This is a genomic window from Methylobacterium sp. JK268 (assembly GCF_054052225.1).
In genome coordinates this window covers 221,692-267,218 of the sequence record NZ_JBSVZN010000007.1, presented here as the reverse complement: position 1 = coordinate 267,218, position 45,527 = coordinate 221,692, and the positions used below count along the sequence as shown (strand labels likewise).

Annotated in this window: 41 protein-coding genes; 25 read left to right on the top strand and 16 right to left on the bottom strand. The window is 71.1% G+C overall.

All coding sequences use genetic code 11. From position 1 onward, the window contains the following. Positions 1 to 971: 1-deoxy-D-xylulose-5-phosphate synthase N-terminal domain-containing protein (locus tag ACW9J6_RS09910; RefSeq protein ID WP_457116292.1), on the bottom strand; the 971-nt coding region annotated here is incomplete at its 3' end. A 337-nt stretch (positions 972 to 1,308) separates the two neighbouring features. Here ACW9J6_RS09910 and ACW9J6_RS09905 point away from each other — a divergent pair. From ACW9J6_RS09905 to ACW9J6_RS09895, 3 genes are read left to right on the top strand one after another with little or no spacing between them, the layout of a single operon-like run. Further along, positions 1,309 to 1,548, top strand: a complete 240-nt coding sequence (locus ACW9J6_RS09905; protein WP_457116291.1) for a hypothetical protein — start codon at positions 1,309 to 1,311, stop codon at positions 1,546 to 1,548. Positions 1,549 to 1,550: 2 nt separating this feature from the next. Further along, positions 1,551 to 2,426, top strand: coding sequence for a DNA/RNA non-specific endonuclease (locus ACW9J6_RS09900; protein ID WP_457116290.1), 876 nt, complete (start codon positions 1,551 to 1,553; stop codon positions 2,424 to 2,426). A gap of 13 nt (positions 2,427 to 2,439) precedes the next feature. Further along, the gene (locus ACW9J6_RS09895) at positions 2,440 to 2,703 is read left to right on the top strand and encodes a hypothetical protein (protein ID WP_457116289.1); all 264 of its coding nucleotides are present in this window, start codon (positions 2,440 to 2,442) and stop codon (positions 2,701 to 2,703) included. A 612-nt stretch (positions 2,704 to 3,315) separates the two neighbouring features. Here the strand turns inward: ACW9J6_RS09895 and ACW9J6_RS09890 are convergent. Continuing rightward, a complete protein-coding gene (locus ACW9J6_RS09890) occupies positions 3,316 to 3,549 on the bottom strand; it encodes a type II toxin-antitoxin system prevent-host-death family antitoxin (protein ID WP_457116302.1) in 234 nt (77 codons plus the stop codon). A 256-nt stretch (positions 3,550 to 3,805) separates the two neighbouring features. Here ACW9J6_RS09890 and ettA point away from each other — a divergent pair, with 256 nt between their 5' ends. Further along, complete coding sequence (gene ettA, locus ACW9J6_RS09885) at positions 3,806 to 5,458, top strand: energy-dependent translational throttle protein EttA (protein WP_457116288.1); 1,653 nt, start codon at positions 3,806 to 3,808, stop codon at positions 5,456 to 5,458. A gap of 48 nt (positions 5,459 to 5,506) precedes the next feature. Here the strand turns inward: ettA and ACW9J6_RS09880 are convergent, their stop codons facing one another. Then, on the bottom strand, positions 5,507 to 6,400 hold the full coding sequence (locus tag ACW9J6_RS09880; protein WP_457116287.1) for a LysR family transcriptional regulator: 894 nt from the start codon (positions 6,398 to 6,400) through the stop codon (positions 5,507 to 5,509). Positions 6,401 to 6,503: 103 nt separating this feature from the next. Between ACW9J6_RS09880 and ACW9J6_RS09875 the strand changes: the two genes are divergently transcribed. Then, a complete protein-coding gene (locus ACW9J6_RS09875) occupies positions 6,504 to 7,772 on the top strand; it encodes an MFS transporter (protein ID WP_457116286.1) in 1,269 nt (422 codons plus the stop codon). 26 nt (positions 7,773 to 7,798) lie between these two features. On the opposite strand, the gene ACW9J6_RS09870 is transcribed toward ACW9J6_RS09875, so the two are convergent. After that, complete coding sequence (locus ACW9J6_RS09870) at positions 7,799 to 8,968, bottom strand: polysaccharide biosynthesis/export family protein (RefSeq protein ID WP_457116285.1); 1,170 nt, start codon at positions 8,966 to 8,968, stop codon at positions 7,799 to 7,801. A gap of 232 nt (positions 8,969 to 9,200) precedes the next feature. Between ACW9J6_RS09870 and ACW9J6_RS09865 the strand changes: the two genes are divergently transcribed. Both ACW9J6_RS09865 and ACW9J6_RS09860 read left to right on the top strand, forming a co-directional pair. Then, on the top strand, positions 9,201 to 10,463 hold the full coding sequence (locus tag ACW9J6_RS09865) for an alpha/beta fold hydrolase (RefSeq protein WP_457116284.1): 1,263 nt from the start codon (positions 9,201 to 9,203) through the stop codon (positions 10,461 to 10,463). Between the two features lie 3 nt (positions 10,464 to 10,466). After that, positions 10,467 to 11,273: a Cof-type HAD-IIB family hydrolase gene (locus ACW9J6_RS09860; RefSeq protein ID WP_457116283.1), complete on the top strand. Its 807-nt coding sequence runs from the start codon at positions 10,467 to 10,469 to the stop codon at positions 11,271 to 11,273. Between the two features lie 254 nt (positions 11,274 to 11,527). Here ACW9J6_RS09860 and ACW9J6_RS09855 read toward each other — a convergent pair whose 3' ends face one another. Further along, positions 11,528 to 12,106 carry a tyrosine phosphatase family protein gene (locus ACW9J6_RS09855; protein WP_457116282.1) on the bottom strand — a complete coding sequence of 193 codons (579 nt, stop codon included), beginning with the start codon at positions 12,104 to 12,106 and terminating at the stop codon, positions 11,528 to 11,530. Positions 12,107 to 12,233: 127 nt separating this feature from the next. Between ACW9J6_RS09855 and ACW9J6_RS09850 the strand changes: the two genes are divergently transcribed. Further along, complete coding sequence (locus ACW9J6_RS09850) at positions 12,234 to 13,310, top strand: TRAP transporter substrate-binding protein (protein WP_457116281.1); 1,077 nt, start codon at positions 12,234 to 12,236, stop codon at positions 13,308 to 13,310. 3 nt (positions 13,311 to 13,313) lie between these two features. Here ACW9J6_RS09850 and ACW9J6_RS09845 read toward each other — a convergent pair whose 3' ends face one another. Next, on the bottom strand, positions 13,314 to 13,505 hold the full coding sequence (locus tag ACW9J6_RS09845; RefSeq protein ID WP_457116280.1) for a hypothetical protein: 192 nt from the start codon (positions 13,503 to 13,505) through the stop codon (positions 13,314 to 13,316). A gap of 317 nt (positions 13,506 to 13,822) precedes the next feature. Between ACW9J6_RS09845 and ACW9J6_RS09840 the strand changes: the two genes are divergently transcribed. Next, entirely contained in the window at positions 13,823 to 15,208 is a 1,386-nt protein-coding gene (locus ACW9J6_RS09840) for a deoxyribodipyrimidine photo-lyase (RefSeq protein WP_457116301.1), read from the top strand. A 140-nt stretch (positions 15,209 to 15,348) separates the two neighbouring features. Here the strand turns inward: ACW9J6_RS09840 and ACW9J6_RS09835 are convergent, their stop codons facing one another. Together ACW9J6_RS09835 and ACW9J6_RS09830 are read right to left on the bottom strand one after the other, a co-directional pair. Beyond that, positions 15,349 to 15,636 carry a DUF2934 domain-containing protein gene (locus ACW9J6_RS09835; RefSeq protein WP_457116279.1) on the bottom strand — a complete coding sequence of 96 codons (288 nt, stop codon included), beginning with the start codon at positions 15,634 to 15,636 and terminating at the stop codon, positions 15,349 to 15,351. Between the two features lie 198 nt (positions 15,637 to 15,834). After that, on the bottom strand, positions 15,835 to 16,122 hold the full coding sequence (locus ACW9J6_RS09830) for a hypothetical protein (RefSeq protein ID WP_457116278.1): 288 nt from the start codon (positions 16,120 to 16,122) through the stop codon (positions 15,835 to 15,837). 431 nt (positions 16,123 to 16,553) lie between these two features. Here ACW9J6_RS09830 and ACW9J6_RS09825 point away from each other — a divergent pair, with 431 nt between their 5' ends. The 13 genes from ACW9J6_RS09825 to ACW9J6_RS09765 all read left to right on the top strand — a co-directional run bounded on the left by ACW9J6_RS09825 (position 16,554) and on the right by ACW9J6_RS09765 (position 35,208). Then, positions 16,554 to 17,807, top strand: coding sequence for an aminotransferase class V-fold PLP-dependent enzyme (locus ACW9J6_RS09825; RefSeq protein WP_457116277.1), 1,254 nt, complete (start codon positions 16,554 to 16,556; stop codon positions 17,805 to 17,807). A gap of 76 nt (positions 17,808 to 17,883) precedes the next feature. Further along, positions 17,884 to 18,822: a D-2-hydroxyacid dehydrogenase gene (locus tag ACW9J6_RS09820; RefSeq protein ID WP_457116276.1), complete on the top strand. Its 939-nt coding sequence runs from the start codon at positions 17,884 to 17,886 to the stop codon at positions 18,820 to 18,822. Between the two features lie 324 nt (positions 18,823 to 19,146). Then, positions 19,147 to 20,010: an NADP-dependent methylenetetrahydromethanopterin/methylenetetrahydrofolate dehydrogenase gene (locus tag ACW9J6_RS09815; RefSeq protein ID WP_457116275.1), complete on the top strand. Its 864-nt coding sequence runs from the start codon at positions 19,147 to 19,149 to the stop codon at positions 20,008 to 20,010. Further along, positions 20,010 to 20,636: a methenyltetrahydrofolate cyclohydrolase gene (fchA, locus tag ACW9J6_RS09810; RefSeq protein WP_457116274.1), complete on the top strand. Its 627-nt coding sequence runs from the start codon at positions 20,010 to 20,012 to the stop codon at positions 20,634 to 20,636. Before ACW9J6_RS09815 ends, fchA begins: the two co-directional genes overlap by 1 nt. A gap of 128 nt (positions 20,637 to 20,764) precedes the next feature. Beyond that, positions 20,765 to 21,943, top strand: a complete 1,179-nt coding sequence (locus tag ACW9J6_RS09805; protein ID WP_457116273.1) for a malate--CoA ligase subunit beta — start codon at positions 20,765 to 20,767, stop codon at positions 21,941 to 21,943. Positions 21,944 to 21,966: 23 nt separating this feature from the next. After that, a complete protein-coding gene (sucD, locus tag ACW9J6_RS09800) occupies positions 21,967 to 22,866 on the top strand; it encodes a succinate--CoA ligase subunit alpha (RefSeq protein ID WP_457116272.1) in 900 nt (299 codons plus the stop codon). 285 nt (positions 22,867 to 23,151) lie between these two features. Continuing rightward, on the top strand, positions 23,152 to 25,914 hold the full coding sequence (locus ACW9J6_RS09795; protein ID WP_457116271.1) for a phosphoenolpyruvate carboxylase: 2,763 nt from the start codon (positions 23,152 to 23,154) through the stop codon (positions 25,912 to 25,914). A gap of 33 nt (positions 25,915 to 25,947) precedes the next feature. Then, positions 25,948 to 26,919 (top strand): HpcH/HpaI aldolase/citrate lyase family protein, encoded by a 972-nt coding sequence (locus ACW9J6_RS09790; protein WP_457116270.1) that lies wholly within the window; start codon positions 25,948 to 25,950, stop codon positions 26,917 to 26,919. Positions 26,920 to 27,523: 604 nt separating this feature from the next. Then, entirely contained in the window at positions 27,524 to 29,467 is a 1,944-nt protein-coding gene (locus ACW9J6_RS09785) for an alpha/beta hydrolase domain-containing protein (RefSeq protein WP_457116269.1), read from the top strand. A 465-nt stretch (positions 29,468 to 29,932) separates the two neighbouring features. Further along, positions 29,933 to 30,748 carry a trypsin-like serine peptidase gene (locus ACW9J6_RS09780; RefSeq protein ID WP_457116268.1) on the top strand — a complete coding sequence of 272 codons (816 nt, stop codon included), beginning with the start codon at positions 29,933 to 29,935 and terminating at the stop codon, positions 30,746 to 30,748. A 15-nt stretch (positions 30,749 to 30,763) separates the two neighbouring features. Next, positions 30,764 to 32,224, top strand: a complete 1,461-nt coding sequence (locus ACW9J6_RS09775) for an MFS transporter (RefSeq protein ID WP_457116267.1) — start codon at positions 30,764 to 30,766, stop codon at positions 32,222 to 32,224. A 630-nt stretch (positions 32,225 to 32,854) separates the two neighbouring features. After that, on the top strand, positions 32,855 to 33,334 hold the full coding sequence (locus ACW9J6_RS09770) for a RidA family protein (RefSeq protein ID WP_457116300.1): 480 nt from the start codon (positions 32,855 to 32,857) through the stop codon (positions 33,332 to 33,334). Positions 33,335 to 33,759: 425 nt separating this feature from the next. Then, positions 33,760 to 35,208 carry an MmgE/PrpD family protein gene (locus ACW9J6_RS09765; RefSeq protein WP_457116266.1) on the top strand — a complete coding sequence of 483 codons (1,449 nt, stop codon included), beginning with the start codon at positions 33,760 to 33,762 and terminating at the stop codon, positions 35,206 to 35,208. A 150-nt stretch (positions 35,209 to 35,358) separates the two neighbouring features. Here the strand turns inward: ACW9J6_RS09765 and ACW9J6_RS09760 are convergent, their stop codons facing one another. Next, complete coding sequence (locus ACW9J6_RS09760) at positions 35,359 to 36,642, bottom strand: DNA polymerase IV (protein ID WP_457116265.1); 1,284 nt, start codon at positions 36,640 to 36,642, stop codon at positions 35,359 to 35,361. Beyond that, on the bottom strand, positions 36,639 to 36,974 hold the full coding sequence (locus tag ACW9J6_RS09755) for a DUF3572 domain-containing protein (protein WP_457116264.1): 336 nt from the start codon (positions 36,972 to 36,974) through the stop codon (positions 36,639 to 36,641). Before ACW9J6_RS09755 ends, ACW9J6_RS09760 begins: the two co-directional genes overlap by 4 nt. Positions 36,975 to 37,054: 80 nt before the next feature. On the opposite strand from ACW9J6_RS09755, the gene ACW9J6_RS09750 reads away from it, so the two are divergent. From ACW9J6_RS09750 to ACW9J6_RS09740, 3 genes are all read left to right on the top strand, one after another. Beyond that, entirely contained in the window at positions 37,055 to 37,435 is a 381-nt protein-coding gene (locus ACW9J6_RS09750) for a response regulator (protein WP_457116263.1), read from the top strand. 12 nt (positions 37,436 to 37,447) lie between these two features. Beyond that, positions 37,448 to 38,821, top strand: coding sequence for a PleD family two-component system response regulator (locus ACW9J6_RS09745; RefSeq protein WP_457116262.1), 1,374 nt, complete (start codon positions 37,448 to 37,450; stop codon positions 38,819 to 38,821). 254 nt (positions 38,822 to 39,075) lie between these two features. Next, the gene (locus ACW9J6_RS09740; RefSeq protein WP_457116261.1) at positions 39,076 to 39,540 is read left to right on the top strand and encodes a hypothetical protein; all 465 of its coding nucleotides are present in this window, start codon (positions 39,076 to 39,078) and stop codon (positions 39,538 to 39,540) included. A 184-nt stretch (positions 39,541 to 39,724) separates the two neighbouring features. On the opposite strand, the gene rpmG is transcribed toward ACW9J6_RS09740, so the two are convergent. The 6 genes from rpmG to ACW9J6_RS09710 form a co-directional block, all read right to left on the bottom strand. Then, positions 39,725 to 39,892 carry a 50S ribosomal protein L33 gene (gene rpmG / locus ACW9J6_RS09735; RefSeq protein ID WP_457116260.1) on the bottom strand — a complete coding sequence of 56 codons (168 nt, stop codon included), beginning with the start codon at positions 39,890 to 39,892 and terminating at the stop codon, positions 39,725 to 39,727. A gap of 108 nt (positions 39,893 to 40,000) precedes the next feature. After that, positions 40,001 to 41,167: an MFS transporter gene (locus ACW9J6_RS09730; protein WP_457116259.1), complete on the bottom strand. Its 1,167-nt coding sequence runs from the start codon at positions 41,165 to 41,167 to the stop codon at positions 40,001 to 40,003. A gap of 331 nt (positions 41,168 to 41,498) precedes the next feature. Then, a complete protein-coding gene (locus tag ACW9J6_RS09725) occupies positions 41,499 to 42,251 on the bottom strand; it encodes an NUDIX hydrolase (protein ID WP_457116258.1) in 753 nt (250 codons plus the stop codon). Continuing rightward, positions 42,190 to 42,693 carry a DUF983 domain-containing protein gene (locus tag ACW9J6_RS09720; protein ID WP_457116257.1) on the bottom strand — a complete coding sequence of 168 codons (504 nt, stop codon included), beginning with the start codon at positions 42,691 to 42,693 and terminating at the stop codon, positions 42,190 to 42,192. The genes ACW9J6_RS09725 and ACW9J6_RS09720 overlap by 62 nt, the downstream gene beginning before the upstream one ends. Then, positions 42,690 to 44,993, bottom strand: a complete 2,304-nt coding sequence (rnr, locus tag ACW9J6_RS09715) for a ribonuclease R (protein WP_457116256.1) — start codon at positions 44,991 to 44,993, stop codon at positions 42,690 to 42,692. The genes ACW9J6_RS09720 and rnr overlap by 4 nt, the downstream gene beginning before the upstream one ends. A 138-nt stretch (positions 44,994 to 45,131) precedes the next feature. After that, a complete protein-coding gene (locus ACW9J6_RS09710; protein ID WP_457116255.1) occupies positions 45,132 to 45,473 on the bottom strand; it encodes a hypothetical protein in 342 nt (113 codons plus the stop codon). Between the last annotated feature and the right edge of the window lie 54 nt (positions 45,474 to 45,527).

Below are 45,527 nucleotides of genomic sequence, written 5' to 3'. Positions count from 1 at the left end.
TTGACCTGCTGGCCCGAGATCACGTCGAACTTCACCACCGCGTGGCCGCGGTCGGCGGCGGCTTCCGCCGGCGCGTAGCCCTTGCCCTTCTGGGTCACCACGTGCACCAGCACCGGCCCCTCGGGCGCGTCGCGCACGTTCTTGAGGATCGGCAGCAGGTGGTCGAGGTTGTGGCCGTCGATCGGCCCGACGTAGTGGAAGCCGAGCTCCTCGAACATGGTGCCGCCGCCCGCCAGGATGCCGCGGGCGTATTCCTCGGCGCGCACGGCGGTGTCGTAGAGGGCCTTGGGCAGCAGGCGGCCGAAGGTGCGGGCGGTGTCGCGCAGGGAGCGGTAGGTGTCGCCCGAGACCAGGCGGGCGAGGTAGGCCGACATGGCGCCGACCGGGGGCGCGATCGACATGTCGTTGTCGTTGAGGATGACGACGAGGCGCGAGCGCAGGGCGCCTGCGTTGTTCATGGCCTCGTAGGCCATGCCGGCCGAGATCGAGCCGTCGCCGATCACGGCGACGACGTTGCGGCGTTCCGGGGTCTCGCCGCGGGCGCGGGCGGCGGCGTCGGAGAGGTCGCGGGCGATGGCCATGCCGAGGCCGGCGGAGATGGAGGTGGAGGAATGGGCGGCGCCGAAGGGATCGTAGGGGCTCTCGGCGCGCTTGGTGAAGCCCGAGAGGCCGCCGCCCTGGCGCAGGGTGCGGATGCGGTCGCGGCGTCCGGTGAGGATCTTGTGGGGGTAGGCCTGGTGGCCGACATCCCAGATCAGGCGGTCGTCGGGGGTGTGGAAGACGTAGTGGAGGGCGACCGTGAGCTCGATCACACCGAGCCCGGCGCCGAGATGGCCGCCGGTGACCGAGACGGCGTCGATGGTCTCGGTGCGCAGCTCCTCGGCGAGCTGGGCGAGGTCGCTCTCGGGAAGGGCGCGCAGATCCGCCGGCTCACGGACGCGATCGAGGAGGGGGAGAACCAGTTCTGACAAGATCGTACACCCGTGATTGAAGCGTTGCGACGGCCCTGCTCGGTCCGGCGAGGCATTCAGTAGGAAGTCCCGCCGTCATCCGGTGCAGGGCGACGGCCTCGCATCGAATGCCTTCATGGCCGGCCGGGAGCAGGTTGCCCTTCAGATGCCATGATGATCCCGGCCGCGGCGGTGCGGTTTGTAACAACTCCGGACAACATTCTGAACCCCCGTTGAATCGGACGCGGTGCCGCTCCGCGGGACAGCGGCTTTGGCCTGGGGTAGAACGGGTGCTGCCGTGCGCGGGCACGGGTCGGGGCGGGGTGCGGGACGCACGCGGGCGGGGGTGTACGCGGTGATGGTGTACGCGGTGATGGTGTACACGGTGATCCTGGCGGCCGCGATGCTGGGGCCCGCCGCGGCGGCGGACGCGCCCGCGCCGGGCGTGCCGCCCTCCAACGCGCCGCCCTCCGCGCCCGGCGGCGAGACCTGCGATCTCTTCCTGCACTGCGTCTGGAACCCGCTCTACCGGCCGCCCTGCGGGTGGCGCTGGCGCCCGACGCCGGAGGGGCCGCGCCGGGTGAGGGTGTGCTTCTGAGCATGGCCGCGCGGGTTCTCCTCCTCGCCCTGCTGCTCGCGGCCGGGCCGGCCCTGGCGGAGTCCTGCCCCGAGCAGTTCGCGGGCGGGCAGGCCCCCGTCCTCACGAACCCGAAACTCGCCGCGAACGCCACGCTGCTGTGCTTCTCGGGCTTCGCGGTGCTGCATTCGGGCCTGTCGCGCACGCCGCTCTACGCCGCCGAGCATCTCGACCGGGCGCGGGTGGAGGCGGCGCGGCGCCTCGACCGGGTGGATTCCTTCCACGAGGAGCCGCGCCTGCCGCCGGGCGAGCGGGCCGACCTCTCGGACTATGTCGGCAGCGGCTACGACCGCGGCCACATGGCGCCCTCCGGCGACATGCCGGACCCGGCCGCGATGGGGGAGTCCTTCAGCCTTGCCAACATGGTGCCGCAGGATCCGGACCTGAACCGGGGCCTCTGGGCCGGGATCGAGAGCGCGGTGCGCAGCCTCGCGGTGGAGCGGGGCGAGCTCTACGTCGTCACCGGCCCGACCTTCGAGGGCGGCGACCTCCAGGCCCTGAAGGGGCGGGTGCTGGTGCCGACGCGGGTGTTCAAGGCGGTCTACGACCCGCGGCGGGGGGAGGCGGGGGTCTACCTCGCCCGCAACGCCAAGGACGCGGGCTACGAGACGGTCTCGCCCGCCCAGCTCGCGGCGATCGCCGGGATCGTGGTCTTCCCGAGCCTGCCCGAGGCGGTGCGGGCGCGCGCCATGCCGCTGCCCGAGCCGCGCCGCGACGAGGTGGCGGGTGGCCACCACCCGCGCGGGCGCCACGAACCCTCCTTCCTCGACTGGCTCACCCGCGAGCTGACCCGGATGGCCAAGCGCGCCCTGCGCGAGGCCCTGCGCTCGCTGTTCTGACGAGGCCCGACCCATGACCTCCCGGACGCTCACCCCCTTCGCCGACGACGCGACCGCGCAGACGCTGGGCGAATTCACGATCGAGAACGGCACCGAGCGCGTGGTGCTGCACGGCTCCCTCGAACTCGCCCGCGACCGCCGCAGCCTGGAGCGGGCGCGGGCGCTGAAGGGGATCCTGGAGGCGGTGGTGAAGGCGCTGGAGGCGGAGACGACCCTGCCCGAGGAGGCGCCGCGGCAAGAGGCGAAGGCGGAGAGCGTGAGGAACCCGTTCGGGTGATCGATCGGCTCGGCCGTCTCAGGCAGGCGGAATCCCCTCTCCCGGGTGGGCTTGCGGATTCACAGAACGCCAAAAATACAAACAGGGCAGATGTCTATATCGACACACGACGGTTCCCGGGTGTGGCGCCGGGAACCCCTCTCCCGCACGGGAGAGGGGTTCCCGCGGGTCTCCTCGGTTCCGTTCAAGCGACTGCGAAAGAAGCGCTTTTTCATGCCGATAGGAGAAGTGTGAACACGCTAGCCCGGGTGGGAGAGGGGTTAGGGGTGAGGGTGGCTCGGGTTCAGGAAGTGGACTGAACCGCGCCGCTGATCGCTCGACGGCTCAGACATTTTGCTGAAGCCGAGCCACCCTCACCCCCGGCCCCTCTCCCACTCGGGAGAGGGGAGAAGTGCCACGTATTTTCCGCGGACAGGCATGCCTCGCCGGCGGCTGATAGGTGATCGGAACCACGTAGACGATCCTGTCGCCGTCCTCGTCCAGCGTCGCGAGCACGATCGCGCAGGGTCGGTCCTTACGGCCTTCGCGGAGACCCTACCGCTGCGCGTGGCGCCAAAGGTATGCGTACCCGATCACGAGACCCGGCTGAGGATCGGGCAGCGGCATCGCGCGTCAACCGCTGTCGGTCTCGTCATCGATATCGTAGCGATGCTCCGGCGGTATCTCTGCCGCGTCGATCGCCCTGAGTTCGCTCTCGCTGAGTTCGGAAGCCGCTAAAGACCTGCGCTGTGCTTGCTTGAGTTCATGGAACAGGCTGGCGGAAACGATGTAGACCGTTTCGCGGCCATGGCGCGTCACGCGGATCGACTCCCCGGAGAGCGCCCGCTCACTGGAACGCGCCGAAATTCTCCTGGACCTCAGATGCGGGGGCCGTGATCGTCATCGCTTCCTCCGAATCTCACGAAACATGGCGGCTCGCCCGCTTTCCGGCAAGCCGCCATCCAGCCCGGCGCCGGCCCCGCCCCGCCTTGCACACCCCCCGGCCGCCCTGCTATCGCGGAGGCTACCCCATTTCCTCGCGCGGACGCCCGCGCCGGCGGCCGCTGCGGGCGGCCCGGCGCGCGGCAGGGATGCAGGACCGCGCCACCCTCAAGGATCACCGATGGCCCGTGAATTCATCTACCACATGCGGGGTCTCACCAAGACCTACTCGGGCGGCAAGAAGGTGCTCGACAACGTGCACCTGTCCTTCTACCCGGACGCCAAGATCGGCGTGCTCGGCGTCAACGGCGCCGGCAAGTCGACCCTGCTGCGCATCATGGCGGGCATCGACAAGGACTTCACGGGCGACGGCTTCGTGGCCGAGGGCGCCCGGGTCGGCTACCTGCCCCAGGAGCCGCAGCTCGACCCCGACAAGACCGTCCGCGAGAACGTCATGGAGGGCGTCGCCGAGAGCCAAGCCATCCTCGATCGCTACAACGAACTGGCGATGAACTACTCCGAGGAGACGGCGGACGAGATGACCCGCCTGCAGGACGAGATCGAGGCCAAGGGCCTGTGGGATCTCGATTCCAAGGTCGACCAGGCCATGGACGCCCTGCGCTGCCCCGGCGACGAGGTCGCGGTCGCGACCCTCTCGGGCGGCGAGCGCCGCCGCGTGGCCCTGTGCCGCCTGCTCCTGTGGCAGCCGGAACTCCTCCTCCTCGACGAGCCCACCAACCACCTCGACGCCGAGACCGTGGCCTGGCTCGAAGGGCACCTGCGCTCCTATCCGGGCGCGATCCTGATCGTCACCCACGACCGCTACTTCCTCGACAACGTCACGGGCTGGATCCTGGAGCTCGACCGCGGCCGGGGCATCCCCTACGAGGGCAACTACTCCTCCTGGCTCGTCCAGAAGCAGAAGCGCCTCGCCCAGGAGGGCCGCGAGGAGGAGGCGCGCCAGCGCACCCTCGAGCGCGAGCAGCAATGGGTCTCCGCCTCGCCGAAGGCCCGGCAGGCCAAGTCCAAGGCCCGTATCGCCCGCTACGAGGAGCTCGTGGCGAAGTCGCAGGAGAAGGGGCCCTCGACCGCCCAGATCGTCATCCCGATCGCCGAGCGGCTCGGCAACAACGTCATCGAGTTCGACGGGCTCGGCAAGGCCTTCGGCGACCGGCTGCTGATCGACGATTTGAGCTTCAAGCTGCCGCCGGGCGGCATCGTCGGCGTCATCGGGCCGAACGGCGCCGGCAAGACCACCCTGTTCCGGATGATCACCGGCCAGGAGACGCCCGATTCCGGCACGATCACGGTCGGCGAGAGCGTCAAGCTCGGCTATGTCGACCAGTCGCGCGACACGCTCAACCCGGACGCCACCGTCTGGCAGGAGATCTCGGGCGGGAACGACATCCTGTATCTCGGCAAGCGCGAGATCAATTCCCGGGCCTATTGCGGCGCCTTCAACTTCAAGGGCTCGGACCAGCAGAAGAAGGTCGGCGTCCTCTCGGGCGGCGAGCGCAACCGCGTCCACCTCGCCAAGATCCTGAAGAGCGGCGCCAACGTGCTGCTCCTCGACGAGCCCACCAACGACCTCGACGTCGACACCCTGCGGGCGCTGGAGGAGGCGCTGGAGGATTACGCCGGCTGCGCGGTGATCATCAGCCACGACCGCTGGTTCCTCGACCGCATCGCCACCCACATCCTGGCCTTCGAGGGCGACAGCCACGTCGAGTGGTTCGAGGGGAACTTCGCGGATTACGAGGAGGACAAGAAGCGCCGCCTCGGGACCGATTCTACGATCCCGCACCGGATCAAGTACAAGAAGTTCACCCGCTGACCGGACCGGCGGCGGGACCTTCCGCCGCCTCCCGGCCGGGCGGCGCCGTCAGATGCGCTCGCCCGCGAGCCGGTGGGCCAGCAGGTCGACGAAGAGGCGCGTCCGGACCGGCGTCCCGGCGCTCCCCGGCCACACGGCGCTCACGGGGATCGGCGGGGGCTCGTGCTCCGGCAGCAGGAGGGCGAGGCGGCCCTCGTCGAGGTCCTGCCGGACCTGCCAGAGCGGCGCGAGCCCGATCCCGGCCCCGTGCAGAACCGCGGCGTTGGCCCCGGCCGCATCGTTGCAGCGCAGGCCGCCCGTCACGGGGACGCGCAGGACCGTGCCGCCGGAGGTGAGGGGCCACGCGTCGCCCTCCGGGCCGAAGCTGCGCACCACGCAGAGATGCGCGGCGAGGTCGTCGGGCGCACGGGGCGTCCCGTGGCGCGCCAAGTAGGCCGGCGCGGCGACCACCACCCGGCGCAGATGCGCGACCGTCCGCGCCCGCAGGCTGCCGGCGCCGCGCGCGCCGATGCGGATCGCCACGTCGAGCCGCTCCTCGATCAGGTTCGCGGGCGCGTCGTCCAGCACCATGTCGATCTGCAGGTCGGGAAAGCGCTGCAGGAACGCGACCGCGGCCGGCACCACGAAGCGCGGCGCGAACAGGACCGACGCACCGATCCTGAACAGGCCGCCGACCCGCGCGGTGCCGCTCTGCGCCTCCGCCCGGGCCTCCTCGATGTCCCTGAGGGCGGATCTCAGCCGGCCGTGGAGCGCGAGGCCCGCCGGCGTCGGCTGCAGACGCCGGGTGGTCCGCCGGACGAGCTCGACCCCGACCTCCTCCTCCAGCGTCGCCAGCGCGCGGCTGACGGATTGCAGCGAGCGGTTCAGGTGCCGGGCGGCGGCGCTCAGGCTGCCCCGGTCGATGATCGCCACGAAGGCTTCGTACCGCGCGAGGCTGGGCATATTCTCTCGATCAGCGGGAGAAACAATCCCGCGCCCGGGGGATTATCGCGCCCGGCGTGAGGACGCAAGCTGCGCGGACCTGCCACCGCGAGACGCTGCCGCCATGTCCCTGTCTCCCGCCATCACTCCGAGCCCGAAGGACCGCGCCCCGCCGCGCGAGGGGGCCGAGCGCCTCACGCCGCTCTTCGCACTCGCCGTCGGCGTCGTGGTGCTGAGCCTCTACGCGTCGCAGCCCCTGATCGGGCCCATCGGCGCCAGTTTCGGGCTGGAGGCGGGCGAGGCGGGCCTCGTCACCACGCTCACGCTCCTCGGCTACGCGGGCGGCCTGTTCCTGATCGTCCCGCTCACCGACCTCGTCGAGAACCGGACGGTGATCGTCGCGACCCTCCTGGTCGACGTGGCCGCCCTCGCGGCGGTCGCGGGGGCGCCGACGCCGCCGCTGTTCCTGCTCGCCTGCTTCGTGGCGGGCGGGGCGACCAGCGCCATCCAGATGCTCGTCCCAATCGCCGCGCGGCTCGCCCCCGAGGCGCGGCGCGGCCGCGTCGTCGGACAGGTGATGAGCGGCCTGATGCTGGGGATCCTGCTGTCGCGGCCGGCGGCGAGCCTCGTCGCCGGGATCGCGGACTGGCGCTGGTACTATGCCGGCCTGTCCGTCCTCGTCGCCGGGCTGACGCTGGTCCTGGCCCGCGTGCTGCCGCGCCACCAGCCCCGGAATGCCGCGCGCTATCCCGCCCTGATCGGGTCGATGCTCACCCTCCTGCGCGAGGAGCCGGTGCTGCGCCGCCGGGCCGCCTCTCAGGCTCTGTGCATGGGCGCCTTCGGCGTGTTCTGGACCTCGGTCGCCCTGCGCCTCGCGGAGCCGCCCTTCTCGCTCGGCCAGGGCGGCATCGGCCTCTTCGCGCTGGCCGGCGCGGCCGGGGCGGTGATCGCCCCCATCGCCGGGCGGGCGGGGGATCGCGGGCGGAGCCGGGTCGCGACGCGGCTCGCCCATCTGGCGGTGATCGCCGCCATGGCGCTCGCCGCCCTCGGCGGACATCTCTTGGCGGGCGGTCCGGACACCGCGTCCTGGCCCGGCCTGACGGTCCTGGTCGCCGGCGCGGTCCTGCTCGATCTCGGCGTGATCGGCGACCAGACGCTCGGACGGCGGGCGATCACCCTCCTGCGCCCGGAGGCCGGCGGCCGCGTGAACGGGCTGTTCACGGGCCTGTTCTTCCTGGGCGCCGCGGCGGGATCGGGCCTCTCGGGCATCGCCTGGACCGGGGCGGGCTGGCCGGGCGTCTGCGCGGCCGGGACGGCGTTCGGCGCCGCCGCCCTGGCGCTCTCGCTCACGGAGCCGCGCCCCCGCACCCCGGGCGGGCGCGGCGCGCCCTGATCCCGGTGCGACCCGGGGGGCTCTCCCTACCGGGTCGCCTGGTAGATCGAGGCGCCGGTGCCCACCGGCGCCGTGATCGTCGAGAACACGCTGAGCACCTTCTGGACCTCCGTGAAGGGCGCGTTCGACACGTAGATCATGTCGCGGTTGCGCATGCGGAAGGCCTGGGTGACGAACAGGCTGTTGGGGTCGCGCATGTTGACCCGGTAGACCACCGGCACCTGCGGCGCGGTGAGGAGCGGGCTGTGGGGCCGCAGGCGGCGCACCACCGAGGCCGGCTCGAAGCGGAACAGGAACACGCCGGTCGGGTCGGCCTGGAAGTCGCGCAGGCCGCCGGCCTTGGCGATGGCCTGCGCCAGCGTGATGCCCTCGGCCTGGAACGGGATCTCGTAATTCGCACCGGTCGCGCCCGTCGCCAGGAAGGTCTGCGGGTCGCGCACCAGGGTCAGCGTGTCGCCGGGCCGCAGGTAGATGTTCTCGCGCGGGTTGGAGACGACCGCGGTCAGGGGCACCGTCGCGGTGGTCTGGCCGCGGGAGAGCCGCACGAAGGTCTCGCTCACCGCGGCGCGCACGCCGCCGGCCGCCGCGATCACGTCGAGGAGCCGGTCGCCCTTGGTGGAGAGGGGGATGCGGGCGCCCGCCGTCACCTCGCCGGTCACCGTCACGGTGGTGCTGGCGGGCTGGGTCACCGAGACGATGACCTGCGGCTCGATCGCCTTGCCGGCGAGTTCCGTCTCGATCTCCTTCTGGACGTCCTGGACGCGCTTGCCCGCGACCTGGATCCGCCCCGCATAGGGCACCGTGATGGCGCCGTCGCGGGTCACCACCTGGGGCGGGATCGTCGCGGATTTCGAGCCGGAGGAGAAGCGGTCCGGCATCAGCGAGCCGGAGAACAGGCCGCCGGTGCTCGCCTCCCAGATCGTCACGGAGATGGCGTCGCCCACGCCGATCACCGGCTCGACGGAGGGCCGGCGGTCGCCGAACGAGGCGAGCAGGCTGTCGAGCGGACGGCCGCGCAGGGCCTCCACCACGGACGGATCGATGTCGATGATCTCGTAGCGGGCGAACAGGCCCTGGTCGGTGGCGATGTCCGCGCCCTCGGCGACGGCGGTCGTGGTCGGTCCGGAGGCCGGCAGGAAGCTGCTGCAACCGGAGACCGCGAGCGCGGCGCAGAGAGCGATCGGGAGGGGGCGCATCCGGTGGTGGCTCGTCCTTATCCGCGTGAGCTTGGCTCCTACTCCAAGCGCGGGGGACTGTCCGTGGCCCCGGTGTCACACTGCGCGGACGAGGCGGGACCGTCCCCGCACTCCCCATTCACCACACGCGCCGCGGCGAGGCTTCACCGAATCGCAACCCTTCGCTGCGGCGGCCGTCCCCGTTGGACCGGCCCGCGCCTTCCCGCTAAGACCCGGTGCGAGAGGGAGGCGCATGGCACCACAGATCGGCTACACGCCGCCCGACCTGCCAGCGGGGCCGGGCGGCGCGGTGCGGCGGCGGCAGGTGTTCTACCTGCCCGGCTACGACCCGGAGGCGAACAAGCGCTACCGGGCGCTGTTCGTGCGGGAATTGTCGCGCTACGGCCGGCGCTTCGACCTGCCGCGCCGCCGCGTCTCCCCGGCGCGCACGAGCCCGGACGGCCTCGTCCAGTCCTGGACCGTCGAGGCGGGGCGGGACGGCCGGGAGACGGACGTCGCCTACGAGGTGCTGCTCTGGGACGACCTCGTGCGGCGCGACTTCGCCCGGCCGCTGCCGGTCTCGATGCTGCTCCTGACCGTCGGGATCCTGCACGCGGCCGTCACCGGCAAGCTGTTCCGCCTCTACGCCCTGAACTGGAAATACGGGAACGTCATCCTCTACCCCTTCGTGATGACGATGATGATCCTGGCGCTCGGGATCGGCCTCGGCCTCGGGGTCGCGGCGGCGATCGCGGGCGGCGGCGCCGCGCTGCCCCTGTGGGCGCGGGCGGGCCTCGGCCTCGCCGGCGGGCTCGGCGCGCTGGTCGTGGCGACGCCGCTCCTCGACCGGATCTTCCTGCGCCAGCTCATCAACGACTGGGTGTTCAACTGGCAGCACAGCAACGGCTGGCGGCCCGATTACGAGGCGCGGCTCGCCGTGTTCGCCGACCACGTGGCGTCCCGGATCGAAGCGGAGCCGGCCGATGAGGTGATGATCGTCGGGCATTCCTCCGGGGCGCTGACGGCGGTGGAACTGGCCGCGCGGGTAGTCGCCCGCACGGACCGCCCGCTCTCGCTGCTGACCCTCGGGGCGGGGCTGCCGCTGGTGGCGGTCAACCCGCGGGCGCGGCCGGTGCGTGACGCCATCGCGGCGCTCCTCGACAGCGACCGGGTCGTCTGGGCGGATTACCAGGCGCCGCAGGACTGGATGAATTTTCCGGGCTTCAACCCGGGCCGCCATCTCGGCCTTCCGGCCCGGCCGCGCACCACGAACCCGCTGATCCGCTCGGCGCGCTTCTCCGACATCATGGAGCGGGCGGCCTATGACCGCGTCAAGGCGCGGCCGTTCCGGATGCACTTCCAGTTCCTGATGTCGAACGACCTGCCGGGCGAGTTCGATTTTTTCGCCCTGCTGCTCGGGCCGCAGCGCCTCCGCGAACGGGTGCTGGCGCCCGAGGTGGTGCCGGCCCGCGCCGATGCGGGCCCGGCGCCTGCGACCGAACATCGGGAGATCTGACGCATGGCGATCCGCCTCGTGGTCACGGATGTGGACGGGACGCTGGTCGCGCCCGACAAGAGCCTGACGCCGGCCGCCATCGCGGCGGTGGGGCGGCTGCGGGAGCGGGGCATCGCCTTCACGGTGGCGTCGAGCCGCCCGCCGATCGGCCTGCGGCCGCTCGCGGCGGCGCTCGGGCTCGATCTGCCGATGGGCGCCTTCAACGGCTCGACGGTGCTCGCCCCGGATTTCACGGTGCTGAGCGAGGCCTTCGTGCCGGAGGCGGCGGCGCGGGCGGCGGCGGCGCGGTTCGGGGAGGCCGGCATCGACCTCTGGGTCTTCGCCGAGGGGGCGTGGCTCCTGCGCGACCCGCAGGGGCCCTACACGGATCTGGAGCGGCGCACGCTGCGGGCCGAGCCGCGGGTGGTGCCCGACCTCGCGCCCTATCTCGACCGGGCCGCCAAGCTCGTCGGGGTGAGCCGGGACGCGGCCGGGCTCGCGGCCTGCGAGGCGGCTCTGGCGCGTGAGCTGGGGGAGGGGGCGGCGGTGCACCGCTCGCAGACCTACTACCTCGACGTGACGCCGCCCGGCACCGACAAGGGCCGCTTCGTGGAGCGGGTGCGGCGGGAGCTGGGGCTCGTCCGCGAGGAGGTGGCGACGCTCGGCGACATGGCGAACGACGTGGCGATGTTCGCGCAGAGCGGGCTGTCGATCGCCATGGGGAATGCGGCCGAGGACGTGAAGCGGGCGGCGCGCGTCGTCACCGAGGGGAACGACGCGGACGGGTTCGCGCGGGCGGTGGAGCGGTACGTTCTCGATCAGCCGGCCTGACGATCAGGAGAGAAACGACCGATAAGATCGAAACTCCCCTTTTCCGGACGACTGTAGCGCCAGCGGAAGGAGATCCGGAAACCAGCACAGCGCGTCGCGAAGCGGCTGCTTTCAGAGCCGTTGCTGGCATTCGGAGCCGCTTCGCGGCGATTCTCGGGCTCGTTTCCGGGTCGCATTCCGCTGACGCTGCATCCGCCCGGAAAAGGGGAGGGAGGGCGCGATCGCGAAGGCCGAGACGCACGCCCTGCGCCGCGCTACCCCCGCAGCGCCGCGTCGACCTCCTGCCCGCGCCCGAGTTCGCGCATCACCCCGTCGAGATGCGGCCGGACCTTGAGCTGGAGCGCGTGAAGCCGGCGCACCGCCTCGGAGAGCGAGCCCTCGCGGCCGAGCGCCTCGTCCGCGAAGGCGATCATGCGGGCGTTGGGCCAGGCCTTCTCGCGGATCTCGTGGACGCGCGCCACCACGGAGGCGGCGTCGAGCTCCGGATGGGCCTGGGCCAGCAGCATCGTCATCGCCGCCGTCGAGCGCGAGATGCCCGCGTGGCAGTGGATCAGCAGGTGCCGCTCGCGCCCCGGCGCCGCCGCGAGATCCTGCCCGAAGGCCAGGATCTCCGCCACGTGCTCCCGGGTCGGCAGCACCTGGTCGCCGATCGGCACGATGATGTCGTGGAAGCGCAACGTCGTGCGGTGATGCGCGTCGTAGGTCCCGAAGGCCTCCGGCTCGGGCCAGCCCGGGTCGAGGATCGAGAGGACGTGCGTCACGCCCCGGCCGGAGTGGTCGCCCAGCTCTTCGAGGCCGCAGACGGTGTGGAGGGAGATCGGTTCGGGTGTCACGCCCTCCCGCTAGCACAGGCCCGGGTGCCGTTCACGCGCGTTCTCCGCACGGGGGCGATGCGCCGCGCGGGGAATCGCCCTACCTGTAGCCCGGCCCGACGCGGGCGGGCGGACACCGGGAGAGGGTATGAAGCGTCGTGATCTGCTGACGGCCGGACTGGGGATGGCGGGCGCCGGGCTCGCCGCACCGGCGCGGGCCGAGGGCGCGCCGGAGATCCGCTGGCACCTGCACGTGGCCTTCCCGCGCAACCTCGACGCGCTCTACGGCGCCGCCGAGCTGTTCGCACGGCTGGTCGGCGAGGCGACGGACGGGCGCTTCCAGATCGAGGTGGCGGCGGCGCCGGCGGGCACCGACATCCTCGACGCGGTCGGCGCCGGGAGCGTCGACATGGCCTACGGCCCCGCCACTGCCGGGGCGAACCGCGACCCGGTCTTCGCGCTCGCCACCGCCTTCCCGTTCGGGCTCAACGCCCGCCAGCAGAACGCCTGGATGCTGGAGGGCGGCGGGCTCGACCTCGTCAACGAGATCTTCGCCCGCGCCAAGCTCACCGCGCTCCCGGGCGGCAATACCGGCACCCAGATGGGCGGCTGGTTCCGCAAGGAGATCAAGACCGTCGCCGACCTCCAGGGCCTGCGGTTCCGCATCACCGGGCTCGGCGCCCAGGTGCTGGCGAAGCTCGGCGCCGCGCCCCAGGCGCTCGCCGGCCCGGACATCGCCGGAGCCTTCGAGGCCAAGACCCTCGACGCCGCCGAGTGGATCGGCCCCTACGACGACGAGAAGCTCGGGCTCAACAAGGTCGCGCCCTACTACTACTACCCGGGTTTCTGGGAGGGCGGGGCGATGATGCACTTCTGGTTCTCCGCCCAGAAATGGGGCGAGTTGCCCAAATCCTACCGGGTGATTGCCCAGAATGCCGCCGCCCAGGCCGGCGCCGACCTGCAGGCGAAGTACGACGCGCGCAACCCGGCGGCGTTGCGCGCCCTGGTGCGGGCCGGCGCCCAGCTCAAGCCCTTCCCGCAGGACGTGATGGAGGCCGCCTTCAAAGCCGCCAACGAGATCTACGCCGACCTCTCGGGCAAGAGCGCCGACTTCAAGCGCGTCTACGAGGCGCTGCGGGGATTCCGCAACGACGCCTACCTGTGGTTCCAGGTGGCGGAGTACACCTACGACAACTTCATGATCCGCGCCCGCGCCCGGGGGTGAGCGCTACTCCGCGGGCGCCTCGGCCGGCCGCTTCGCCCTGCGCTCCTCGCGGGTGAGGGCCTTGACCAGGCTCGGCACCGCCTGGAGCGCGCCGTCGAGGGTCTCGTCGGCCACGAACAGGCTCTTGATCTCCGGAGAGGTGATGCAGACGAGGCCGCTCCCGCTCTGCTCGACCCGAAGAGTGAAGTGCTTCATCTCGCCTCCATCCGTGTCCCGGTGCCCGATGCATGCGGCGGGCCAGGCGGGGGACAACGGCTTGGCCGCGATTCGGATCGCTCCGGACAGAAAAAAGGCCGCACACGCGGTGCGGCCCAAGTCTAGGGAGGAAACGCCCAAGGAGGGCAGCGGGACCGCGACGCCATCGCGATCCCGCACTGCAACAAGATAGGTGGCCGGCGCCGGATGGCAAGGCGTCATTGTTGGCAGCGCTGCCGATTTTTGTCGCAGGGTCACGCCCTGGCGCCGCCGCCGCGCCGCCACAGGTCCTCTTCGAGAGCCGGGGGGAGGGGATGATGGCGATCCAGGCGGCGCGGATCCGCGCGCTCCGCGAGGGCGGCGAGCGGAACGGGCGCTACGTGCTGTACCTGATGCAGCAGGCGATGCGCAGCCGCGACAACCCGGCCCTCGAACTGGCCGTGGAGGAGGCGAACCGCCGCGACCTGCCGCTGGTGGTCGGGTTCGGCCTCCTCGACGGGGGGCGGACCTTCCCGGAGGCGAATGCGCGCCACTACGCCTTCCTGCTCCAGGGGCTCGCCCAGGCGAAGGCCGGGCTGGAGCGGCGGGGCATCGCCTTCGTGCTGCGCCGCAGCACGCCCGCCGCCGCGGCCCTGGCGCTCGGTGCCGAGGCGGCCCTGGTGGTGCTCGACCGCGGCTACCTGCGCGTCCAGAAGGCCTGGGCCGCCGAGGTGGCGCGGGATTTCCCCGGCCCGGTCCTGCAGGTCGAGGGCGACGTGGTGGTCCCGGTGGAGACCGCCTCGACCAAGCACGAATTCGCGGCCCGGACCCTGCGCCCGAAGCTGCACCGGCTCTGGGACGAGTACCTGGAGCCGCTGCGGGCGCGGAAGGTGAAGCACCGGGCGGAGGGGCTGGACCTGCGCAGCGACCTCGACGTCTCGGATCCCGACGCGGTCCTGGCCCGGCTGACCCTGGACAAGGCCGTCCCGCCCGTGCGGCGGTTCCGCGGCGGGGAGGAGGAGGCGTGGGCGCGGCTCGACGCCTTCCTGGACGGCCCCGTGGCGGGCTACGGCGCGGACCGCAACCGGCCCGAGGCGGGCGCGGCCTCGCACATGAGCCCCTACCTGCATTTCGGGCAGATCTCGCCCGTGGCGCTCGCCCTGCGGGTGCGGGCGTCCAAGCGGGCCGGCCCGGAGGACAAGACCTCCTACCTGGAGGAACTGATCGTCCGGCGCGAACTCGCCATGAACCACATCCACTTCCAGCCGGATTACGACCGCTACGAGGCGGCGGTGCCGGACTGGGCGCGCAAGGCGCTCGCCGCGCAGGCCGACGACCGGCGCGACCCGCTCTACACCGAGGCGGAGCTGGAGGAGGGCCGCACCCATGACCGCCACTGGAACGCGGCGATGCGGGAGATGCGCGAGACCGGCTACATGCACAACCACCTGCGCATGTACTGGGGCAAGAAGATCCTGGAATGGTCCCCCTCGCCGGAGGAGGGCTTCGCCCGCACGCTGCGGCTCAACAACCGCTACTTCCTGGACGGGCGCGACGCCAATTCCTTCACCAACGTCGCGTGGGTCTACGGCCTTCACGACCGGCCCTGGGGACGGCGGCCGATCTTCGGGACCGTGCGCTACCTCGGTCCCAACACGCTGAAGAAATTCGACGCCGCGGCCTATCTGCGCGCCGTCGAGACCCTGTGCGAAGCGGAGGGGTGACGCGGGCGCGGCCTCCCGGCGGCGACGCCGGTGGGCACAGGCTCAGCGCGATGTCCCCTTTTCCGGGTCGCCTTCCGCTGACGCGGCATGCGCCCGGAAAAGGGAGAGGGCCGTGCAAGACAGGCCGGTTGCCTGCAGCCTCAGGCGCGGGCGGAGGTGTCGGCGGCCCGGCGGCGGCGCGGGGCGGCCTTCACGGCCTCGGCGGCCTTGCTCGGCGCCTTGGCCAGGACCTCGGCCACGACCTCGGACGGCGCCTTCGGGGCGGCCTTGGCGCGGGGCTTGCGGGAAGCGGCGACCATCGCGTCGGCGCCGCTGCGCAGCTCCTGCTCGGCCAGGCTCCAGTAATGCTCGTCCTGACCCATCGTCCGACCGTCGCGCTCCCACAGCGCGTAGGCCCGTTCACGAATGCTGTTTTCGAAGTGATCCATGCCCACCTCCATGGTTGTTCGCCGAGGACGATGGGCGGGGATGGTTAAGGAAAACCTAATCTGCGGTGAGGGATGGGTTTGCCCTGCGCAAGCGTGCCGTGTGAGCGTGACGCGCGGCCGGTTCGACGTGCCGGGCCGAGCGACCGCGGGCGCGGGCCCGCGCGGAGAGCGTCCGCCCGGGCCTGCCCATCCTCGGGTCTACTTCACGGTCGCGGTGGCGATGTCGGCGTCGGGGTCGAGGGCGGTCGGGAGCGTGTCGCGGAAGGCCACGAGGCCGCTCGTGCCGACGTCGCGCAGGTCGACCTCCGCGCCGGGCGCCATGCGCGGCAGCGCGGCGAAGAGCGGCATGCCCTTGGGCACGCTCTCGGAGAAGCCCACCACGGCGATCGGCTCCAGCCCGGCCTGCGCCAGGCTCGCATCCTCCGCCCGCGCGGCGCCCGTTCCGAGCAGCATCAGGCCCGCCAGCACCAGAGATGTCGTGCGCATGTCCGTCCTCCGGTCGATGTTATCCCTGTACTCTGACAATGCATGAGCCAAGCTTTGGTTTCGCGGCGCCGCGAGCGGGACGGGCGCGCGGCCGCTCCCCACCCTTCCCGGGCAGTGGCCCCGACTCCGCACGAAAGTACAAATTCCAAATTTTTGAACGAGATAAAAAGTTTTTTCAGTTTTCCTTCCGGTCGGGCCCGACCCATAGTCCCGTCACGCGGCAGGACGGGGCGGGCGACGCACGCACCCCGACCTCCCGGCGAGAACGAAGAACCGGGCAGGACGACGCGCCAGGAGACCGGGTTTCGACCCGCCGCCCAAGGGGCGTTCCAGATCCTCGCCCGACCGGCGCGCGAGACCGCGCCGGAGGCCGTCCCCGCGAGCCCCGCCGGCTCACGGCCGAGAAGCGTGACGAGACACTGGAGGACATCATGGCAGGATCGAGACGGCCGGGTCGCAACTTCCTCTTCGTGCCGGGGCCGACCAACGTGCCGGAGCGCGTGCAGCGCGCGATGATCGTGCCGATGGAGGACCATCGCTCGTCGTCGTTCCCCGACCTGACGCTGCCCCTGTTCGAGAACCTGAAGAAGGTCTTCAAGGCGAAGGACGGGCAGGTCTTCATCTTCCCGTCCTCGGGCACCGGCGCCTGGGAGGCCGCCCTCACCAACACGCTCTCGCCGGGCGACCGCGTGCTCGCCTCGCGCTTCGGCCAGTTCAGCACCCTGTGGATCGACCTCGCCCAGCGGGTCGGCCTCGACGTGGTGATCCAGGACGAGGAATGGGGCGCGGGCGCCGATCCGCAGCGGATCGAGGAGGCCCTGCGCGCCGACCGCGAGCACCGCATCAAGGCGGTGATGATCGTCCACAACGAGACCGCTACGGGCGTCACCAGCGACATCGGCGCGGTGCGCAAGGCCATCGACGCGGCGAACCACCCGGCGATGCTCTACGTGGACGGCGTCTCCTCGATCGGCAGCATCGACTTCCGGGCGACCGAGTGGGGCGTCGATTGCGCCATCACCGGCTCGCAGAAGGGCCTGATGCTGCCCGCCGGCCTCGGCATCGTCTGCGTCAGCCCGAAGGCGCTCGCCGCCTACAAGTCGGCCGAGTGCCGCCGCGTCTACTTCGACTTCGGCGACATGTCGAAGGCCAACGCCACCGGCTACTTCCCCTACACGCCGGCCCTGCCGCTGCTCTACGGCCTGCGCGAGGCCATGGCCTGCCTGTTCGAGGAGGGGCTGGAGCGGGTCTTCGAGCGCCACCGGGTGCTCGCGGATGGCTGCCGCGCCGCCGTGAAGGCCTGGGGCCTCACCCTCTGTGCGCGTGAGCCCAAGTGGTACTCCGACACGGTGAGCGCCATCGTGGTGCCGGAGGGCGTCAACGGCGCCGAGGTGATCGACGTGGCCTTCCGCCGCTACAACCTCGCGCTCGGCGCCGGCCTGTCCAAGGTCGCCGGCAAGGTCTTCCGCATCGGCCATCTCGGCGACCTCAACGACCTGATGCTGCTCGGCGCCCTGGCGGGGGCCGAGATGGCGATGCTCGACGCCGGCATCCGGATCGAGCCCGGCAGCGGCGTCGGCGCGGCCCAGAAGCACTTCCGCGAGACCATCCTCGCCAAGGACCGCCGCCCGAGCGAGGCCGGCATCTTCGACCGCAACCACTCCGACGGCGTCGTCCGGGTGTGAGGAATCCGCCGCGGGTCTGGTATGCCAGGCCCGCGGCCCCGTTTCCCCGCGCAAGGTCCAGCCGGAGATCGCTTCCATGTCCCACACGATCGTCTTCCTCGACCGCGAGACGCTCGACGCCACGGTGAGGGAATTCACCTTTCCCCACACCTACCGGGAGTACGAGGTCACCGCGCCGGATCAGATCGTCGAGCGTCTCAAGGATGCCGAGATCGCGATCGTCAACAAGGTGCCGATGCGGGCCGACACCCTGCGGCAGCTGCCCAAGCTCAAGCTGATCGCGGTGGCGGCGACCGGCACCGACATCGTCGACAAGGCCGCGGCGAAGGAGCAGGGCGTCACGGTCGTCAACATCCGCAACTACGCCTTCAACACCGTGCCGGAGCACGTCGTCGGGCTGATCTTCGCCCTTCGTCGCGCCATCGTGCCCTACGCCAATTCCACGCGGCGCGGGGATTGGAACCGGTCGCGGCAGTTCTGCTACTTCGACTATCCGATCCGCGACATCGCCGGCTCGACGCTCGGCATCGTCGGCTACGGCGTGCTCGGCAAGTCGATCGCCAAGCGCGCCGAGGCGCTGGGCATGAAGGTGCTGGCCTACGACGTCTTCCCCCAGGAGGGCCTCGTCGATTTCGAGACGATCCTGCGCGAGAGCGACGTCATCACGCTGCACGCGCCGCTGACCCCTGAGACCCGCAACATGATCGGGCGGGAGGAGCTGGCGAAGATGAAGCGCGACGCGATCCTCATCAACACGGCCCGCGGCGGCCTGGTGGACGAGGCGGCGCTGGCCGAGGCGTTGACGAACGGGACCATCGCGGGGGCGGGCTTCGACGTGCTCACCACCGAGCCGCCGGTGAACGGCAACGTGCTCCTCGACCTCGACCTGCCGAACCTGATCGTCACGCCGCACGTGGCCTGGGCCAGCAAGGAGGCGATGCAGATCCTGTCCGACCAGCTCGTCGACACCATCGAGGCCTTCGTGGCGGGCAAGCCGCAGAACGTGGTGGAGTAGGGCAGCAACGTCAGAGGACGTGGCGCGGGGAACCCCTCTCCCGTGCGGGAGAGGGGCAGGGGTGAGGGCCCAGGTGGTTCAGCAAGAAGGCTGAACCTTGCCGCTACCAGCACGACCGGCAGGGATTGATCCTGAACGGTCCGGGACCCTCACCCCTACCCCTCTCCCGCACGGGAGAGGGGATCCCGCGTCCGTCCGTCGATCGTTCTGCCGCCCGACAGGGTGGCCGGTGCGCGCTAGAACATCAGGGCCGGGACCCGGACGCCTCGCGTCCGGAACCCCTCCCGGGAAACGCTTGAGGCCGCGGCTGCGGCCAGAGGTTGGATGATGAAGAAGCTTCTGTTCCAGTTCGACACCGACCCGATGCCGAGCGTGTTCGACACGGTGGTGGGCTACGACGGCGGCGCCGACGCCATCACGGGCTACGGCACCGTCACCCCGGAGAATGTCGGCGCCCTCGTCGACGGGACGATCTACACCCGCGGCGGCTCGGAGAAGAAGTCGACGGCGATCTTCGTCGGCGGCGGCTCCATGGCGGCCGGCGAGGCGGTGTTCGAGGCGGTCAAGAAGCGGTTCTTCGGCCCGTTCCGGGTCTCGGCGATGCTGGACTCCAACGGCTCCAACACCACGGCGGCGGCGGGCGTGGCCCTCGTCGCCAAGGCGGCGGGCTCGCTCAAGGGCGCGCGGGCGGTGGTGCTCGCGGGCACCGGCCCGGTCGGCATGCGCTCGGCCGCGCTCCTCGCCCGCGAGGGCGCCGACGTCGTGCTCACCGGCCGCTCGAAGGCCAAGGCCGAGGAATCCGCCCGCGCCATCGAGACGCGTTTCGGCGTCGCCGTGCAGCCGCTCGAGACCCCGGACGACGCCGCCCGGGCGGCGGCCGTGAAGGGCGCCAACGTGGTGTTCTCGGCCGGCGCCATCGGCCTCACGCTCCTGCCGGAGGAGGCCTGGGCCAACGAGGCCAGCATCCGCTTCCTCGCCGATTACAACGCCCAGCCCCCGCTCGGCTTCGGCGGCATCGACGCGATGGACAAGGGCAAGGATCGCCACGGCAAGGCGGCGTTCGGGGCGCTCGGCATCGGCGGCCTGAAGCTCAAGCTGCACCGGGCCTGCGTCGGCAAGCTGTTCGAGAGCACCGAGTCGCTCCTCGACGCGGAGGAGATCTACGCGCTCGCGAGAGAGATGGCGTGATGGCTGAGAACGACACGATCGCCCGGTTCCTCGACGGGCTCGCGAGCGAGCAGCCGACGCCCGGCGGCGGCGGGGCGGCGGCGATCTCCGGCGCCATGGGGGCGGCCCTCGTCTCCATGGTCTGCAACCTCACCATCGGCAAGAAGAAGTACGCCGAGGTCGAGGAGGCGCTGAAGGCGGTGCGGGAGAAGGCGGAGGCCCTGCGCGCCGCCCTCACCGGCATGATCGCCGACGACGTCGCCGCCTTCGACGCGGTGATGGCCGCCTACGGCCTGCCGAAGGGGACGGACGAGGAGAAGGCGGCCCGCGCGGAGGCGATCCAGGTCGCGCTGCGCCAAGCCACCGACGTCCCGCTCGCCTGCTGCCGCGCCTGCCGGCAGGTCATCGACCTCGCGGCGGTCACCGCCGAGAAGGGCAACCTCAACGTGATCAGCGACGCGGGCGTCGCGGTGCTGTCGGCTGAGGCCGGCCTGCGCAGCGCCGCGCTGAACGTCCTCGTCAACGCCAAGGCCATCACCGACCGCACCTTCGCGGAGGGACGCCTGCGCGAGCTCGACGATCTTCTCGCCGGGACGGACGTCCTCACCGAGAAGACCTACGACGTCGTCAAGACGAAGCTGAGCTGAACGGCCCGCTCCCGGTTCAAACCGGGAGCGGATGCCCGGGGGCAAGGCGGGAATTTCTTCGACCGGGAGCGGACCTGCTCCCGGAACGGGAGCGCTTTGTCCGCGAACAACGACCCGAGGAGGCAACCATGGACGTGCACGAGTATCAGGCCAAGGAATTGCTGGCGAGCTTCGGCGTGCCGATCCCGAAGGGCGCGGTGGCCTTCAGCCCCGACCAGGCGGTCTACGCCGCCACGGAACTCGGCGGCTGGCACTGGGCCGTGAAGGCGCAGATCCATGCCGGCGCCCGCGGCAAGGCCGGCGGCATCCGGCTGTGCAAGACCTACAACGAGGTCCGCGACGCCGCGAAGGATCTCCTCGGCAAGCGCCTCGTCACGCACCAGACCGGCCCCGAGGGCAAGCCCGTCCAGCGCGTCTACGTCGAGACCGCCGATCCCTTCGAGCGCGAGCTCTATCTCGGCTTCGTCCTCGACCGGAAGGCCGAGCGCGTGCGCGTGATCGCCTCGCAGCGCGGCGGCATGGACATCGAGGAGATCGCCGCCACCGATCCCGAGGCGCTGCTTCAGGTCGTGGTCGAGCCGGCGGTCGGCCTGCAGCAGTTCGAGGCCCGCGAACTCGCCTTCCAGCTCGGGCTGAACATCAAGCAGGTCGGCGGCGCGGTGAAGACCATCATGAGCGCCTACCGCGCCTTCCGCGACTGCGACGCCACCATGCTGGAGATCAACCCGCTCGTCGTCACCAAGGACGACCGGGTGCTGGCGCTCGACGCCAAGATGTCCTTCGACGACAACGCCCTGTTCCGGCGCCGCGCGATCGCGGACATGTACGACCCCTCGCAGGGCGACCCGCGCGAGGCGCAGGCGGCCGAGCACAACCTCAACTATATCGGCCTCGAGGGCGAGATCGGCTGCATCGTCAACGGCGCCGGCCTCGCCATGGCGACCATGGACATGATCAAGCACGCGGGCGGCGCGCCGGCGAACTTCCTCGACGTCGGCGGCGGCGCCTCGCCCCAGCGCGTCGCCACCGCCTTCCGCCTCGTCCTCTCGGACCGGAACGTGAAGGCGATCCTCGTGAACATCTTCGCAGGCATCAACCGCTGCGACTGGATCGCGCAAGGCGTCATCCAGGCCGCCGAGGAGGTGAAGCTCAGCGTGCCGCTGGTGGTCAGGCTCGCGGGCACCAACGTAGAGGCCGGCAAGGCCATCCTGGAGAAGAGCGGGCTCGACCTCATCACCGCCGACACCCTGACGGAGGCGGCTCAGAAGGCCGTCCAGGCCGTCAACGCCACCCGCGCGGCGGCCTGACCCCGACACTCCGGAGAGGCATCATGAGCATCCTGATCGACGAGAAGACCCCGATCCTCATCCAGGGCATCACCGGGGACAAGGGCAGCTTCCACACGCGTGAGATGATCGAGTACGGCTCGAACGTCGTCGCCGGCGTGACCCCCGGCAAGGGCGGGCGCAGCCACCTCGGAATCCCGGTCTTCAACACCGTCAAGGAGGCGGTGAAGCAGACCGGCGCCACCACCAGCATCACCTTCGTGGCCCCGCCCTTCGCGGCGGACGCGATCATGGAGGCGGCCGATGCCGGCATCCGGCTGATCTGCTCGATCACCGACGGCATCCCGGCCCAGGACATGATGCGGGTGAAGCGCTACCTGAAGCGCTACCCCAAGGAGCGCCGCTCGATGGTGGTGGGCCCGAACTGCGCCGGCATCATCTCGCCCGGCAAGTCGATGCTCGGCATCATGCCCGGCCACATCTACCTCAAGGGCAATGTCGGGGTGATCTCGCGCTCGGGCACGCTCGGCTACGAGGCCGCCTCCCAGATGAAGGCGGTGGGCCTCGGCATCTCGACCTCGGTCGGGATCGGCGGCGACCCGATCAACGGCTCGTCCTTCCTCGACCATCTCGCCCTGTTCGAGGCGGATCCGGAGACCGACGCGGTGCTGATGATCGGCGAGATCGGCGGCCCGCAGGAGGCCGAGGCGGCGGCCTGGATCAAGGACAACATGTCGAAGCCGGTGGTGGGCTTCGTCGCCGGCCTCACCGCCCCGAAGGGCCGCCGCATGGGCCACGCGGGCGCGATCATCTCGGCGGTCGGCGACAGCGCGGCCGAGAAGGCCGAGATCATGCGCTCCTACGGCCTCGTCGTCGCCCCGAGCCCCGGCGAGTTCGGCACCACCATGGCCAAGGTGATGGAGACCCGCCGCAAGGCGGCGTGACGACCTTCTGCGGCAGCGCCTGAAGATAAGGCGCGGGGAACCCCTCTCCCGTGCGGGAGAGGGGCAGGGGTGAGGGTCCCGGACCGTTCAGAATCAAGCATTGACCCCGGTGCTGGCAGCGGGACGCTTCAGTCCTCTTGCTGAACTACCTGGGCCCTCACCCCTACCCCTCTCCCGCACGGGAGAGGGGATCCCGCGCCTGATTCTTCGTCCGCTGCCCTTCTCGGTCACTGCGTCGGGTCGCACCGGCATGACCCCATGCCCCAGACAGAAAAGGGTTCGACGATGACCCAAGCGCTCACCGCGCCCGCGGGCGCGACCGACCCGTCCTTCGCGCCGCCCGTGATCACCGGCACCTCGTCCCGCGAGGCGACCGACATCCTGTTCCGCTCGCTGCTCGACGTCTGCCGCCGCCACGAGCCGGAGCTCGAATCCGTCCTGCACGGGGACGCGAACATCTCGGATTTCTCGCCCGAGCGCATGGCCCGCGCCCTGCAGGTGCAGGGCATCTGGTTCCAGCTCATCGCCATCGCCGAGCAGAACACCGCCATGCGCCGCCGCCGCCACGTGGAGCGGACGCGCGGGCGCCACGCCCTCAACGGCTCCTTCAGCGCGGTGCTGGCCGAGGCCGTGCACAACCGGGTCCCGGCCGCCGAGATCCACGCCCTCCTCAAGGATCTGCGCATCCGCCCGACCCTCACCGCCCACCCGACCGAGGGCAAGCGCGTCACGGTGCTGGAGAAGTTCCGGCGCATCTACCTGCTGCTGCGCGAACTCGAACTGCCGCGCTGGACCGAGCGCGAGCGCACCGCCCTGATGGCCGACCTGCGCGACCAGATCGAACTCGTCTGGATGACGGGCGAACTGCACCTGGAGAAGCCGACCGTCGAGCAGGAGGTGGCCTGGGGCCTGCACTTCTTCGACGAGACCCTGTTCGAGATGCTGCCCGAGGTGATGGTCTCCCTGGAGGAGAGCCTGCGGGACACCTACCCGGACGAGACGTTCGAGGTGCCGCCCTTCTTCCAGTTCGGCTCCTGGATCGGCGGCGACCGCGACGGCAACCCCTTCGTGACGGCCGCCGTCACCCGCACCACCCTGCGGCGCAACGCGCTCGCCAGCATGCGCCGCTACCGGGACGGCGTGACCCATCTCGGGCGCATGCTGTCGATCAGCGAGCGCTCGCTGCCCGCCCCCGAGAGCTTCAAGGCGGAGCTCGCCCGCCAGCTCGCCGCGAGCGGCGATCCGCGCGGCATCGCCCGGCGCAACCCGGGCGAAGTCTACCGCCAGTACCTGACCTGCATCCTGCGCAAGCTCGAGGCGACGATCGCCCGCAACGAGGGCGACGCGATCACCGGCGCGCCCGACTATTCGGACGCGGACGAACTCATCAACGACCTACGGGTGCTGGAGCAGGGGCTCACCGACGCCAAGTGCGTCTCGCTGGCCGTCGACCTCGTCCGCCCGGTGCGGCGCATGGTCGAGATCTTCCGCTTCTCGACCGTGCGCCTCGACATCCGCGAGAACACCACCCGCACCACCCGGGCGCTGCAGGCCCTGTGGCGGCAGGGCCGTGCGGACGAGGCCGAGCCGCCGGACGTGGATTCGCCCCCCTGGATGGCGTGGCTCACCGAGGAATTGGCGCGGCCGATCGAGGCGCAGCGCTCGTTCCAGTCCCTGCCCGAGGAGGCGCGCGAGACCCTGGAGACCTTCCGGCTCGTCGGCGAGATGCGCGCGCAGCTCGACCGCGAGGCCTTCGGCGCCTTCATCCTGTCGATGACCCACGCGGTTCCGGACATCCTGGGCGTCTACCTGCTCGCCAAGGAGGCCGGGCTGTTCCTGGACAAGGCCGGCATCGAGATCTGCCCGCTCCCGATCGTGCCGCTGTTCGAGACCATCGACGACCTGCGCGCCGCCCCCGCGATCATGCGGGACCTGCTGCAGATCCCGGTCGTGCGCCGCTCGACCCGCTGGCAGGGCGGCGTGCAGGAGGTGATGATCGGCTACTCGGATTCGAACAAGGACGGCGGCTTCGTGTCGTCGAACTGGGAACTCGCCAAGGCTCAGGCCAAGCTCACCGAGATCGGCCGGCAGGCGGGCGTGCCGATCGCCTTCTTCCACGGCCGCGGCGGCTCGGTGAGCCGGGGCGGCGCGCCGACCGGACGGGCCATCGCCGCGCAGCCGCCGGGCTCGATCCGCGGCCGCTTCCGCACCACCGAGCAGGGCGAGGTGGTGTCGTTCAAGTACGCCAACCGCGGCACCGCGGCCTATCAGATGGAGCTGCTGGCCTCCTCGGTCTTCGCCCACGCGCTGAATTCCGAGCGCGACCCGGGCTTCGCCCCCAAGCCCGAATTCGACGACGCGCTGGAAGCGCTCTCGGGCGCCTCGCGGCCGGCCTACGTCAAGCTCGTCTCGCACCCCGACCTCGTGACCTATTTCGGCGCCGCGAGCCCCCTCGACGAGATCGCGCTGCTCAACATCGGGTCGAGGCCGGCGCGGCGCTTCGGGGCGCGCAGCCTCGCGGACCTCCGGGCGATCCCCTGGGTGTTCGCGTGGTCGCAGAACCGGCACGTCATCACCGGCTGGTACGGGGTCGGCAGCGGCCTCCAGAGCTTCCTGGAGGTGCGCGGCGAGGCGGGCGAGGCGCTGCTGCGCCGGATGTTCGCGGAATCGCGGCTGTTCCGCCTCGTGATCGACGAGGTCGAGAAGACCCTGCTCACCGTCGACCTCGCCATCGCCCGCGACTTCGCCGGCCTCGTGGAGGACGAGCGGATCCGCGAGGAGATCTTCGCGATGATCGCCGAGGAGTACCGCACCACCTGCGCGATGGTGCTGCGGGTGAGCGGCGACGCGGAGCTGGCCGCGCGCTTCCCGCAATACCGCGCCCGCTTGACCGAGCGTCTGCCGGTGATCAACCAGGTCAGCCGCGAGCAGGTGGAGCTGCTGCGCCGCTTCCGCAGCGAGGCCGACGAGGTGCGCAGGGAGGCGATCAAGTCGGCGCTGCTCCTCTCCATCAACTGCACGGCGGTCGGCTTCGGCGCCACCGGCTGAGCGTTCACGAGTGACACGGAGGAATCGACACCCATGAGCTTCACCCTGATCCCGCAGGCCCGTGCCCGCCTGCACCGCTCCGAACTGGCGGTGCCGGGCTCGAACCCGACCTTCATGGAGAAATCGGCGAAATCGGCCGCGGACGTGATCTTCCTCGACCTTGAGGATGCGGTCGCCCCCGACGACAAGGAGCAGGCGCGCAAGAACATCATCCAGGCGCTCAACGAGATCGACTGGGGATCGAAGACCATGATGATCCGCATCAATGGTCTCGACACCCACTACATGTACCGGGACGTGGTCGACATCGTGGAGGCCTGCCCGCGCCTCGACATGATCCTGATCCCGAAGGTCGGCGTGCCGGCGGACGTCTACGCCATCGACGTGCTGGTGACGCAGATCGAGCAGGCCAAGAAGCGCGACAAGCGGATCGGCTTCGAGGTGCTGATCGAGACCGCGCTCGGCATGGCGAACGTGGAGGCGATCGCCCAGTCCTCGAAGCGGCTGGAGGCGATGTCCTTCGGGGTGGCGGATTACGCGGCCTCGACGCGGGCGCGCTCGACGGTGATCGGCGGCGTGAACCCGGACTTCTCGGTCCTGACCGACAAGGATGCCGAGGGCCGTCGCGAGACCCACTGGCAGGATCCCTGGCTGTTCGCCCAGAACCGGATGCTGGTGGCCTGCCGCGCCTACGGGCTGCGGCCGATCGATGGGCCGTTCGGCGATTTCAGCGACCCGGACGGCTACCGCTCCGCGGCCAAGCGCTGCGCGGCGCTCGGCTTCGAGGGCAAGTGGGCGATCCACCCCTCGCAGATCGAACTCGCCAACGAGGTGTTCACGCCGAGCGAGGCCGAGGTGACCAAGGCGCGGCGCATCCTCCAGGCGATGGAGGAGGCCGCCAAGGCCGGCCGCGGCGCGGTCTCCCTCGACGGGCGCCTCATCGACATCGCGTCGATCCGCATGGCCGAGGCGCTGATCGAGAAGGCGGACGCCATGAAGGCGTGAGGGCGCGCGGGCGGTCCTGCGGGACGGCTTTGCAGGGTGTTTGGGTGTCGGATCGGGATGGCCCACCGGGCCGTCCTGATTCGCCCCGGATCAGCACCCCTTTTCGGGTCCGTCCGGGACCTGCGCGCATGCAGCGCCAGCGGAATGAGACCCGGAAACCAGCGCAAGAAGACGCGAAGCAACTGCTTTTCAACACCAGTGCTGGCATTCGGAGCCGCTTCGCGGCGATTCTTGTGCTGGATTCCGGATCTCCTTCCGCTGACGCTACAGTCGTCCGGAAAAGGGGGAGTTTGCGGCGAGGCAGGCGCCACTCATTTTCGTTCGCCAGCGGGACCTGACGCGGGCTGCCCCCCATCACGCGAATGGCCTCCCACCCCGCCTGTCGCACCAGCCATTGATCCCGATCGATGCCGCTGGCCTTCCGCTGGGTCCCGCCCGAGGCCAACCGCGTCCGGGCGCGCAGCCATCTCGCGGACGAACGCCGCCCCGCTAGACGTCCCGGCCGAACCTGCTCTCACAGCTGCGCACTCCGGTTCACAACACCGTTCCTCGCCGCTACGGTCGGATCACAGGCGCTCAGATGCCGACCGGGGGGACATCGACCATGACGAGGATGACGAGTGTCGCGGCGCTATCCCTCGTCCTGACCGGCGGGCTCGTCGGGCGGGCCCAGGCCGAGGTGACCCGGTTCGAAACCGTCGCGGCGGAGCGGCCGGCGCTTCAAGGGCGGAGCTTCGGCGAGCGCGGCAGGGCCGAGAAGATCACCGGACGGGCGACCATCGCCCTCGATCCGGCCGACCCGCACAACGCCATCATCGCCGATCTCGCCCTCGCGCCCCGCAACGCCGACGGCCGCGTCGAGGCCGTGGCGGACGTGGTGCTGCTGCGTCCCGAGCGTCCCAACGGCCTCCTGCTGATCGAGATCCCCAATCGCGGCCGCAAGCTCATCGGCCCGCTCGTCGAGGGATCCTCGACCGAGGCCTCGGGCCGGCTGGAACAGGCGTCGGATGCCGGCCGCGGCTTCCTGCTGTCGCGCGGCTACACCCTGGCCTGGATCGGCTGGCAGGGCGACATCGCCCCGGGGGCCGGCATGGGCATCCGCTTGCCCGTCGTCACTGGGGTCACGGGCCCCTCGCGCGAGGAATGGGTGTTCGACCACGTCAAAAGCCCGGTCGAGGCGACGTTGACCTGGCCCGCCGCCGACCTGGATCCGGCGAAGGCGCATCTCACCGTGCGGGCGAAGCCGGAGGACCCGCGCGCCACCCCGCCGGGCCTGTCGTTCCGCTATCTCGATGCGCGCCGGATCGAGATCACCCGCCCGGAGGGCTTTGACGGCAGCGCCCTCTACGAGCTGAGCTACACCGCCCGCGATCCGGCCGTGATGGGGCTCGGCCTCGCGGCGATCCGCGACGTGGCGACCTTCCTGCGCCACGACCCCGGCCCGGGGAACCCGCTCGCGAGCGGGGGACGCAGCGGCATCGATCGGGCGATCGGCTTCGGCATCTCGCAATCCGGCCGCGTGCTGCGTGACCTCCTGTATCTCGGCCTCAACGAGGATGAGCGCGGGCGCATCGTCTTCGACGGGATGATGCCGCATATCGCCGGCAGTCGGCGCAGCTTCACCAACGCCCGCTTCGCCCAGCCCGGCCGCAATCCGGCGCCGCACCTCGATCGCTACTACCCGGCCGATCAGTTCCCCTTCGCCTACGCGGTGACGACCGACGCTCTGACCGGCCGGCGCGACGGTCTCTTCCTGCGCTGCCGCCTCAGCAACACCTGCCCGCGCCTGCTTCACGTCGACAGCGAGTACGAGATGTGGGGCTCGCGCGGAGCCCTGGTGACGACCGATACGACCGGGGCGCAACTCGATCAGCCGCCGGAGGTCCGGGTCTACATGATCACCGGTGCGCCGCACTTCTCGAACCCCGACGCCAGCACGGTGAGCGATCCCGGCTGCGCCCTGCCGGTCAGCCCGGTTCATGCCGGGGCGGCGTCCCGCGCCCTCCTCGCCGCCCTGGAGGCGTGGGTGACCGACGGGGTCGAGCCCCCGGCCAGCCGCTACCCGTCGCGGGCCGACGGCACCCTCGGACCTGCGGCGCATCTCTACCCGGCGATCCCGGGCCTGCCCTATACGGGTCTCTACAATCCGGCCCAGTGGGTCGAGCAGGGCGACCCGCCCGTGGTGCGCGGCACCTACCCGCTGCTGCTGCCGAAGGTCGATGCGGACGGCAACACGCTGGCGGGCATCCGCCTCCCGCTCATCGAGGTGCCGCGGGCGACCTACACCGCCTGGAACCCCACACGCGGCGTCGCGGCCGAGACCCTGTGCAATCAGAAGGGCGGCGTCCTGGCCCTGCCCGAGACCCCCGCGGCCGCGCAGGCGGCCCACGACCCCCGGCTCTCCCTTGAGGAGCGCTACCCGAGTCCCGGCGCCTACGCGGACGCGGTGCGCGCTGCGGCTGCGCGCATGGTCGCCGAGCGGACGCTCCTGCCAGCGGACGCCGAGGAGATGGGTGCCGCCGCCGAGGGGGGGCGGCTCGCACGATGACGGAGGCGTCCGCCACGGGATTGCCGGCGTGAAGTCTCGTCTCGGGAGCGTCTTTCCGCTCCGGCTCGCGGGGCAGTCGGACGGCTTGCCTGATCATAGGCCGCCTTTTCGGGTCATTCTGGGCCCGCGCGCCGGCAGCGCCGACGGAAGGCGCCCCGGAGACCCCTGCAAGACCCAGCGAAGCGAGTGCTTCTCAGCACCGGTGCTCGCATTCGGAGCCTCTTCGCGGCGGGTTCTTTCGCTGGTTTCCGGATCGCCTCCCGCTGACGCTCCCGTCGTCCGGAAATGGGGAGTTTGAGCCGAGGCTGTCGCGTTACGATCCCCCTGCCGGCGCGAGCCCGCGAGCGACCACCACCTGTCCGGCGCCGCAGGCGACCCTAGGTGAGCTTTCCGGGCAAGTGTCCGCGCGGAGCCGCCTCCGGGACGGAGGAGCGAGCGGCGGCGGGCCGGGGAGGAGACGACAGCGTGATCCGTTCGATCCTGCGCGCCGTCATGCGGGGCGCGCCGCTCCTCGCGGCCCTCCCGGCGCTCGCGCTCGACGCGTCCGCCCGCGTCGACCACCGCGTGCCGCTGGAGCCGACCGCTTGGCCCTTCACGGCCATCGGCCGCGTCAACGTGGTCAACGGCCCCGCCCATCGCGGCCACTGCACCGGCACGCTGGTGGCGCCGCGCCTCGTGCTGACCGCCGCCCATTGCCTGTTCGACGCCCGCATCGACGGCTGGGTGAAGCCGCATCAGGTGCACTTCGTGGCGGGGCAGGCCCGCGACCAGTTCGGCGGCCACTCCGTGGCGGAGGCGATCCGACTCGCCCCCGAGATCGACCTGCGCGGCGCGGTGCGGTCGGACCTCCGCACCATGCCGGGCGCGATGATCCGGAGCGACTGGGCGGTCATCACCCTCAAGGAGCCCCTGCCGGGCCTGAAGCCGGTGCCCTGGCGGGTGCTGCCCGGGGCCGACCTGCCCGGAAGCACCCCCGGCGCGGTGGTGGCGGTTGTGGGCTACGCCTTCGACCGGCCCTACCTGCCGGTGATCCACCGCGGCTGCTCCGCGCGGATCGATGCGCCGGTCGCCGGCCAGCTCTCGGACCTGTGCGATTCCGGGTCGGGGGAATCCGGCGCGCCCGTCCTGCTGCTCGAACCGGACGGGGGCGCGGCGCTCGTCGGCATCCACACGGCCGTGCGGGACGCCGAGCGGGTCGGCAACGCCGTCCGCGGCGGCCTCGGCGCGGGCGTGGCCGCAAGCGTCTTCGCGCCGGTCCTCGACGCGATGGCGAAACCCTGAGTCTCGCGATCCTGCATGGTGACGATGCGCCTGCCTCCCGCCCAGAACCTCGCCCGCGCGGACATCGTCGAGACCGACGTCTCGGCGCGGCTCGACCGCCTGCCCTGGGGCCGCTTCCACACGCTGGTGGTGCTGGCGCTCGGCATCACCTGGATCCTCGACGGGCTGGAGGTGACGCTGGCGGGCGCCCTGGCGGGGGCCCTGCGCGAGAGCCCGACCCTGCGCTTCACCAACGCGGAGATCGGGCTCGCCACGTCGAGCTACCTCGCGGGGGCCGTGCTCGGCGCGGTGGGCTTCGGCTGGCTGACCGACCGGCTCGGCCGCAAGACGCTGTTCTTCGTCACCCTCGCGGTCTACCTCGCGGCGACCGCCGCTACGGGCTTCTCGTGGGGAGTGTGGAGCTTCTGCCTGTTCCGGTTCCTGACCGGCGCGGGGATCGGCGGCGAATACGCGGCGATCAACTCGACCATCCAGGAGCTGATCCCGGCCCGCGCCCGCGGCTGGACCGACCTCGTCATCAACGGCTCCTTCTGGATCGGGGCGGTGCTGGGGGCGGGGGCCTCCCTGGTGGTGCTCGACCCCGCCCTGTTCGGGCCCGACCGCGGCTGGCGCGCCGCCTTCCTGATCGGCGCGCTGCTCGGCCTCGTCATCCTGCTCCTGCGCACCTGGATCCCCGAGAGCCCGCGCTGGCTGATGACCCACGGGCGGGCCGTGGAGGCCGAGGCCGTCGTGGCGGGGATCGAGGCCCGCTTCCGGGCCGAGGGCCACGTGCTCAGCGAGGGGCCGTTCCGCAAGGCGCGCCTGCGCCCGCGCACGCACACGCCGCTCAGCGAGGTCTTCGCCGCGCTGCTGCGCTACCGCGGGCGCGCCCTGGTCGGCCTCGCCCTGATGGCCGCCCAGGCCTTCTTCTACAACGCGATCTTCTTCACCTACGGGCTGATCCTGATCGACTTCTACCACGTGCCGGCGGGCGCGGTCGGCTGGTACATCCTGCCCTTCGCGGCCGGCAACTTCTTCGGGCCGGTGGTGCTCGGGCGGCTGTTCGACACGCTCGGCCGCCGGCCGATGATCGCCGCGACCTACGGGATCTCGGGCGTGCTCCTCGCCCTGAGCGGGATCCTGTTCCAGCAGGAGGTGCTCAGCGCCACGACCCTGACGCTCAGCTGGATGACGGTGTTCTTCTTCGCCTCGGCGGCGGCGAGTTCGGCCTACCTGACGGTGAGCGAGGTCTTCCCGCTGGAGATCCGGGCGCTCGCGATCGCGGTGTTCTACGCCCTCGGCACGGCGCTCGGGGCGGTGGGGCCGGCCCTGTTCGGGGTGCTGATCGCGGAGCAGTCCCGCGAGGCGGTCCTCGGCGGCTACCTCCTCGCCTCTGCCCTGATGGTCGCGGCGGGCATCGTCGCGGGGATCTGGGGCGTGGCGGCGGAGCGCCGCTCGCTGGAAGAGGTCGCGACCCCGCTCGCCGCGGTGGAGTGAGGACGGTTAGAGTCGAAACCCAATGAGCTTGGCCTTGGGAACGGCTGCTGAGGGTGGTTAGCAGCGGTTCGCCGGATGGATGCCGAGCCGCCGGTTTGCGCTACCAGCGGACCCTCCAGGGGATGCATCGCCGGGCGATGACCTTCCGGTTCGGGAGCGACTACGCACAGATCTTCATGCAGGCCAACGCGCGTGCTCAGGCGGCCCGTGGTGCCCCAGCACCGGCACGACGCCGATCGCACGCCCCGAACAGCCACGCCCACGCACGGCCAACCCCGCGCCGTCCAGAGCCATCCCAGCGGCTCTGGTAGCCCATAAGCGTACTCTAGACGGAAGCCGGTTCCATATGGGTGAGAAGAGGGGGATGGAATCGGCGTCCCCACTCGAAGCAGCTCTGGAACGGCTCCGAAGAAGTGTTGGTGCCTAAATAGACGTTCACTATCCAGAGTAGCATTAATAGCCGAAATTCGCAGAGAAGTTTCATTTGGGAGATGCCGCGAATCCGGCGGCGAAATACCTCCTGGCCTGCTACAATGCTGCGTCTACACGGAAGGACCGATCATGATTGGGACAAGTCGTCGAGAGGCTCTCTCACTCGCTGTCGCCTTGCCAGTCCTTGTGAGAGGCCACATTGCTTTGGCCGACACTACTTCGGCGGAGCAACGGCTAAAAGAACGCGGAATTGTGCTGCCGCAGGCCGCTGCACCAATCGCCAACTACGTGCCCTTCGTGCAGACGGGGAACTTGGTCTTCGTGTCGGGCCAGGGACCACGCAAGCCGGACGGTGGTCTTGCAACAGGAAAAGTCGGAAAGGACATCACGGCTGAGGATGCGTACCAGCACGCACGGTTTGCTGGGCTGGCCGTCCTAGCCATCCTGCGCACGGCCGTGAATGGCGACCTGAACAAGGTGGTGCGTGTGGTGAAGGTGTTCGGGATGGTCAACGCCGTCCCGGAGTTCGGCGATCATCCGAAGGTCATCAACGGCTGCACGGACCTGTTCGTCGAGGTCTTCGGCGACTCGGGCCGCCCGGCACGATCAGCCGTGGGTATGGGATCCCTGCCGTCAAACATCACGGTCGAAGTCGAGGCGATCTTCGAGGTCGCGTAAGATCGGAACCTGATGGTGGCGGAGGCCGACGCGCTCGCGGCTACCAAGAGGTCGGCTCGCGGATCGGCGAACACGCGATAGGCAGGGTCGCTCATGGGGGGCCCGTGAAGGCAGGCGGGCTGGGTCACAGTCTGGACCACTCTCGGCCCAGCCCGCCACCCTCACCTATGGTCAGTGCGCGCGGGCGTTCAACCCGTTCTTCCAAGGCGGCCGTTCGAGGGTGGCCGGCAGTGTGGTTTAGCCGCGGGCAACTCGCGGCCGCTTTGCGTCAGCAGCGTGGATTGGGGTGAGCACCGCTGGAATGTCCGAGTGGGGTGGGTAGCCGACCCTGGCTGCACGCCGCAAACCCGACATTCGGAAACGGGATCGCTCGCCCCGAGGTAGGTCCATTATTATAATAGGCGGGGCAAACTGGAGGTCATAGGATGCGGCGTCGCAGTCTTCTGCTCGGTGCTGGATCAGCTCTAGCAACAACCAAGCTCCCGCTTTGGTGTGGCACGCTTTCTGCTGCCGAAGCGCGGCCGGACTGCTTCGAACTGCGCCTCGCCGATTTCGCCCTTGGCTTCCGGTATGACTCGCTCTCGGCCGAAATGGTCGAGGCGGCGAAGCGCGCCCTGCTGGATACGCTCGGCTGTGCACTCGGCGCTTTGGGGTCTGATGCGGCGGAGATCGCGGCCAAGACCATCCGCGACACGTTCGGCGAGGGAAATGCCGCCTCCATCATCGGTCAGCAGCGCCCCGCCACGATCGAGGGTGCGACCTTCGTCAATGGCGTCCTGGTTCGCTCGCTCGATCTCAACGACACGTATTTGGGCACCGAGCCGCTGCACCCGAGTGAGATAGTGCCCGCCGCGCTGGCCCTCTGCGAGGCGGGCGGCCACAGCGGTCGGGAGCTGATCGAGACGCTCGTGATTGGCTACGAGGCGTCCTCGCGTATCAACGACGCCGTGTCGTTTATGGAGCGCGGCTTTCACCCGATGTGCGCGGCAGCGTATTCTGTGCCGCTGATGGCGGGGCGGCTTTGGAGGCTGAAGCGAGAGGCCATCGCCCATGCCGTAGGATTGTCAGCGGCGCGAGGCTACACCTCTTTCGTTATCAATAGCGGCGCCATTAGCATGATGAAAGCGATGGGCTTGGCTGGGCTCGCGACGGACGGGATCTTTGCCACACGACTTGCCGCCAATGGGTTCACCGGGCCGCAAGACACGCTGGAATGGGTCGTGGGCAAGATGAAGTCGGGGAGGTCCGGGCTACCCGTCGATCTCGCGCCGGAGCGGCCACGGTTGCCGCATGTGTCGTTCAAGCGCTTTCCTATCCAGATTGAGTTGGCGGCGCCGGCCGAAGCAGGGGCGCTGCTGTCTGGACGGATCAAGGGCCGTGTCGCCGACATTCGTGAAATCGTAGTTGAGACCTATCCGGGCATCATCGAACGCGTTGCAGATGCCCCGAAATTCGATCCCAAGACGAAAGGCACGGCTGACCACAGCCTGCCGATTTGTCTGGCGATGGCATTGCTGGACGGCGATGTGACAGTGGCGCAGTTCGACAAAGATCGCTGGCGCGACCACGACGTCATGGAGTTGGTGCGCCTAACCAAGGTAAGGCCGTCCGAGACGCTCATCGCGAAGTTGCCGAAGGGGCGGGGCGCCACCGTGGAACTGGTCTTTTCCGACGGCTCAATGCTGCGCGAGACCGTCGAGGTTCCGGAAGGCGACCCGACCCGCCCGCTGTCGCGCACCTCGCTGGAGCGCAAGTTCCTTTCGTTCGCCGGCCCGGTGCTCGGAGAAGAAGGCGCAAAGCGAATGCTGGGTCTGGTCGATAAGGTCGACGACGCCGAGAGCGTCAGAAGCCTGATGCAAGCTCTGAAGGCGTAACCGTTCGGAACGGGACTGCAATCGCGGATCGTGACCCGCCGCCGAGCTGACGCGCCCACCTGGCCCGGGAGCGGACGTTCCCAACGTCTCAGGAGGGTCGCAAGCGGCTCTTCACACGGTCAAGCTGATGGAGTCTCGACCCTGGCCCCCTCAGCTCCCTTTGGCCTTTGCCGCCGGCGTGAAGGCGAGGCCGCGCTGCACCGAATCCTGGCCGAAGCGGGCGCGCAGGGCCTCGACGGCGGCGGCCCGGCTCGCCTCACGGCGCACGCCCTGGTCCGCGAGGTCGCCGCGATCCGCGTGGAGCGCCCCGCAGAGGTCTCCGGCCCCGACCCCGATCAGCCGGAAGGCGGTGCCGTCGCACGCCTCGCGCAGCATCGCCTCGGCGGGGCGGAACAGGCGCTCGGCGAGCTGCGTCGGGGCGAGCCCCGAGCGGGTGCGCGTGCGCAGCCGGAAGGAGGAATCCTTCAGCTTCAGGGTCACGCTCGCCGCCGCCACCTCCGCCCGCACGAGGCGCCGCGCCACCCTCTCGCAGAGCCGCCACAGGATCGGGCGCAGGGCGGAGAAGTCGCGCAGATCCTCCGCGAAGGTGGTCTCGCCCGACACGCTCTTGGCCTCCCGCTCCGGTTGGACCCGCCGGGCATCCTCGCCCCGGGCCAGGGCGGTGAGCCGGGCGGCGTCGCGCCCGAGCGCCGCCCGCAGGCGGTCCGGGTCCGCGCCGAGGAGGTCGCCCACCCGGCGGATCCCGAGCCCGGCGAGCCGCCCGGCGGCCGCCTGCCCGACGCCCGGCAGGATCGAGACCGCGCGGGGCGCTAGGAAGTCCCGCGCCTCTGCGGCGCCGATGACCGAGAAGCCGCGGGGCTTCTCCAGGTCCGAGGCGATCTTGGCCAGGAACTTGTTGGGCGCGAGCCCGACCGAGACGGTGATGCCGACCTCCTCCTCGACGCGGCGGGCGAAGCGGGCGAGCGTCACGGCCGGGCTCGCCCCGTGCAGGCGCGCGGTGCCCGAGAGGTCGAGGAAGGCCTCGTCGATCGAGACCGGCTCGACCAGCGGGGTGAGGTCCCGCATCATCGCCCGCACCTGGCGGCCGACCCGCGCGTATTTCTCCATGTCGGGGCGGATCACCACCGCGTCCGGGCAGGCGCGCAGGGCCTGGAACATCGGCATGGCGGAGTGCACGCCGCGGGTGCGGGCGATGTAGCAGGCGGTGGCCACCACGCCCCGCCGCCCGCCGCCCACGATGAGCGGCCGGTCGCGCAGGGCGGGGTCGTCCCGCTTCTCGATCGCCGCGTAGAAGGCGTCGCAATCGACGTGGGCGATCGCCAGCGCGTCGCGCTCGGGATGGGTGACGAGCCGGGGCGACCCGCAGGCGACGCAGCGCCGCAGGCCCCCGGTGAGGCGGGCGCAGTCGCGGCAGAGCGCGGCGCCCGGGCTCATGCGCCGAACGAATCCGGGTCCGGGGGACTGAGGCGCCGCCACGCGAGCATGATCCGCTCCGGCGATTCCCCGATCGCCCGCGCGCAGGCGAGAAGCAGTTCCTCGTCGGACACCACGTGATCGAGGAGGCCGAGCAGCAGGTCCGGCGATTCGGCCGCGTCGCGCAGGGCGGCGGGGCTCAGTCCCGCCGCCTCCATGAAGCGCATCAGGCGGCCCGGATCCGCGGTGACGAAGCCGAAGACCGCGCCGGCGAGCGCGTCCGCCTCGCTGCGACTCGGTACTCCTCGCTGGGGAGGCTTCCCCGTGGTAAAACTCGGCGATTTGCGTTTCATCAACTTGTGCCGCTTAAACAGGACGGACAGGCGTCGTCGGAGGTTCGGATGCGTCTCGTCGACGCCGGGGACAGTGAGCCATGACGAAGACAGTGCTCATCGTCGAGGACAATGAACTCAACATGAAGCTCTTCAACGACCTGTTGGAGGCGCATGGCTACGCGACCCTCAAGACCGCCAACGGAATCGAGGCGATCGAGCTCGCGCGGCGGCACCACCCCGACCTGATCCTCATGGACATCCAGCTCCCGGAAGTGTCGGGACTCGAGGTCACCAAGTGGATCAAGGAGGACGACGAACTCAAGAGCATTCCGGTGATCGCCATCACCGCGTTCGCGATGAAGGGCGACGAGGAGCGGATCCGGGAGGGGGGCTGCGAGGCCTATCTCTCGAAGCCGATCTCGGTGGCGAAATTCCTCGCCACCGTCCGCACCTACCTGGGCGATGAGCGCCAGAGCTGAGAGACCCCGTCCATGTCGGCTCGCGTGCTCATCGTCGACGACCTCTTCCCGAACCTCAAGCTCCTCGAAACGAAGCTCTCGCTCGAATACTTCGACGTGATCTCGGCCATGAACGGGCCGGACGCGATCGCGGTCTGCGAGAAGGGCCTGTGCGACATCGTCCTCCTCGACGTGATGATGCCGGGCATGGACGGGTTCGAGGTCTGCCGGCGGCTGAAGACGACGCCGACCACCGCGCATCTTCCGGTCGTGATGGTCACGGCCCTCGACCAGCCGAGCGACCGCCTGCGCGGTCTCGATTGCGGGGCCGACGACTTCCTGACGAAGCCGATCGACGACACGGCCCTGCTCGCCCGCATCCGCAGCCTCGTGCGCCTCAAGGCGATGACCGACGAGCTGCGCAACCGCGCCGTCGCCTCGCGGGACCTCGGCTTCGGGGACCCGCTCGCGGCCGCCGCCGCCGAGACCGGCCTCAACGCCAACCTGCTCATCGCCGATGACCGCCGCGCCTCCGCCGACCGGATGGCGGCGGCGCTGAGCCAGTATCACTGCGTCGAGGTGGTCGCGGATCCGCACCAGGCCCTCGCGATGGCGCAGGCGGGAAGCTACGACGTGGCGCTGGTGAGCCTGGACTTCGAGGGCCATGACGGCCTGCGCCTGTGCAGCCAGCTCCGCTCCCTCGACCGCACCCGGACCATGCCGGTGGTGATGCTGGCCGATGCGGGCGACCGCGCCCGGATCATGCGCGGCCTCGACCTCGGCGTGCACGACTACCTCGTGCGTCCGATCGACCGCAACGAGCTGGTGGCGCGGGTGCGCACGCAGGTGCGCCGCAAGCGGTTCGCCCACGCCCTGCGCGAATCCGTCCAGGCGTCGATGGAGCTCGCCGTCACGGACGGGCTCACCGGGCTGCACAACCGCCGCTACTTTGACAGCCACCTCGCCGGGCTGTTCCAGGAGTCGTCCCTGCGCGGGCGGCAGGTCGCGCTGCTCCTCCTCGACATCGACCGCTTCAAGAGCATCAACGACGGCTTCGGCCACGACGCGGGCGACGAGGTGCTGCGTCAGTTCGCGGACCGCATCCGCGCCCATACCCGCGGCATCGACATCGTCGCCCGGTTCGGGGGGGAGGAGATCGCCGTCGTCGTACCCGATGCCGGGCTGGAGGGCGCCCGGCAGGTGGCGGAGCGGATCCGCGAGCGGATCGAGGCCGTCCCCTTCATGGTTCACGGCGGCACCCAGGCGATCGAGGTGACCGTCTCCATCGGCGTGGCGGTGCGGCTCGCGGAGGATGCCGGCTCGGCCGACCTCCTGAAACGCGCCGACGTGGCCCTCTACCAGGCCAAGCAATCCGGCCGCAACCGGGTCGTGGCCGCGGCCGCCTGACGGTCGCGCCGGGCCCGCGGCAGACTGACGCGCCCGTCCCGCGCGCCGGCGGCACCGGCCTCGCAACCGGCCCGCGGCCAGGCTGCAGGCCATTGATTTCGGGCCGATCTTCCGGCCGATCAGCAAGTAAGCTTGGCAGCAAAACGCCGTAAAATGGCGGCCATCTTCGCGAATGCATCCTCGCGAAGTCTGTAGCATCCTGCTTCGACCGCAGCGCGACACAGAAAGAGCCGCGCATCGAGAGGATGCTGAGCATGGAACATCAGCCGCTCCGTCACCTTCGCGACATTGCCGATGTCGAACCGGTCCCCGGCCTCCTCGAAGGCCGCCGCGCCCGCCTCGAACGCTGGGCCGAGATCCTGGAGCGCGAGCCGACCCGGACCTTCACCACCCTGGAGGAGATCGAGTTCGTGCCGCGCCGGATGCGCGCCGCGATCCGGGCCGACAACTCGCCGATCGCGCTGGCCTACGCGGACCCGATCCTGCGGGCGAGCGGGCTCACGGGCGACAGCTTCGGCGAGGCGCGGGAGTTCTTCGAGCTGAGCACCGGCGAGGCGCACCACCTGCTGTGCTCCTGCGTGAACGGCCGCAGCGTGACCGGTTCGGCCACCGCCCGCCGCCTGCGCCGCCTCGCGACCAAGCGGCCCGGCCTCTGGCTGGCCTATGGCTGCGCCACGGCCGCGATCGGCGTGCCGGGCCTCCTGTACTTCCTCGCCTGATCCGGCCACCGCTTGATCACAGCGGCGGGCGGATCAGGGAGCCCGCGCGGCGCTTGCGCGAAGCCGACATCCGCGTTGCGAAGCAAGCGATCGGATGTCGTGCGAGACGACGAAGGCCGCCCGCGGGCGGCCTTCCTGCCTCCGATCGGAGCGTGCGACGAGACCCGACGGTCTCGCCGGCCGATCACTTGATCTTGGCTTCCTTGAACTCGACGTGCTTGCGCGCGACCGGGTCGTACTTCTTGAACGACAGCTTGTCGGTCTTGGTGCGCGAGTTCTTCTTCGTGACGTAGAAATAGCCCGTGTCGGCGGTCGAGACGAGCTTGATCTTGACGGTGACGGCCTTGGCCATGACGCGACCTCGTTGGCATGGGGATGCGTCCGGGGGACCGAAACGCAAAAGGGCCGGGATCGCCCCGGCCGAAACGCGGGGGATCCATGCCTCAAGGCCTCTCCGGCGTCAAGCCGGGGCGGCCCGCACCACCCGGCCGCCGACCACCGCCAGGTAGGCGAGGAACAGGGCGGCCAGCGACCACGCGAAGCCGTGCGGGGAGGCGAGGTCCATGCTGCCGCCCACGAGCGGCGGGCCGAGCACGAGGCCGATATTGTAGAGGACCAGGAAGGCGGCGTTGGCGCCGGCGAGCGCCGCGCCCTCGAAGCGCGCGCCCAGATGCGCGAGGCCGACCGTGTAGAGCGTGCCCGCGACGCCGCCCCAGACGAACAGGACGGCGCCGAGCAGCCAGGGGGCCTGGGCGCCCGCGGGGAGCAGCAGCGCCCCGAGCGCCCCGCCGGCCGCCGCCCCGAGCAGCACCTTGCGGCGGTCGATGCGGTCGGCGAGCAGCCCGGCCGGGATCTGAAAGGCGACGTTGCCGAGCGCCGCGAGGCTGACGAGCCCGGCCGCCTGCTCCGGCGTGAGGCCGAGCCGCAGCCCGTAGATCGGCAGGATGGCGAAGCCCCCGGTCTCGACGGCGCCGTAGACCAAGGCCGCGAGCGTCGCCGAGGGGGCGACCCTCAGGTAGCCGAGGAAGCCGCGGCCGCCCTTGGCGGGGATCTCCGGCGAGAGGCCGCGGGCGAGGAGGAGGGGGACGCTCGCCGCCGCGAACAGGGCCGCGCCGGCGAGGTAGGGCGGCCATCCGGCGGTGCCGAGGAGGCCGAGCAGCCCCGGCCCGACCGCGAAGCCGAGCGCCAGCACCGTGGCGTAGACGCCCATCACCAGGCCGCGGCGGGCCGGCGGGGCCGCCTGGTTGATCCAGAATTCCGAGAGCACGAACAGCACCCCGAGCGCCGCCGAGAAGGTGAAGCGCAGGGGGAACCACCACCGCACGTCGAACAGGAGCTTGAAGCCGAGGAGCGAGGCCGCCCCGACCGCGATGGCGCCGAGCAGCAGCGGCAGCACCCCGAGCCGGGCGGCGATCCGGGGCACGAAGGGCACCACCACGATGCTCGCCACGCCCGCCACCGCGGTGTTGACGCCGATCAGCGTGTTGGGGAGGCCCATCCGCTCCATCTCCAGGGAGAGGAGCGGGATCGAGAGGGAGAGCCCGATGCCGACCACCGCCACGCAGGTGATGGCCGCCGCGATCGAGGCGACCCCGCTCCTGCCGAACCCTGTCGTGACCGCGTCCATCCTCGCCCTGCCGGCTGCCCTCGGGCGCCGGGATATGGCGCAGGCGCGTCGGCGGCGCCAGCAGCCCGGGTGCAACCCGGATCGGCGGTCAGGGGCGGGGCTGGCCGCTCACCACCCCGTTCAGCCCTCCCTTTTCCGGACGACTGCGGCGTCAGCGGAAGGAGATCCGGAAACCAGCGCAAGAAGACGCGAAGCGTCCGTATGGTGCAACGGTGCTGGGATGCGGAGCCGCTTCGCGGCGATTCTCGTGCTGGTTCCCGGATCTCCTTCCGCTGACGCTGCAGTCGTCCGGGAAAGGGGGAGCTGAGAGAGGATTCAGCCCCCTCGATGGCTAAATCTCCTCGCGGGTGTGCCGGCCCCGCACCTCCCGGAAGAACGGCACCGGCAGGAAGGGGGCGAACCCCGCCGCGAGCCGGGCCTCCAGCTCGTCGAGGACGATGTGGGTGATGCGCGGGAGGTCGAGCTTGCGCGCCTCCGAGAAGCTCACCCAGGCGAGTTCGGTGAGTTCCGCCTCGGGGCCGACCATCCCGGGGGTCTCGGCCGCGACCGCCTCGCGGCTCACCGCGAAGAAGCGGGTGTCGAAGCGCTTGGGCCGGGCCGGGGGCGTGATCGCCCGGGCCACGAATTGCAGGGCCTCCAGGTCGGGCATCACGCCGGCCTCGCGGAAGGCCGCCCAGGGCCCGTCCGGCGCGGTCTCGGGCGGCCCGTAGTCGCGGGTCCCGATCATCAGGCCGGTCTCCTCGTAGGTCTCGCGGATCGACGCGAGGGCGAGCGCCCGGCCGAGATGGTGGGGCGGGCGGCTGACGCGGGCGGTGAGCGCCGCCTCGGCCCGGTCGTTGAGGGTGCCGGCGACCGGCATGTGCCGGTCGGCGAGCTCGATTCGGCCGCCCGGGAAGACGTACTTGCCGGGCATGAACTTGTGGCCGTCGTGGCGGCGGCCCATCAGCACCTTGGGCGTGCGGCCGGCATGGTCGAGGATGATCAGCGTCGCGGCGTTCCGCGGCCGCAGCGCCGGCTTGCGCTCACGCGCCGCGGAGGCCGGGGGCGCCGCCCCGCTCTCGTTCGGTCCCGCCGTCGCGCTCATCCCGCGTCTCCCCGCCCTGCACCGTGCCGGCGCGGCGTATCGCGGCGAAGCCGTGCATGCCAAGGGCGTATTGCAGCCCGACCACCGCGCCCTTCACGGGCTGGAGCAGGCCGAGCGCCATCGCGAGCGTCACCGCGGGCCAGAAGGTCAGCTCGAACCACAGCGGCAACTCGGCGAGGCGCATCTGGCTCTCCAGGATGGCGAGCCCGACGATGTGGCCGACGATGAAGATCACCAGGTAGGGCGGCAGGTCGTCCGCCCGGTGGTGGTGGAGTTCGGTGCCGCAGGCCTCGCAGGTCTCCCGCACCCTCAGGAATCGGGCGAAGAGCCGGCCCTCGCCGCAATGGGGGCAGCGGTTGCGGAAGCCCCGGAGCATCGCCCCGTGCCAGGGCACGAGGGCGGGCGCCGCCGCGGGGGCGGCCCTGCCGTCGATCTCGATCACGCCCGCTTCCCCCTGCGCTTGGTCAGGCCCTCGCGGCGCTCCGGCGCCGGCCGGCCCTGGCGCGGGCCCCGGCGGGGTGCCGGGCTGCGGCCGCGCGTGCCCTCCGATACCACCTCGAAGCGCAGAGCGCCCGCCACCGGCGCGGCCTCGACGAGGCGCACGGTGACGCGGTCGCCGAGCCGGAAGGTCTCGCCGGTGCGCTCGCCCGAGAGCGCGTGCCCGCGCTCCTCGTAGCGGTAGTAGTCAGCCCCGAGCGTCGAGACCGGCACGAACCCGTCCGCGCCGGTCTCGTCGAGCTTCACGAACAGCCCGGACTTGGTCACGCCGGAGATCTGGCCCGCGAACGTGGCGCCGACCCGGTCAGCGAGGTGCTGGGCGATGAGGCGGTCGATGGTCTCGCGCTCGGCCGCCATGGCGCGGCGCTCCGCGTTCGAGATCTGCTGCCCGATCTCGGCGAGGTCCTTCAGGCCGAGATCCGGGAGGCCGTCGGGCCCGAGCCACAGCGCCCGGATCAGGGCGCGGTGCACGACGAGGTCGGCGTAGCGCCGGATCGGCGAGGTGAAATGGGCGTAGCGGCGCAGGGCGAGGCCGAAATGCCCGAGATTCTCCGGCGCGTAGACCGCCTGGGCCTGCGAGCGCAGGATCACCTCGTTGATGAAGGTCTGGTGCTCGGTGCCCTCGACCATGCCGAGGATGCGGTTGAACAGCGAGGGGCGCAGCACCCCTTCCTTGGGCAGCTTGATGCCGATCGAAGCCAGCACCTCGCCGAGCGCCCGCATCTTCTCGAGGCTGGGCTCGTCGTGGACCCGGTAGATCAGCGCCTGGGCCTTCTGCTCCAGGGTCTCGGCGGCCGCGACGTTCGCCTGGATCATGAATTCCTCGATCAGGCGGTGGGCCTCCAGCCGCGGGGGCACGATCACCCGGTCGACGCCGCCCTCGGCGTTCAGGATCACCTTGCGCTCGGGGAGGTCGAGGGCGAGGGGACCGCGGGAATCCCGCGCCGCCGCCAGCACCCGGTAGGCCGCCCAGAGCGGGCGCAGCACCGGGTCGAGGAGGGGGCCGGTGATCGCGTCCGGCCGCCCGTCGATGGCGGCCTGGGCCTGCGCGTAGGCGAGCTTGGCCGCCGAGCGCATCATCACCCGGTGGACGCTGTGGCGCTTCTTGCGGCCGTCCGCCCCGATCACGAGGCGCAATGCCAGCGCCGGGCGGTCCTCCCCGGGGCGCAGCGAGCAGAGGTCGTTCGAGATCCGCTCCGGCAGCATCGGCACCACCCGGTCGGGGAAGTAGACCGAGTTGCCGCGGTGGAGCGCCTCGCGGTCGAGGGCGCTGCCCGGGCGCACATAGGCCGCCACGTCCGCGATGGCGATCGTCACCAGGAAGCCGCCCGGATTGTCCGGGTCGGGATCCGGCACCGCCATCACGGCGTCGTCGTGGTCCTTGGCGTCCGGCGGGTCGATGGTGAGGAGCGGGAGGTCGCGCCAATCCTCGCGGCCCTCCATCCCGGCGGGCCGGGCCGCCTCGGCCTCGTCCAGCACCTCCCGGGGGAAGACGTGCGGGATGCCGTGGGCGTGGAGCGCGATCAGGCTGACGGCCCTCTCGGAGGAGACGGCGCCGAGCCGCTCCTTCACCCGGCCGCGGGCGAGGCCCAGGCGCTCGCGGCCGGGCCGGCCCTCGCCCGCCAGCGCCACGCTGACGAGGTCCCCGTCGCGGGCCTCGCCCTCCTGGCCGGGCGGGATCTCGATCTCGCGCCCCTGGGCGCGCTTCTCGACCGGCACGACGCGCCCGCCGCCCTTCTCCAGGGCCCGGTAGACGCCCAGCACCTCCGCCTTGTTGCGGCCGAGGAGCTTGATGACGCGGCCGACGTAGCGGCCCGGGATCTCGGCGTCGGGCTCGACGCGCAGCAGCGCCCGGTCGCCGAGGCCCGGGGCCGGCTGGACCGCGCCGCGCCGGCCGCGGGGCGTCGTCACCAGGATCTTCGGGGCAGGGCCGGATTCCGGGTCCCACTGGGCGGGCGAGGCGATGAGTTCGCCGTCGCCGTCGCGGGACCCGATGTCGGCGACGAGGACCGGGGGCAGACGGCCGGCCTGGCGCAGGCCCGCCCGGTCCTTCTCGACCGCGCCCTCGTGCGTCAGGTCGGCGAGCATGCGCTTCAGCTCGACCCGGTCGGCGCCCTTGAGGCCGAAAGCCTTGGCGATCTCGCGCTTGCCGACCTTGCCGGTGGATTCGCTGATGAAGCCGAGCAAAGCCTCGCGGGAGGGCAGGGCGCCGTGATCGGCAGTCGGGGGGATGCGTTTCGCCAAGGGAGAACTCGAAGGGGGGAAAGGGGCGTGCGGGATGCGCGGGCGACGACCGGCACCGCGACACCCTCTCGGTCCCGCGCGGGTCTAACCTCTTCGCGTAATATGGGATCCCCGTCCCGGAGGAGCAACGGCGTTGCGTCAGCCGGTGGCGGCGGAGGCGCGCACCCGGGCGGCGGCCGCCTCGAAGTCGAAGTCCTGACCGGTGAGCGCGTCGAGAGGCAGGGGGCAGGTTTGCGGCAGGGTGAGGGAGACCGCCGTCTCCTCGGCGCGCAGCGCGGGCGCCTCGGCGTCGCGCACCGCCAGCGCCCAGATGCCGTCGAGCTTCAGGCCGGAAAGGTCGCGGCCGGCCAGCGCGCGGTGCTGCGCTGCGGCCTCGGCGCGGAACCCGGCGAGCCGGACCGGGTCGGGGATCAGCGCGGCCTTCACCAGGGTGGCAAGGAGGGCGCGAAGGAGGGCGGGGGTCGGCACGGCGTCGGTCATGCGGAGCGGGCCGCAAGAGTGGTGCCAGGATGAGGTGCAGGATGCAGCCGCATG

Bases quoted from the DNA above. Each gene is read 5' to 3' on its own strand.
- ACW9J6_RS09905 (WP_457116291.1), top strand. From the start codon at position 1,309: ATGGTGTACGCGGTGATGGTGTACACGGTGATCCTGGCGGCCGCGATG.
- ACW9J6_RS09900 (WP_457116290.1), top strand. From the start codon at position 1,551: ATGGCCGCGCGGGTTCTCCTCCTCGCCCTGCTGCTCGCGGCCGGGCCG.
- ACW9J6_RS09895 (WP_457116289.1), top strand. From the start codon at position 2,440: ATGACCTCCCGGACGCTCACCCCCTTCGCCGACGACGCGACCGCGCAG.
- ettA (WP_457116288.1), top strand. From the start codon at position 3,806: ATGGCCCGTGAATTCATCTACCACATGCGGGGTCTCACCAAGACCTAC.
- ACW9J6_RS09880 (WP_457116287.1), bottom strand. From the start codon at position 6,400: ATGCCCAGCCTCGCGCGGTACGAAGCCTTCGTGGCGATCATCGACCGG.
- ACW9J6_RS09875 (WP_457116286.1), top strand. From the start codon at position 6,504: ATGTCCCTGTCTCCCGCCATCACTCCGAGCCCGAAGGACCGCGCCCCG.
- ACW9J6_RS09870 (WP_457116285.1), bottom strand. From the start codon at position 8,968: ATGCGCCCCCTCCCGATCGCTCTCTGCGCCGCGCTCGCGGTCTCCGGT.
- ACW9J6_RS09865 (WP_457116284.1), top strand. From the start codon at position 9,201: ATGGCACCACAGATCGGCTACACGCCGCCCGACCTGCCAGCGGGGCCG.
- ACW9J6_RS09860 (WP_457116283.1), top strand. From the start codon at position 10,467: ATGGCGATCCGCCTCGTGGTCACGGATGTGGACGGGACGCTGGTCGCG.
- ACW9J6_RS09850 (WP_457116281.1), top strand. From the start codon at position 12,234: ATGAAGCGTCGTGATCTGCTGACGGCCGGACTGGGGATGGCGGGCGCC.
- ACW9J6_RS09845 (WP_457116280.1), bottom strand. From the start codon at position 13,505: ATGAAGCACTTCACTCTTCGGGTCGAGCAGAGCGGGAGCGGCCTCGTC.
- ACW9J6_RS09840 (WP_457116301.1), top strand. From the start codon at position 13,823: ATGGCGATCCAGGCGGCGCGGATCCGCGCGCTCCGCGAGGGCGGCGAG.
- ACW9J6_RS09835 (WP_457116279.1), bottom strand. From the start codon at position 15,636: ATGGATCACTTCGAAAACAGCATTCGTGAACGGGCCTACGCGCTGTGG.
- ACW9J6_RS09830 (WP_457116278.1), bottom strand. From the start codon at position 16,122: ATGCGCACGACATCTCTGGTGCTGGCGGGCCTGATGCTGCTCGGAACG.
- ACW9J6_RS09825 (WP_457116277.1), top strand. From the start codon at position 16,554: ATGGCAGGATCGAGACGGCCGGGTCGCAACTTCCTCTTCGTGCCGGGG.
- ACW9J6_RS09820 (WP_457116276.1), top strand. From the start codon at position 17,884: ATGTCCCACACGATCGTCTTCCTCGACCGCGAGACGCTCGACGCCACG.
- ACW9J6_RS09815 (WP_457116275.1), top strand. From the start codon at position 19,147: ATGATGAAGAAGCTTCTGTTCCAGTTCGACACCGACCCGATGCCGAGC.
- fchA (WP_457116274.1), top strand. From the start codon at position 20,010: ATGGCTGAGAACGACACGATCGCCCGGTTCCTCGACGGGCTCGCGAGC.
- ACW9J6_RS09805 (WP_457116273.1), top strand. From the start codon at position 20,765: ATGGACGTGCACGAGTATCAGGCCAAGGAATTGCTGGCGAGCTTCGGC.
- sucD (WP_457116272.1), top strand. From the start codon at position 21,967: ATGAGCATCCTGATCGACGAGAAGACCCCGATCCTCATCCAGGGCATC.
- ACW9J6_RS09795 (WP_457116271.1), top strand. From the start codon at position 23,152: ATGACCCAAGCGCTCACCGCGCCCGCGGGCGCGACCGACCCGTCCTTC.
- ACW9J6_RS09790 (WP_457116270.1), top strand. From the start codon at position 25,948: ATGAGCTTCACCCTGATCCCGCAGGCCCGTGCCCGCCTGCACCGCTCC.
- ACW9J6_RS09785 (WP_457116269.1), top strand. From the start codon at position 27,524: ATGACGAGGATGACGAGTGTCGCGGCGCTATCCCTCGTCCTGACCGGC.
- ACW9J6_RS09775 (WP_457116267.1), top strand. From the start codon at position 30,764: ATGGTGACGATGCGCCTGCCTCCCGCCCAGAACCTCGCCCGCGCGGAC.
- ACW9J6_RS09765 (WP_457116266.1), top strand. From the start codon at position 33,760: ATGCGGCGTCGCAGTCTTCTGCTCGGTGCTGGATCAGCTCTAGCAACA.
- ACW9J6_RS09760 (WP_457116265.1), bottom strand. From the start codon at position 36,642: ATGAGCCCGGGCGCCGCGCTCTGCCGCGACTGCGCCCGCCTCACCGGG.
- ACW9J6_RS09755 (WP_457116264.1), bottom strand. From the start codon at position 36,974: ATGAAACGCAAATCGCCGAGTTTTACCACGGGGAAGCCTCCCCAGCGA.
- ACW9J6_RS09750 (WP_457116263.1), top strand. From the start codon at position 37,055: ATGACGAAGACAGTGCTCATCGTCGAGGACAATGAACTCAACATGAAG.
- ACW9J6_RS09745 (WP_457116262.1), top strand. From the start codon at position 37,448: ATGTCGGCTCGCGTGCTCATCGTCGACGACCTCTTCCCGAACCTCAAG.
- ACW9J6_RS09740 (WP_457116261.1), top strand. From the start codon at position 39,076: ATGGAACATCAGCCGCTCCGTCACCTTCGCGACATTGCCGATGTCGAA.
- rpmG (WP_457116260.1), bottom strand. From the start codon at position 39,892: ATGGCCAAGGCCGTCACCGTCAAGATCAAGCTCGTCTCGACCGCCGAC.
- ACW9J6_RS09730 (WP_457116259.1), bottom strand. From the start codon at position 41,167: ATGGACGCGGTCACGACAGGGTTCGGCAGGAGCGGGGTCGCCTCGATC.
- ACW9J6_RS09725 (WP_457116258.1), bottom strand. From the start codon at position 42,251: ATGAGCGCGACGGCGGGACCGAACGAGAGCGGGGCGGCGCCCCCGGCC.
- ACW9J6_RS09710 (WP_457116255.1), bottom strand. From the start codon at position 45,473: ATGACCGACGCCGTGCCGACCCCCGCCCTCCTTCGCGCCCTCCTTGCC.